At 41.9% G+C, this 43,504-nt stretch carries 42 protein-coding genes and 1 riboswitch; of the genes, 4 read left to right on the top strand and 38 right to left on the bottom strand.

Annotated elements, in window-relative coordinates:
- Nucleotides 1–137: 137 nt before the first annotated feature.
- The 7 genes from ccsB to I2484_RS14590 all read right to left on the bottom strand — a co-directional run bounded on the left by ccsB (nt 138) and on the right by I2484_RS14590 (nt 7,037).
- Nucleotides 138–1,322, bottom strand: coding sequence for a c-type cytochrome biogenesis protein CcsB (gene ccsB / locus I2484_RS14620; protein WP_207151776.1), 1,185 nt, complete (start codon nt 1,320–1,322; stop codon nt 138–140).
- A complete protein-coding gene (gene resB, locus I2484_RS14615) occupies nt 1,322–2,971 on the bottom strand; it encodes a cytochrome c biogenesis protein ResB (protein ID WP_207151775.1) in 1,650 nt (549 codons plus the stop codon). Before resB ends, ccsB begins: the two co-directional genes overlap by 1 nt.
- 16 nt (nt 2,972–2,987) lie before the next feature.
- Nucleotides 2,988–3,518 (bottom strand): thiol-disulfide oxidoreductase ResA, encoded by a 531-nt coding sequence (resA, locus tag I2484_RS14610; RefSeq protein ID WP_207151774.1) that lies wholly within the window; start codon nt 3,516–3,518, stop codon nt 2,988–2,990.
- 105 nt (nt 3,519–3,623) lie between these two features.
- Nucleotides 3,624–4,355, bottom strand: coding sequence for a pseudouridine synthase (locus tag I2484_RS14605; RefSeq protein ID WP_207151773.1), 732 nt, complete (start codon nt 4,353–4,355; stop codon nt 3,624–3,626).
- A 321-nt stretch (nt 4,356–4,676) separates the two neighbouring features.
- On the bottom strand, nt 4,677–5,678 hold the full coding sequence (locus I2484_RS14600; protein ID WP_207151772.1) for a D-alanyl-D-alanine carboxypeptidase family protein: 1,002 nt from the start codon (nt 5,676–5,678) through the stop codon (nt 4,677–4,679).
- Complete coding sequence (scpB, locus tag I2484_RS14595) at nt 5,675–6,286, bottom strand: SMC-Scp complex subunit ScpB (protein WP_255551456.1); 612 nt, start codon at nt 6,284–6,286, stop codon at nt 5,675–5,677. Before scpB ends, I2484_RS14600 begins: the two co-directional genes overlap by 4 nt.
- A gap of 1 nt (nt 6,287) precedes the next feature.
- Nucleotides 6,288–7,037, bottom strand: coding sequence for a segregation/condensation protein A (locus tag I2484_RS14590; protein WP_207151770.1), 750 nt, complete (start codon nt 7,035–7,037; stop codon nt 6,288–6,290).
- Between the two features lie 46 nt (nt 7,038–7,083).
- On the opposite strand from I2484_RS14590, the gene I2484_RS14585 reads away from it, so the two are divergent.
- A complete protein-coding gene (locus tag I2484_RS14585; RefSeq protein ID WP_207151769.1) occupies nt 7,084–7,596 on the top strand; it encodes a DUF309 domain-containing protein in 513 nt (170 codons plus the stop codon).
- A 700-nt stretch (nt 7,597–8,296) separates the two neighbouring features.
- Here the strand turns inward: I2484_RS14585 and I2484_RS14580 are convergent.
- The 12 genes from I2484_RS14580 to I2484_RS14525 all read right to left on the bottom strand — a co-directional run bounded on the left by I2484_RS14580 (nt 8,297) and on the right by I2484_RS14525 (nt 19,032).
- Entirely contained in the window at nt 8,297–8,662 is a 366-nt protein-coding gene (locus tag I2484_RS14580) for a GNAT family N-acetyltransferase (RefSeq protein ID WP_207151781.1), read from the bottom strand.
- Between the two features lie 301 nt (nt 8,663–8,963).
- Nucleotides 8,964–10,292 (bottom strand): diaminopimelate decarboxylase, encoded by a 1,329-nt coding sequence (gene lysA, locus I2484_RS14575; RefSeq protein WP_207151768.1) that lies wholly within the window; start codon nt 10,290–10,292, stop codon nt 8,964–8,966.
- Nucleotides 10,293–10,358: 66 nt separating this feature from the next.
- On the bottom strand, nt 10,359–11,810 hold the full coding sequence (locus I2484_RS14570) for a spore germination protein (RefSeq protein ID WP_207151767.1): 1,452 nt from the start codon (nt 11,808–11,810) through the stop codon (nt 10,359–10,361).
- A 4-nt stretch (nt 11,811–11,814) separates the two neighbouring features.
- On the bottom strand, nt 11,815–12,603 hold the full coding sequence (locus tag I2484_RS14565) for a SigF/SigG family RNA polymerase sporulation sigma factor (protein WP_207151766.1): 789 nt from the start codon (nt 12,601–12,603) through the stop codon (nt 11,815–11,817).
- Between the two features lie 3 nt (nt 12,604–12,606).
- Entirely contained in the window at nt 12,607–13,053 is a 447-nt protein-coding gene (gene spoIIAB / locus I2484_RS14560; RefSeq protein WP_207151765.1) for an anti-sigma F factor, read from the bottom strand.
- On the bottom strand, nt 13,043–13,396 hold the full coding sequence (locus I2484_RS14555; protein WP_207151764.1) for an anti-sigma factor antagonist: 354 nt from the start codon (nt 13,394–13,396) through the stop codon (nt 13,043–13,045). Before I2484_RS14555 ends, spoIIAB begins: the two co-directional genes overlap by 11 nt.
- Nucleotides 13,397–13,702: 306 nt before the next feature.
- A complete protein-coding gene (locus I2484_RS14550) occupies nt 13,703–15,016 on the bottom strand; it encodes a pyrimidine-nucleoside phosphorylase (protein WP_207151763.1) in 1,314 nt (437 codons plus the stop codon).
- Nucleotides 15,016–16,209, bottom strand: coding sequence for a phosphopentomutase (gene deoB, locus I2484_RS14545; protein ID WP_207151762.1), 1,194 nt, complete (start codon nt 16,207–16,209; stop codon nt 15,016–15,018). The genes I2484_RS14550 and deoB overlap by 1 nt, the downstream gene beginning before the upstream one ends.
- A 39-nt stretch (nt 16,210–16,248) precedes the next feature.
- Nucleotides 16,249–17,148: a site-specific tyrosine recombinase XerD gene (gene xerD / locus I2484_RS14540; protein ID WP_207151761.1), complete on the bottom strand. Its 900-nt coding sequence runs from the start codon at nt 17,146–17,148 to the stop codon at nt 16,249–16,251.
- Nucleotides 17,149–17,272: 124 nt separating this feature from the next.
- On the bottom strand, nt 17,273–17,731 hold the full coding sequence (gene fur, locus I2484_RS14535) for a ferric iron uptake transcriptional regulator (protein ID WP_207151760.1): 459 nt from the start codon (nt 17,729–17,731) through the stop codon (nt 17,273–17,275).
- A gap of 94 nt (nt 17,732–17,825) precedes the next feature.
- Nucleotides 17,826–18,341: a hypothetical protein gene (locus tag I2484_RS14530; RefSeq protein ID WP_207151759.1), complete on the bottom strand. Its 516-nt coding sequence runs from the start codon at nt 18,339–18,341 to the stop codon at nt 17,826–17,828.
- 145 nt (nt 18,342–18,486) lie between these two features.
- On the bottom strand, nt 18,487–19,032 hold the full coding sequence (locus tag I2484_RS14525; RefSeq protein WP_207151758.1) for an NUDIX domain-containing protein: 546 nt from the start codon (nt 19,030–19,032) through the stop codon (nt 18,487–18,489).
- 316 nt (nt 19,033–19,348) lie between these two features.
- Here I2484_RS14525 and I2484_RS14520 point away from each other — a divergent pair, with 316 nt between their 5' ends.
- Nucleotides 19,349–20,251: an aldo/keto reductase gene (locus I2484_RS14520; protein WP_207151757.1), complete on the top strand. Its 903-nt coding sequence runs from the start codon at nt 19,349–19,351 to the stop codon at nt 20,249–20,251.
- A 296-nt stretch (nt 20,252–20,547) separates the two neighbouring features.
- Here I2484_RS14520 and I2484_RS14515 read toward each other — a convergent pair whose 3' ends face one another.
- From I2484_RS14515 to I2484_RS14500, 4 genes are all read right to left on the bottom strand, one after another.
- On the bottom strand, nt 20,548–21,759 hold the full coding sequence (locus I2484_RS14515) for a NupC/NupG family nucleoside CNT transporter (RefSeq protein ID WP_207151756.1): 1,212 nt from the start codon (nt 21,757–21,759) through the stop codon (nt 20,548–20,550).
- A gap of 344 nt (nt 21,760–22,103) precedes the next feature.
- Complete coding sequence (locus tag I2484_RS14510) at nt 22,104–22,919, bottom strand: Cof-type HAD-IIB family hydrolase (RefSeq protein WP_207151755.1); 816 nt, start codon at nt 22,917–22,919, stop codon at nt 22,104–22,106.
- Nucleotides 22,920–23,293: 374 nt separating this feature from the next.
- Entirely contained in the window at nt 23,294–24,583 is a 1,290-nt protein-coding gene (locus I2484_RS14505) for a solute carrier family 23 protein (protein WP_207151754.1), read from the bottom strand.
- Nucleotides 24,580–25,167 carry a xanthine phosphoribosyltransferase gene (locus I2484_RS14500; protein ID WP_207151753.1) on the bottom strand — a complete coding sequence of 196 codons (588 nt, stop codon included), beginning with the start codon at nt 25,165–25,167 and terminating at the stop codon, nt 24,580–24,582. The genes I2484_RS14505 and I2484_RS14500 overlap by 4 nt, the downstream gene beginning before the upstream one ends.
- Before the next feature lie 154 nt (nt 25,168–25,321).
- Nucleotides 25,322–25,423, bottom strand: a riboswitch (purine riboswitch).
- A gap of 151 nt (nt 25,424–25,574) precedes the next feature.
- Between I2484_RS14500 and I2484_RS14495 the strand changes: the two genes are divergently transcribed.
- On the top strand, nt 25,575–26,786 hold the full coding sequence (locus tag I2484_RS14495) for a CynX/NimT family MFS transporter (protein ID WP_207151780.1): 1,212 nt from the start codon (nt 25,575–25,577) through the stop codon (nt 26,784–26,786).
- A 68-nt stretch (nt 26,787–26,854) separates the two neighbouring features.
- Here I2484_RS14495 and I2484_RS14490 read toward each other — a convergent pair whose 3' ends face one another.
- The 9 genes from I2484_RS14490 to I2484_RS14450 form a co-directional block, all read right to left on the bottom strand.
- Entirely contained in the window at nt 26,855–27,346 is a 492-nt protein-coding gene (locus I2484_RS14490) for an SRPBCC domain-containing protein (protein WP_207151752.1), read from the bottom strand.
- A 22-nt stretch (nt 27,347–27,368) separates the two neighbouring features.
- Nucleotides 27,369–27,518 carry a VOC family protein gene (locus tag I2484_RS14485; RefSeq protein ID WP_346014196.1) on the bottom strand — a complete coding sequence of 50 codons (150 nt, stop codon included), beginning with the start codon at nt 27,516–27,518 and terminating at the stop codon, nt 27,369–27,371.
- Nucleotides 27,519–27,561: 43 nt separating this feature from the next.
- Nucleotides 27,562–28,329, bottom strand: a complete 768-nt coding sequence (locus I2484_RS14480; RefSeq protein ID WP_207151751.1) for an exodeoxyribonuclease III — start codon at nt 28,327–28,329, stop codon at nt 27,562–27,564.
- A 225-nt stretch (nt 28,330–28,554) separates the two neighbouring features.
- Entirely contained in the window at nt 28,555–29,064 is a 510-nt protein-coding gene (locus tag I2484_RS14475; protein ID WP_207151750.1) for a YhcN/YlaJ family sporulation lipoprotein, read from the bottom strand.
- Between the two features lie 153 nt (nt 29,065–29,217).
- Nucleotides 29,218–30,339, bottom strand: a complete 1,122-nt coding sequence (locus I2484_RS14470) for an FAD-dependent oxidoreductase (protein ID WP_207151778.1) — start codon at nt 30,337–30,339, stop codon at nt 29,218–29,220.
- 155 nt (nt 30,340–30,494) lie between these two features.
- A complete protein-coding gene (locus I2484_RS14465; RefSeq protein ID WP_186671020.1) occupies nt 30,495–31,292 on the bottom strand; it encodes an ABC transporter ATP-binding protein in 798 nt (265 codons plus the stop codon).
- On the bottom strand, nt 31,267–32,319 hold the full coding sequence (locus tag I2484_RS14460; protein WP_207151749.1) for an ABC transporter permease: 1,053 nt from the start codon (nt 32,317–32,319) through the stop codon (nt 31,267–31,269). The genes I2484_RS14465 and I2484_RS14460 overlap by 26 nt, the downstream gene beginning before the upstream one ends.
- Nucleotides 32,320–32,337: 18 nt before the next feature.
- Nucleotides 32,338–33,351, bottom strand: coding sequence for an ABC transporter substrate-binding protein (locus I2484_RS14455; protein ID WP_207151748.1), 1,014 nt, complete (start codon nt 33,349–33,351; stop codon nt 32,338–32,340).
- Nucleotides 33,352–33,668: 317 nt separating this feature from the next.
- Entirely contained in the window at nt 33,669–33,833 is a 165-nt protein-coding gene (locus tag I2484_RS14450) for a Spo0E family sporulation regulatory protein-aspartic acid phosphatase (protein WP_207151747.1), read from the bottom strand.
- A gap of 849 nt (nt 33,834–34,682) precedes the next feature.
- Here I2484_RS14450 and I2484_RS14445 point away from each other — a divergent pair.
- On the top strand, nt 34,683–34,880 hold the full coding sequence (locus I2484_RS14445; protein WP_207151746.1) for a hypothetical protein: 198 nt from the start codon (nt 34,683–34,685) through the stop codon (nt 34,878–34,880).
- Nucleotides 34,881–34,956: 76 nt separating this feature from the next.
- Here the strand turns inward: I2484_RS14445 and I2484_RS14440 are convergent, their stop codons facing one another.
- The 6 genes from I2484_RS14440 to hpaI form a co-directional block, all read right to left on the bottom strand.
- A complete protein-coding gene (locus I2484_RS14440) occupies nt 34,957–36,777 on the bottom strand; it encodes a LysM peptidoglycan-binding domain-containing protein (RefSeq protein WP_207151745.1) in 1,821 nt (606 codons plus the stop codon).
- A gap of 328 nt (nt 36,778–37,105) precedes the next feature.
- Nucleotides 37,106–37,900, bottom strand: coding sequence for a VLRF1 family aeRF1-type release factor (locus I2484_RS14435; RefSeq protein ID WP_207151744.1), 795 nt, complete (start codon nt 37,898–37,900; stop codon nt 37,106–37,108).
- Between the two features lie 152 nt (nt 37,901–38,052).
- Nucleotides 38,053–39,039, bottom strand: coding sequence for an ABC transporter substrate-binding protein (locus tag I2484_RS14430; protein WP_207151743.1), 987 nt, complete (start codon nt 39,037–39,039; stop codon nt 38,053–38,055).
- Between the two features lie 360 nt (nt 39,040–39,399).
- Entirely contained in the window at nt 39,400–40,383 is a 984-nt protein-coding gene (gene hpaD / locus I2484_RS14425; protein ID WP_207151777.1) for a 3,4-dihydroxyphenylacetate 2,3-dioxygenase, read from the bottom strand.
- An 18-nt stretch (nt 40,384–40,401) separates the two neighbouring features.
- Entirely contained in the window at nt 40,402–41,913 is a 1,512-nt protein-coding gene (hpaE, locus tag I2484_RS14420) for a 5-carboxymethyl-2-hydroxymuconate semialdehyde dehydrogenase (protein ID WP_207151742.1), read from the bottom strand.
- A gap of 400 nt (nt 41,914–42,313) precedes the next feature.
- Nucleotides 42,314–43,237, bottom strand: coding sequence for a 2,4-dihydroxyhept-2-ene-1,7-dioic acid aldolase (gene hpaI, locus I2484_RS14415; protein ID WP_207151741.1), 924 nt, complete (start codon nt 43,235–43,237; stop codon nt 42,314–42,316).
- Between the last annotated feature and the right edge of the window lie 267 nt (nt 43,238–43,504).

Raw genomic sequence — 43,504 nt, 5'->3', positions numbered from 1 at the left:
CGCCATGGACACCCTTGCGTTAAGCTAACTGTTACTTCTACCTTCACAGTTCGGGACTTCCACCCTATAGATTACGCCCATGCTGGGCGCACAAAAACTGCCTAGTAGTTATCTAACTACTAGGCAGCCTTAATGAGTTAAGCGTATGAATGCAAACCAGCAATAATCAAGTTCACTGCAATCAGGTTAAACATGATTATGACGAAACCGATAACCGCAAGCCATGCCGATTTTTCGCCATCCCAACCGCGTGATAAACGCAAGTGAAGGAATGCAGCATAGAATAACCATGTGATAAGCGCCCATACTTCTTTTGGATCCCATCCCCAGAACCTAGACCACGCTTCATGCGCCCAGATCATAGCGAAGATGAGTGCACCCAGTGTAAAGATAGGGAAACCGATCATAACTGCCCGGTATCCAATTTCATCCATTAATTGCGAATTTGCTTTTTTAGCGAATGGTTGCAACAATGTTGCAATTGGACGACGGAAAATGAGTCTAAGAATCAAGTAAAGAAGAATTCCGCTTGCCACTGACCAGACGAACGTCGTCAACGTCTTCGCATTGACGATTGGAGGCATCTCAGCCCACGGCGTCATCACATCTGGTGTAAGCGATTCGTAGCCAGCCATTCCGAAAAGTGGTGGATAATTGTACTCGATTTTAGCAGGTTGTTCATTTTTATCAATATAAGTGAACTCTGCTTCATAGCCTGTCAATTTAAACGTAGACGAAGATAATACGAAACCGACTACTAAGATAAGCGTGAAAATAACCGCCTCAAGCCAGAAACGCTGTTTCGACTTTTTCGTCATGTCGATATTCTTCAATAAATAAATCAGTCCCGCTACAGCACTAATCGCGAGAATCGACTCACCTAGTGCAGCTGTAATTACATGAACTGTCAACCAGTAACTTTTCAGTGCTGGAATTAGTGGTGTTATTTCTCTTGGGAACATACTTGCATAGCCGATAATAATAATCGCGATTGGTAGAGCAAACAAGCCCAGTGATGGTGTTCTATATAAGTAAAACAGAAGAATGAACGCCCCGACAAGCATCATTCCAAATGCTGTCGTAAATTCGAACATATTACTTACTGGAGCATGACCTGATGCCATCCAGCGTGTGATGAAGTAGCCGACATGGGTAATGAAACCGATGACCGTAATGGTAATCGCAATTTTTCCCCACCGGTTATTTTTATAAGTTGCTTCAGATTTAGCACCCTTCACCGCACCGCCAAAAAATAGCGTCGCGACGAGGTAAGCGATAAATGAAACAAACAACAAGTTGGAGCTTAACGATGCAAGTCCCATTATACTTTGTCCACTTCCTTATCCTGCAAGATAGATTCCTTGTCCTGTCTGTCTTCATAAGAAGGTAAATTTGCAACGTCTTTCACTTGATCCAACTCTTTTTTCAAGGAGAACCAGTTTTTATTCGTATGGCCAGCTATCAGCAGCTCACCATTAGACCCTTTTTGAATCCAAATCCGTCTATGGTTCCAATAAGCTCCTTGCGAAACACCAATCATAAAGATAATTCCACCTAAAAGTAGAAGATATAATGTTTTATCTTTACGTACCGTAAGCCCGGATATATCGCGGGTTTCAGCACTGATGAATTTCACTTTATAATCGTTGACTTCCGTTTCAAGAGTTTGTTTGATGGCGACGAAACTCATTTCACCCTCCGGTTTGGCCGGCGTCACCATTTTAAAGATGAATGCAGGATTGTTCGGTATTGGAGATTTAGATACCGGCTCTCCATCTTTAACGCCGTCATAATCCGGATAATAATCGCTCAAAATAACGCGTGCGCCATTATCAAGTTCATATTCACGGCCCGGATTAGTAAGATCTACCGTAAACTCGCCAAGTGAGGATTCCGTAGCTTTTTCAGTTAATTGGAATGTCATGGATTTTAATTCATCTAAACGAAAATCCATTTGGAAGACGTTGAATCCATCAAACTTCAACGGTTTATTGACAATGATGGAGTAATCTTTTACGAAGTCCATTTGATCGGATCCCGGGAGACCGCCTTCAGGCGTCTGGAATAAAGCGACATCTGTTTGATAATTTTTCGCAATCATGCCTACACGTTCGAGCGCATCACCGAATACCTCATCGGCTTCCTCTTTTGTGTAGTTTTCCATGATGAATTCTTTACTTTCCAAATAATAACCTTCTGCGCCAGGAATAGAGCGCGTTTCCCCTTCGCGAATCCACATTGTTTCATCAACATAAAACCCGGGGATACCGCGCAGTAGAATACCAAATAGGAAAATGATAAGCCCTAAATGATTGACGTACGGGCCCCATCTTGAAAAACGGTTTTTCTCTGCTAGTATTGCTCCGTCCTCAATCTTAACATTGTAACGAAGTTCCTTCAGTTTCTCCTCCGCTTTTATAAGTGCGGCTTCTGGATCTTCTGACAGTCCTTCGCCATAGATTCGCTGTTTCTTCATGAATGAAGGATGGCGTTTCGTACGTTGCTTTTTCAATGACTTATAAAGCGGGATAACCCGGTCAACACTGGCGATAATGATTGAAGTTCCAAGCATCCCCACCAATGTGATGAACCACCAGCTATTATACATGTCATGAAAACCAAGTTTGTAATAAATTGTGCCCGCTAATCCGTAAAGCCGTTCGTAATAAGCTGCATACTCCGCCTCAGTTGATGCGGCCACGTACAACTTTTGCGGGAAAATCGTACCTATCGCAGCTGTCGCGAGAACCGCAACGATAATACTGATTCCAATTTTCACACTTGAAAAGAAATTCCATATTTTATCGATGATTGACCGTTTATACGTCTGCGATCTTCTTGCAGCACCTTCGTAGCGCATATCAACAAGTTTACTTTCTTTCGCTTCTTCAGTTTGCGGTCGACCACATCGCTCACAAAGCACTGTGCCAAATGGATTATCATGACCGCACTGGCATTTGATTTTGCTCATTTTGGATTACTCCTTATTAGGGTTGAATGCTTTCCATGAGTGAAATAATCTCTTTTTCAGACATTTCCCTTGTTATAATTTTCTCTATTCTTCCATCCTTATTGATGAGGAAGGTCGTTGGAAGTGGCACTATATTATAGGCTTCCTTAACACTCTTGTCCTTATCAATAACGATAGGGAAAGTTAGGCCATACTGATCCCTGAACGTTTCAACCTTCAAATTAGATTCGGCGATATTCACAGCAAGGATTTTGACACCTTTTTCTTCGAATGCTTTATGTTGATTTTCCATATACGGCATTTCTTTTTTACATGGCCCGCACCAAGTTCCCCAGAAATTCAGGAAAACTCCTTCACCTTTGTAATCAGATAACCGATGTTTATTGCCTTCCAAATCGACAAGCTCGAAATCCGGTGCTTTATCCCCTACCGCTAATACCTTTACTTTATCCTTCGATGCAATTGTATAAACAACTGCCGAAACGAGAAGTAATAGGACAATTGTCCTTATAATAAGACGTGTTTTCTTTTGCCCCGCCTTAGCCATACGTATTGCCCCCTTACGATAAATAAGTTCTGCCTTTAATTATAACAAATAGACCTATGTAAAGACGGGTCATAATTGAAGGGATTGTGAACAATTGAATCGAAATCAGCCTATTTTACCTGTTTCTGCGAGGACACGTAGCTGTTTCACTTCATGTTTTGTTAGTTCCCGTGCGTCTCCAGCATTTAAACCGTGAGTCGTTACGTTACCAAATGATTCCCTACGAAGTTTTTGGACAGGACATCCAATCGCATCGAACATGCGGCGTACTTGACGATTTTTGCCTTCATGTATTGTAATCTCAATAAGTGCAGATTCACTTTTTTTATCTACTGACTGCATTTTCACATGTGCAGGGGCAGTTCTGCCGTCTTCTAGGTCAATTCCAGTCTCAAGCTTGCGCAGCGCTTCACGACCAGGAATTCCTTTTACTTTCGCAATATACTTTTTCTTAATACCGAATTTCGGATGTGTCATTAAGTAAGAGAAATCTCCATCATTCGTCATGATAATAACGCCGGATGTATCATAGTCAAGACGCCCAACTGGAAAAATTCGTTGTTCGATTTGCGGGAATAGGTCTAATACTGTCTTCCTGCCTTTCTCGTCATCCACTGTCGAAATGATCCCTCTTGGTTTATATAATAAGAAGTAGACGTAAGTCTCTTTAACAAGCTGAACGCCTTCAACTTCTACACGATCCGAACTAGATACTTTTGTTCCAAGCTCTGTTACGACGACACCGTTCACTTTAACTTTTCCTGCTACAATTAGTGTTTCTGATTTTCTACGTGATGCCACGCCTGCTTGTGCCAACACTTTCTGTAATCTTTCCATTACGTCACCCCATCTTCATTCTGTAAGAAAAGCGTAAGGCGCCCGCTAGACGCGACAGGCATAAGTCAATCCAGCGACGTGGCGCTTTTTGCCACATAGCTGGATTGCTTATGACCCTAGCGGCTGGCGCCTGAAGTCTAGACACTGTTCCAGGTCAAAAAACTTATACTTTCTTACCTTTTAAAAAATTATGTCACACTTTGTAGTAAATGAAAAGAGGACTGACCTATATAGCGTCAGTCTTCCCCAAACCGTCACAATTGCATTTTTCCAATTAATAAATGCTTGAAGTTTATTGTTTTTTTTGCCGTTGACAATGTTTCATTGTTTTATAAGGACTTCCGCCGTAATCAGTGGCTCATCGCCGAGTGACACGGTCCAATGCCCTGTACTTTTTTCATTTTTCCCACGGGGGATAATAAGGACATTCGACAAGTTCGATTTCTCCCCTTTTTTCAACAATAAGCGGATGGGCCTAGCCAGCTCCGCTTCTACACCAGGAAGAATATCATATACCCCTTTTTTAGCGACAGTCACCATTTTGAAAGAGGAAAACACTTTATTGGCTAAACTTCTATGTGTATTCCAATCGTCTCCATCGTTCAGTGTGACAACAATGATATTTTTGCCATCTTTCTCAAAATAGGTTGCAAGTGTCCTACCCGCGGCTTTTGTAAAGCCAGTCTTTCCTGCAATTGCTGTCGGTTCAGAATGAATGAGCCGGTGTTTATTGCGCCAGCTATAGGCCTGATCCTTCCCCTGGTAACTAAAATTCTTTGTGGTAGCAATTTTGCGGAACTGGTCATTTTGCATCGCATAGTGCAACATCAATGCCGTTTCGTATGCAGTAGATAAATGACGTTCATCATGCAGTCCTGACGGATTCGAAAAGACAGTATCATTTAATCCATACACCAGCGCCTTGTCATTCATCAGGTCCACGAAGCCATCCATTGAACCACCCGCATGTTCTGCTAGCGCACGTGCCGCATCGTTGCCCGACCGTAGCATCAGGCCAGTTAGCAGGGCTTCTGCTTCAATCTTCATCCCTTGCGGTAAATAAAGGGACGATCCTTCAGTCGAAGCAGCTTGTGGTGAAATTTCGACATCTCCGGGCGCTGTTACACTTTCAATGAACGTAAACGCCGTCCATATTTTTGTTAGACTGGCAATCGGCAATCTAACGTTTTCGTTATGACCTTCCAACAATCTGCCCGTGTCAGCGTCAATAACGGCCCATGATTGGCCTGACGCAGCGACTTCTTTCAAACTTCCGCCAACAAGTAACGTGAAAAATAGGACAACGATTATCGCCCGTTTCAAGAAATGTTTCCTCCTCCGTCATTTTCCATCGCAAACGCTTCTTGGAACTTTGTCATAAACAAGTCTGTTTCAACCGTTTCTCCTTCTTCTTCCTGGGAAAGGGGTGGCAACCCGTTTAGTGATGCCAACCCGAAACGATCCAGGAACAAGTCTGTTGTGCCAAAGAGAATCGCTCGTCCACTTCCTTCCGATCGGCCTTTTTCCATTATGAGTCCCTTGGCAATAAGCGTGTTAATAGGTCCCTCGGATTTGACACCCCTTAGATCGTCGATTTCAACACGCGTCACAGGTTGCCTGTATGCGATAATCGCCAATACTTCAAGAGATGCCTGGGTCATAGATTTCGGAGATGGATTTTCCAACAACCGTTTTATATCCTCAGCGAAATCAGCTTTCGTCACTAGACGATATGCCCCTCCAAACTGCTTCAGCATAATGCCGCTCTCTTTGCGTTCTTCATAACTCTTGCACAGCCTATCAAGTGCCTTAGCTACTTCTGATTCTTTACACTCCGTTAGGGTGATTAACTGTTTAATCGTTAACCCTTCATCCCCTACGATGAATAAAAAACTTTCAATCATCCCGGGCAAACGGTCTTTAAATTCCATTTCACTCATCCTCCCGTCGGTACGCCACTGTCAAATCGTCGAAATTACCTGCCTGACTGACAATGATGTCTCGCCGTTTCATCAATTCAAGCAATGATAGAAAAGTTACGACTAGATCTGTGGTCTCGCCCTTGTCAAATAAGGCATAGAAATTACATTTCCCGCCGCCTTTTTCTAGTATTGCCATAATTTCATCCATCTTTTCACTGATCGATACTTCCGTCTTAGAAATACTTGCTGTCATAGGTGCCTTCAAACGTTTTCTGTGAAGCATCTTTTGAAATGCACCAATTAAATCGAAAACGTTCAAATTTTCATCCGACTCACTCGCCACAATATCACCAAACTCCGTAAGATCTTCGGGTGGTTTGGTAAAATGACCAGATCGCTCATCTGCAGATTCTTTCAGACTAATTGCTGCCTCTTTATATTTTTTGTATTCAATCAAGCGAGCAACTAACTCGTCACGAGGATCATCTTCCAAGTCGAAGTCAAAGTCGTCATCAAACTCTTCGCCTTCATGGACAGGTAGAAGCAATTTGCTCTTAATTTCAATCAGCGTTGCTGCAAGAACAAGATATTCACTTAACTCATCTAATTGCAATACGCGCATCGCTTGGAGGTGTTCTATGTACTGCGCTGTCAGTTCCGCCATCGGGATATCGTATATATCAATTTCAAGTCGGTTGATTAAATGCAATAATAGATCTAGTGGCCCTTCAAAAGCCTCTAATTTCACTTGATATGTCATTCCGTGACACCTACCTATCTTTCAGACTATGGAAAGGACTGATTACATGCATCCGTATCATCATCCGCTATTCGTAAATTTTATTGTTTATTTCAATAGCAATCAAGACTACTTTGAATGCCACGAGGTACTGGAAGAGTATTGGAAATCCATTCCAGACAGCGATAAAGATCACCCGTTGGCAACCTATATCCTCCTTGCTACAGGTATGTATCATTGGCGCAGAGGTAATAATACAGGAGCATCCCGTACACTAAACAAAGCAATGACAAAGTTTCCGACTTTCCTTGCTAACTATCCTGTATTCACGGAAGAAATTGATGTTGACAAGTTAGTTTACGATGTAACAAAAGCAGTCAACCGGTTGGAACATAATCTGCCATTCGAATCATTCCAAATCACTAGCCTATCAACTAGCATTTCTGACCTGGCTAGTAAAATGGAACAATCTATGACACTTCTTCCATTCGGCAGCGATGCTGTCATTCATAAACATATGCTTCGAGACCGCAGTGATATTCTTCGGGAACGCGAAGAAAAGAAAAAGGGTAAACACTAATTGACTGAGCATTGAAAACATTTTAACCCTAAAAGTCAGTAGTACCAATGGTTTTATAGTATATATGCTTATGACGAAAAAGGCGAATAAGTCCATATTATTAAGGTTTTTTTACCAGATAAGACCACTATCGAGTAATAAAGTAATAAATAGGAGCAATCATCGCCTCGACTAATCCATGTCTTTCTCCAGATGAAAGTGAAGAGATTTCGAATAAATTCTATTCAATAGGCGAAGTAGAGTTAATCAGAGTGCAAAAAAGCGAATCGCTTGATTTGATCTGGGATTACATCCATTTTAAAAGAGCCTAATTCGCATGAATATAAAACCGCTTGAAAAATCAAAAAAGAAGCTGCCCCAAAACTCTCCTATGTTGTATTCGGAGAGTTTTACGACAGCTTTGCAAGAACGACACTTAATAGACGTTATGCTATGTACATCAAACGTGCGGGTGTTATACGAATCCGCATACATGATTTATGACACTTGCATGCAACCTACCTTAATTAACAATGGAATTATTATTTCCGTTGCTACAAAAAGACTTGGCGACAAGGACGTTTACATCACAGTGAATACTTACGGTCACCTTTACCATACCACCGAAAACGAAGTGATTGAGGCAATGGAAAACGACTTTACAACATCAATGTTACCACAATGCCCGTCAGCCCTTATCCATCAACACGAAGGGCAGACGTTAATTGTCAGAACCTTCTTCTTTAGGCTTACATTTCTGTAAGAATAAATCGGTTTCTTCTGTTCCAATACACGCTTTATCAGGGAAGAGTGCTTGCAGCTTCATTACCATTTCCTGACCAATTCCTTCACCACGGAAAGATGGATTGACAGAAAGATGCTGTAATGTATAAGCTTCTTCTCCTATTGCGATCCCTATCAAACCGATGAAATCCTCATCTTTTTTCAAAAGATATAATTGCCAACTATCATCTGTTTCATAGCGGTGAATCCACTCCTGCAATTTCTTGACGGTTTTATCGCCCGGCATAAAAGAGAGTAGACCCATCGCAATTTTTTCATATGTTTTCTTATAACGTAAAAGTATCAATTGAATCCCTTCTTTTCTGAAAATACTTTGAACATTGGATAGTACTAACTACATTTCCCAATGATAAGCAGTTTCCTTTATCGCGCAGTAACAGGCAGTAAGAGCCCCATTCAAGGCTTATATAAAATGACATAAAGAAATTCCACCGAGTTCGCTGTCTCGCTAGGGGGATTGCTCCCTCTGATTGAAGTTTTACTCTATCGTGGATCAATGATTGGCATGATGAACTTCCAGTATACCGCTCCCCACATACTTGCTGCAACTACAATGAAGATGAAAAGAAGGATGTTGCGTTTTCTCAAATCCTCTCCCCCCTTCTAACTAGTTGCAACGGAATGTCTAATCTGACAACGTCTTCATAAGTTTCCCTGCGGACGACAAGCTGATGTTGTCCATTTTCACAGAACACGACTGCCGGTTTCGGAAGACGGTTGTAATTACTGGCCATAGAGTAACCATAAGCACCTGTACAGAATACAGCGATGATGTCCCCTTCAGTCGGATTAGCGAGCTGAGCCTCTTCAATAAGCTTATCCCCTGATTCACAACATTTCCCCGCTATCGTCACTTTATCGACGTGAGGTTCATTCATACGATTTGCCGAAACTGCAGTATATTTCGCACCATACAACGCCGGTCGAATATTATCCGACATTCCGCCGTCTACTGCAATATATTTCCGAATACCAGGCACTTCTTTTGAGCTTCCAGCAGTATACAGAGTAGTACCTGCATCCCCAACAAGCGATCTGCCGGGCTCAATCCAAACTTCTGGCAATGGGTAGTTATGACTGCGCGTCATTGAGAGTACAACGGTCGCCATTTCTTCGACGTATACTGACGGTTCAAGCGGTTTGTCTTCCTCAGTATAACGAATACCAAATCCGCCACCTAAGTTCAGAACTGTGCAGATGAATTCGTGATTATCGCGCCAAGCAACCATCTTATTCATGAGTGCCTCTGCTGCTAAACGAAACGCATCTGTTTCGAATATTTGAGAACCGATATGGCAATGCATACCCAATAAATTGATGTAAGGATGCTTGTACAACTGAAGGAAAGCCTCATCCGTCTGGCCATTTTTCAAATCAAATCCAAACTTCGAATCTTCCTGCCCCGTCGTAATATAGTCATGGGTAGATGCTTCCACTCCCGGTGTTACCCGGATAAGCACGTTCATAGATTCTTTACGGGCTTCAGCAATTTCCTTAACTAGTTCGATTTCAGAAAAATTATCAATGACGATACAACCTATTTTTTCATCGAAAGCGTATTGTAATTCAGTGTAGCTTTTATTGTTGCCGTGGAAATGAATTCGATTGCGCGGGAAGTCCGCAGATACTGCTGTAAACAATTCCCCTCCAGAAACGACATCCAAAGAAAGTCCTTGTTGTTCAGCAATCTCGTAGATAGCAATGGACGAAAATGCTTTACTCGCATAAGCGACCTGTGCACGGATGCCCATCGTTTCAAATGTCTTCTTAAAGGCGCTTGCCCGTTCACGGAACAAGGCAATATCATAGACGTTAAGTGGTGTTCCATAAGTATGCGCAAGATCAACTGTATCCGTGCCACCAATTGTCAGATGTCCACGTTCGTTGACTGATTGTGTTCCATAAAGATGCATGTTGCCTTCCCCTCTCGAATTAGATAACTAAAACTTTATCATATAAGGAAGGGTAGAGGCAATGATCTAAGAAACACGATCCCTATCTGGAGAGTCTGTTATAAACGGTCTAGGGGCATCGGAAGTCATCGGAAACCTAATAATGACACGTGACATCGCCTTTGGAAAGAACGGTACAGCGGGCCATAAATAGGGTACACCCATTGGCTTCAATGCACATAAATAGTAGAAAAGTACTGCGACTGACAAGAAAAAGCCAGGTGCTCCGAGTAGCGCAGTCGACAACAGAATACAAACTCTGAAAATTTTTGTCGTAAGGCTTAATTCGTAAGAGGGAATTGAGAATGTGAAAATGGCACTTACAGCCACATATAAAACAACTTCAGGGGTGAAAAGACCAACGTCTATCGCTACTTGTCCAATGACAATCGCCGCAACAAGTCCCATCGCGGTCGACATCGGTGTCGGCGTATGAATAGCCGCCATACGAAGTATCTCGATCCCGCCATCTGCGATAAGAAGCTGAACAAGTAATGGAATTTCCCCGATATCTTTTGGTCCTATATAACTGAGGAAATCAGGTAAGTAGTGTTGTTTCGTTGCGAGCAAGTACCAAAAAGGTAAAAGAATAAGACTCATGGCAGCCGCAAATAAACGCATAATCCTGACAAACGTCCCAATAAGCGGGGCCTGGCGGTATTCTTCCGCATGTTGCAAATGATGAAATAATGGGGCCGGTGCAAGTATGACAGAGGGAGATGTATCCACGATGATTGCGATATGCCCTTCCAATAAATGTGCCGCACATATATCAGGACGCTCCGTGAAACGAACGAACGGCATTGGATGAAAACCCTGTTTGAACAAAAACTCTTCAAGAGATTTGTCCGTCATTGTCAGTCCATCGTGGTGAATGGCATCCAGCCTTTCACGGATATAAGTAAGATGCTCTTCACTCGCCGCCCCTTGCATGTAGGTGATTGATACATCTGTCTTTCCATTCATCGTCACTTTATGCATTTCAAATCGTAAATCCTCGGTACGAAGTCGTCTCCTGATTAGCGCGGTATTTTGGATAAGATTCTCCGTAAATCCATCCCTTGATCCTCTAACGACTTTTTCATTGTCAGGTTCTGCAGGTTGCCTGCCAGGATAAGATCGAATATCGATGGTAAATACATAGCCCTCAGGTGTGACGAAGGCAGCTTGTCCGCTTAATATCGAGGTAAGCAATTCGTTTCGATCTTTCACATTTGAAACGGCGTGATACGGAAAAAAGGAGAGGAATCGTTCCCCTCCATCCTCCTGGTCTTCGTCCTCCACTTCTCTAGCTCCTTGCATTTCCGTCAATAAAGTCGTGATTGTATCACCGTCTATGAGTCCATTAATATAAAGCAACAGAGCAGGCATATCCCAAAGATGCAATGATCTGGCAGTAGCATCGAACGTCTTATCTTTACCGAAACAGGTATAGAACCACTCTTCCCCTTCATTCACCGATTGGAATAGCTTTTCCATTAGTTTAATCCGTCCTCACATTTAGTATAGTTTCTTCCGAATCAACACCCATCCATAATTTCAATTGGGCTAAGATTTTCTTTTCAAGTCGTGACACCTGGACTTGTGATATACCAATTCTCTCTGCAATATCACTTTGCGTACAATCCAGATAATAGCGCATATAAATGATTGTTTGATCTCGTTTATTTAATTTAGAAATGACATCACGCAGCGGGATATGGTCGAACACTCTTTCAGACCTGTCATCTCGCAACTGATCCATCAACGTTAAGCTATCCCCTTCACTTTCATATAACTGTTCATGAAGTGACGCGGGATCGCGTAAAGCATCAGAGGCCAGAACGACATCGTCAACGGACACTTCGAGGACTGCTGCAACTTCCGAAATTGATGGCGATTTGCCATGCAATTTAATATAATCATCTGTTGCATGACGGATTTTGAAACTAAGTTCGCGGATGGACCGACTTACTTTCACCATCCCGTCATCTCTTAGAAAACGCTGGATTTCTCCGACAATCATAGGTACCGCATAAGTAGAGAATTTCACTTCATACGATAAATCGAATTTATCGATTGATTTCATAAGACCGATACAACCAATTTGAAATAAATCCTCGGGGTCGGCGCCACGGGAAGCAAACCGCTGGACAATGGACCAGACAAGCCGCGTATTTCCCTCCACCATCATCCTTCTCGCTTCTTTATCACCTTCTTGTGAAACTTTAATGAGTTCCCTCATCTTTTCTTGGGTCAACAATGCCGGTTTTATTTCAACGGATGCGTCCATGGGTCACCTCATTCTGCTTGCTTCCGGGACCGGAGAAAACGTTTTCTCGAACTTGACGATTGTTCCATTTCCTAATACAGATTCGACTGACAAACTGTCGGCAAAGCTTTCCATTATCGTAAATCCCATACCCGATCGCTCCATGAAGGGCCGTGTGGTAAACATCGGTTCCATCGCCTGTTCTACGTCAAAAATACCCAAGCCTTCATCGCGGACAGTCATCGTAACTTTGTTCTCTTCAATCACAGCGTGAACAGTGACAAGGCTTTTGCCATCACATTCATAGCCATGAATGATGGCATTCGTTACAGCTTCCGACACAATGGTCTTAAATTCTGAAATTTCTTCAATAGTAGGGTCCAGCGGCGTTATAAAACAGGTCATTGCCATCCGTGCCAGTGCTTCGTTTTCCTCTATTGCGACGAATGATAACGTCATTTCATTGTTCATGTAATACCCCTCCGATTTCCCCGATCGCTAGATCGACCGTGCAATGCCTTATATTTGGTCCAAGACCAGAAAATGTGAATATCTTTTCCATTGTCGTAGACGGATTCAAAATGAGCGTTTCCCCTTCCACAGGTGCTAAATCGCGCATCCTTCCAAGAATGAGCCCGATTCCTGCGCTATCCATGAATCCAAGCCTCGTCAAATCCCAAATAACCGCCCGGACTTGTCCGCTATAAATAGCTGATGAAATGTGGGACCGGATTCGATTTGCCTCATGATTGTCCAATTCCCCTTGCAGTGTCGCAATTAAAATCCCATTGTCAATAATTTCGATGTCAGCCATGCTGAAACCCCTCCTTCATGCGAATTATTCCACATTTGAAGGGCGAAATCCTTTCGCCTGACAGAACTAGTCACAGTCAGCGCAAAGTTCTTATGTTTCGACATTGCTCACTACTGATGAAAGTATGTACGTCTTCCAAACGATTTACACATCCATTGGAAAAAGAAATATTTTTAGGGAGTTATTGTCGGTCGAGGCCATGGATATGATTGGTCCGACTGCGGTTATGATCGATTTCTTAATTTCAAAAAGCTACCCTATCAACCAAGTTTGGTTGATAGGGTAGCTTTGAGTTTCAACTACTTATTAGCCCGTAATCATGTCGCCTATGAGACGCGGGCTTGCCACTGCTTCCTTACCAATCGTTATATGTTTCTGGATCAGTGTCATGGATTGTTCTACACTTTCCGTATTCGAATGGATAATCGCAAGTGGTTCTCCCACTTGCACAGCATCTCCGATTTTTTTAGTAAGCACTATACCTACTGCAAGATCGATCTCATCATCTTTTGTCGCTCTACCCGCACCAAGAAGCATTGCGGCAACGCCAATGTCATCCGCTTCCATCTTCGTTACATAACCCGATGACAGTGCAGGTACTTCAATTTGATATTTCGCTGTCGGTAATAAAGATGTATCGTGAATGATAGCGCCATTTCCGCCTTGCGCTTCAATCAATTTACCAAACAATTCAAGAGCTGAACCGTCAGTAATAACCGCTTTCAGCATGTCCCTAGCTTCCTCGACTGAAGTAGCTTTTCCTCCCGCTACAATCATCTTGCTGCCAAGAACGAGACATAGTTCCGTCAAGTCTTCAGGACCATTCCCTTTTAGCGTTTCAACCGCTTCAATCACTTCAAGTGAGTTCCCAATTGCAAACCCGAGCGGCTGGCTCATATCAGAAATGATCGCCATCGTATTTCTACCGACTTGTTTACCTATCGCCACCATCGAGTGAGCCAGTGCTCTCGCGTCTGCCTCTGTTTTCATGAATGCACCGTCACCGGTTTTCACATCGAGAACAATCGCGTCTGCACCAGCAGCAATTTTCTTGCTCATAATTGAGCTGGCAATGAGCGGGATGCTGTCAACAGTAGCTGTCACGTCGCGTAATGAATAGAGTTTTTTATCAGCAGGCGTCAAGTTGCCACTTTGACCGATGACCGCTAATTTCAAATCATTCACTTGCTTGACGAACTGTTCTTCTGTCAATTCGATATGGAACCCTTCTATGGCCTCCAGCTTGTCGAGCGTCCCGCCTGTATGGCCAAGACCCCTGCCACTCATCTTAGCGACAGGAACGCCGCATGCCGCGACGAGAGGCACCAGGATTAATGTCGTCGTATCTCCAACTCCGCCTGTAGAATGTTTATCGACTTTAATCCCCTCAATTGCAGATAAGTCGATTTGATCGCCAGATTCAACCATCGCCATCGTCAAGTATCCCTGTTCTTCAGCAGTCATTCCTTTGAAATAGATCGCCATCAGAAACGCACTTGCTTGATAATCCGGGATGGAACCAACTGTATAGCCATTTACAAAAAAAGTGATTTCTTCTTTTGTAAGAACTTCGCCGTTTCGCTTTTTCTCAATTACATCTACCATTCTGAACAACTTCATCACACCTTTCCCTCTAATAAATTCAAGAAACTCTTACCAAACTCAGGCATTTTCACATCAAAATTGTCCGCGATCGTAGCACCAATATCTGCAAAAGTCTCGTTCAGTGGCATTTCCCCCCCAGTTTTGAACGAAGGCGAATAGACCACGAGCGGGACATATTCGCGGGTATGATCAGTACCTGGATAAGTTGGGTCATTGCCGTGATCCGCTGTAATGATCAGCAAATCGTCATCACGCAGCGCTGCTAAGATTTCTGGCAACCTTACATCAAACTCCTGTAGCGCTAAGCCATAACCAAGCGGATCTCTCCGATGACCAAATAACGCATCAAAATCAACGAGATTCGTGAAACTGAGACCCTTGAAGTCTTGTTTCATAACATCCAGTAATTTGTCGACGCCGTCCATATTGCTCACGGTTCGAACGGATTCGCTAATGCCTTCACCGTTAAATATATCCGCGATTTTGCCAATCGCCATAACATCATAATCCGCAGACACCAATTCATTCATAACTGTACGATTAAATGGTTTGAGAGCGTAATCATGTCGGTTCGTTGTTCGTGTAAAGTTGCCCGGTTCTCCTACAAATGGACGTGCAATGACACGACCAACTAAAAATTCCGGTTCCAATGTCAACTCACGCGCAATTTCACAAATCCGGTATTGTTCTTCAATTGGGATGATCCCCTCATGCGCAGCGATTTGCAGCACTGGATCCGCAGACGTATAGACAATAATTGATCCAGTCTTCATATGTTCCTCACCAAATTCATCAATGATTGCGGTACCACTAGCCGGTTTATTACCAATCACTTTACGTCCTATTCGTTGTTCAAGTTCCGCAATTAATTCCTGTGGGAAACCATTTGGATATACTTTAAATGGCTTATCAATGTTGAGACCCATTATTTCCCAATGACCCGTCATTGTATCCTTCCCGACAGATGCTTCCTGCATTTTACCGTAAAAAGCAAGTGGTTCATTCACAATGGAGATACCTCTAATTTCACTAATGTTGGAAAGACCAAGTTTGCCCATGTTCGGCATATGTAAGCCTTCCATTGCTTCTCCGATATGTCCTAGCGTATTTGCACCTGCATCACCAAAAATAGCAGCATCCGGTGATTCACCGATTCCCACAGAATCGAGCACAATAAGATGAACCCGTTTAAATTGTTGTTTCCCCATGAGTTAGTCCTCCTTAAAATTAAATAATTTTGTAAAATTCTATGCCCTTGGATGGAATTTCACATAGACCTCTTTCAACCTTGAACGGCTGACATGTGTATAAATTTGTGTTGTGGAAATATCCGCGTGACCAAGCATTTCCTGAACTGCCCGCAGATCCGCTCCATTTTCGATGAGATGCGTAGCGAACGTATGACGCAAGATATGTGGCGTCAGCTCTTTCTGTATACCCGCTTTTAGGCCATGTCCATTCAACAACTTCCAACAGCCTTGCCTTGTTAGCCTAGTTCCCCTCATATTGACAAATAATGCCTCAGCGCCTTTTTGTTTTGCGATGAAAATCGGTCGTGCTTCTTCGATATACCGCTTACACGCCGTAATTGACTTCCCACCAAGCGGAATAATCCGCTCTTTCCCGCCTTTACCAAATACACGGACGAATCCCATCGAGAGATGAATATCATCCATATTAAGTCCAATCAGTTCACTTACACGCATTCCCGTCCCGTACAAAACTTCAAGCAATGCAGTATCTCTGACACCCTGCGGCTTTGAACAATCTGGCGCCTCGATTAGTCTATCTACTTCTTCCATTGATAAAACACGTGGTAATTTCTGTTCAAGTTTCGGAAGCTCTAAATGGACTGTCGGATCCTTAGTCGTTACCTTTTCCCGAAGAAGGAATTGATGAAATGAACGGATTGACGAAATATGTCTAGAGACGGTCCTAGCCGATTTCCCGCCTTCTTTTAATTGATGTAAATGTCCCACTACAGCGGGACGATCTACATCATCCATCGACTTATAACCTACCCGTTCCATATAGTCTAGATATTCGGCAAGGTCTCGCTTATATGAAATAATTGTATTTCCCGACAACTGCCGCTCCACTTTTAGGAAGTGCATATAATCTTCAAGCGCAAAACGGATGTCTTTCATAACCAGCGGGAAACTGAAAAACAGTTTCCATCTGCCTTTAATTTGATCAAATCCCTTTCCCCCCTTCGGTTAGTACAGGTTTAAGTCCAACGACAAAAGGGACAGCATTATGCCATCCCTCATCTCACTTTTCACTTTCATCCACATCGGATTTACATCTTTTGCAAATACCGTGAAACGTTAACCAATGGTCTTTAATAGCGAATTCAAAGCGGCTTTCAACGATCTTTTCGACATCTCCGAGAAGATCCTCCTGAATTTCATCCACTGTTCCACATTCGATACAAATAAGATGATGATGGAAATGAGCAGCACCTTCCTGCCGCAGATCATATCTCGATACACCGTCACCAAAATTGATTTTATCGACTACTTTAAGATCTGTTAGCAATTCCAACGTACGATACACGGTTGCAAGCCCGATTTCCGGTGCTTTCTCTTTGACTAGCAAAAATACATCTTCAGCACTCAGATGGTCTTCCTCATGCTCAAGGAGGACCAAAACCGTCGCTTCGCGCTGAGGTGTCAGCTTGTAGCTGGCCCCATGCAATTGTTTTTTTATCCGATCGATTCGGCTCTCCATACGACGCCCCCCTCAAACTGACTCCATTATAACAAATGGTCTTTCCTTATGACAACAGAAAGGGAGCAGACAGTTAATTAAGGACGAATATATTCTATTTAAAAATGAATTGAAAGACGATAATTTCGATAGCAAGTATGGCAATCGAAATGCCAATTATCGTTGGTAATGCGCGTTTATTGGGCCCTTTCCCCATCGTGGAACGCATAAAGTAAGGTGGACTTAGGATCGCACAATACACTAGAAATAGAAAACAAATAAGGAACTGAAACGGAAACCACCAAATTGAATAGGCCATTATTTTCGTACCGGAAGCTAGTAAATAGGAAGATGACAAGCCGAAAAGAACACATTTCACTGCCCCGAAAAATAATACTGTGAATCTTGTTTTCCTAAACATCGCCAGTATAAACGCAATGATGAAAAATAGGGCTGCCATACCAACAGGTTTAATATAACCTGCATCATGTCCTAAAACGACCCGAGCATCATAAAATGTAACTACCCTCTCTACCGCAGTCGCTGGCATCTCACGAAATAAGAGCGCTCCTCCGATAAAGCCAATCGCAAGAATGACAAATAAGTGAATGAACGATAAAGAACGGACCATAGCTGCACCTCCGCATAGTTTATCCCGCATTAACGGGCAGTAAAACCCCAATCAAGAGTTTGGCATAAGAATAAAGCGTAAATAGGGGTCAACTGGCCGTAAAAGCCCGATTGGTTCAACATATGCTTGTCCGTTCAAAATTAGGTCACTTTGTTAAAAGGTTTTTAGCATAAAGAACAGCGAACGCAGTTTTTGCATCGAAAATTTTTCCTAAGGCAACCATTTCTTCTGCTTCTTCAAGTGTAACTTCTAGTAGCCCAATGAATTCATCTTCATCTCCAGCAGCAGGATTTTCTATTTTATAAAGATCTTGTGCTAAATACATATGAATTACCTCATCTGCAAAGCCAGGAGACGTTGCAAAGGACTGAATGTAGGTAAATTCTTTCGCCCCGTACCCCGTTTCCTCTTCCAGTTCGCGGACCGCCGTCACTGCAGGTTCTTCACCCGGATCAATTTTCCCCGCTGGAATTTCAATAAGTGTACGTTCCAGCGCTTTTCGGTATTGTTCAACGAGCACAATTTTCCCGTCAGCAGTAATCGGAATGATGGAAACTGCCCCCGGATGTTTGATCAATTCACGTGTCGCTTTCTTACCATCTGGAAGTTCCACTTCCTCAACACGCAGTGTAATAATTTTCCCTTCATAAACTGTTTCACCTGAAATTGTCTTTTCTTCATATTTACTCATCGCTTCCGACTCCTTTTTATGGATAATAGTGTGACGTCATTGTACCATGAAGAAAAGCGCAAGCGCCTTGGTAGACCCGAAATGCGCTGGCCGACTAAATTCGCCACGTCCTGTGGCGACGTCGGCACTAGTATGTCCTGTACGTCGAAGGGTCTTAAGATAAAGGCGATCTTTGCCTTTAACTTAAGGACTGAAGCGACAGAGGAAGGCAGCCTAAGTTCGCGACGTCCTGTCGCAATAGCTGCATGACCCACTTCGTGTGGGCCTAGGTGCTAGGCGCTGAAGTCTAGACATGAACAAAACAGGGGGTGCTTTCATGAAGAAAAGAGAGTTGGGTAAAAGTGGTCTATACATTTCCGAAATTGGCCTCGGTTGCATGTCGCTGCCAGGTGACTTAACTGAATCGAAAAACATCGTCGACGCCGCCATTCACGCAGGCATCAATTATTTTGATACAGCCGATTTGTATAATGGCGGTAAAAATGAAGAACTTCTGGGATCAGCGCTAAAAGGAAGACGGAACGACATTATTCTTGCGACGAAAGCCGGCAATAAAATGAATCCAGGTGGTGAAGGATGGACATGGGATTCTTCTAAAGAGCATATTATGGAGGCCGTCAAACAAAGTCTATTGCGCCTCGACATTGATTATATCGATGTCTATCAGCTTCATGGCGGGACAATGGAAGACAATGTGACGGAAACAATTGATGCATTTGAAAGCTTAAAAAAAGACGGGCTTATTCGTCAATATGGTATTTCTTCAATTCGCCCAAATGTTATTAAACGATTCTTGGATACTAGTTCGGCGGTCTCTGTCATGATGCAATATAATCTGCTTGACCGCAGACCAGAAGAATGGTTTCCAATGATCCACGAAGCCGGCGCCTCTGTTGTTACGAGAGGGACGATTGCAAAAGGCTTCTTGACATCTGAAGGCTTGACAAGAGCTGTAAAAGCGAATGGATTTGTAGAGTATGATGCGGGTGAATTGACACGTACTGTCCATGCGCTAGGTGAACAATCAGTTGACCTACACGCGGCGGCAATCGCTTTCGCCCTTCATGATAAAACAGTGGCATCCGCCCTCGTTGGTGCGCGCACAACTGAGCAATTGCTCGATTCGATTATCGCTTACGAGAAAAAAACAACAGATGAAGAAATTGCTCGGCTAGGGAATATCACGAACATACACAATTACAAAGAGCATCGCGCTTGATTCTCGTCTACAGGAACAAACAATGAACTGTATACGTTACTGCCCCTCAGGTTCAAGGCATTTCTTGCTGTAACAATAATCGTTCATCCGGTTATGACCGCCATAGAGCTCGTTATGCTCGCCACGAGCACACTTATGACCGCCATGAGACCTGTTATGCTCGCCATGGCTTTGATTATGACCGGCATAAGCCGTATTATGACCGCCACGTGTTATTAGCAAGAGATACTTTAGACAAAAAGAATATATGAAAAGGAGCTTGGTTAACCCAAGCTCCTTTTCATATAAACAATAAATTAGATAAACATCCCTGCAATAGCAGCACTCAATAACGAGGCTAACAGCCCCGCTGCCACCGCACGAATACCCAGTCTTGCAATGTCAGGACGTCGACTTGGCGCTAGAGAACCTAAACCTCCAAGAAGGATTGCCAATGAACTTAAGTTTGCAAAGCCGCAAAGCGCAAAGCTGACGACGATGACCGTTTTAGGGCTAAGTGAAGCAATTTCAGGCGCGAATGCCGCATATGCGACAAACTCATTCAACACGAGCTTTTGACCGATGAATCCGCCTGCTATGACCGCCTCAGACCAAGGTACACCAATAGCAAACGCAAGCGGTGCAAATACAACGCCTAAAATCCCCTCAACCGTCAACGATTCAAAACCGATAAACTTGCCGAGTCCGCCTAACATTCCATTCATTAAAGCGATTAGCGCAATGAACGCCAGTAGCATTGCCCCCACATTGAGAGCGAGCTTTAATCCATCCGCTGCCCCACGCGCTGCAGCATCAATAACGTTTACCGATTCCTGATCCTTACCCATCTCAAAATCGGCAACTTCCGACTTTTCGGTTTCAGGTATCAATATTTTTGCCATCACTAACCCGGCAGGTGCAGCCATGAAACTTGCTGCAATCAAATACTCAAGTGGAACTCCCAAGAGTGCATAACCCGCGAGAACAGAACCCGCAACAGATGCTAGACCCCCTGTCATAACTGCAAAAAGCTCTGACTTTGTCATGTTTGCCAGAAATGGACGGATGACCAGTGGAGCTTCCGTCTGTCCGACAAATATATTCGCCGCCGCAGACACCGATTCCGCTTTACTCGTGCCAAGCAGTTTCGATAAAGCACCTCCGATTAACTTGATTACCAGCTGCATAATTCCAAGATAATATAACACGGAAATCAAGGCAGAAAAGAAAATGATGATTGTCAAAACTTGGAATGCAAAGACAAAACCGAATCCTTCAACATCCGCTGCCGGACCAAAAAGAAATGCAACCCCTTCTCCCGCATAGTCAATAACATTTTGCACGAGTCCGGAAAACCATATTAACCCCGCTCTCCCCGCTTCCCATTTCAAGACGACAAATGCAAATGTCACTTGGATAGTTAAACCAACAATGATAGTCCGGTAATTAATCAATTTCTTTCCATTAGATAAAAGAAATGCAATTCCCAACACCACAACTACCCCTAAAAGCCCCCACAAAAAATTCAACTAGTACACCTCTTTATATGGAATTTTCCCATTTGTAGTTTTGTTACTAATACGCCAATTCGCACTATATAAAAACTCATTTTCGTCGTCTGACGTCATACAACTAAATGAGTTTAGCAAACGAAATGACATAAGTAAATAAATTGTACGAAAAACACAAAAAACTATGTTTTCAAAATGACTTAGCAGTTAGTATTCCACATTTATCCGTGTTTACTCGTAGTTTTTTTAAATATGCTCTTATTTTTAAAAACAAAAAAGACTATCCCTTTAAGTCAATACAACTGACCAAGGAGATAGCCTTATTCAACTACTTTTAACAACAAAGGAAGTTACCTCTACCATCATTCAATCATTGCTCCCAATGGCTCTAAAACAAATTTCTCAATTGCATGGAGCACGCCTTCTTCATTGTTTGTCAGTGAAGTATAATCCGCAAGGTCTTTCAATTCCTGGACCGCGTTACCCATTGCGATACCTAGACCAGCTGTTTTTATCAGTTCAATGTCATTGTGGTTGTCACCAATACCGATAATTTCAGTACGATCGATACCAAGCTTACCCGCTAGATGCAATAAAGCACATCCCTTGTTAGCTTCCGGATGTGTCACTTCTAGGTAGTTCACTAAAGACTTTGCGATATGTGCGCCCTCTCCAAACAATTCCCGCAATTCGTCCTGTAAACCCGCAAGGTACATAGGCTCTTCGATAAAGAGAGCTTTTGTAAATCCTTTTTCGGCAAGCTTGCCGAGATCCGATTCTATCACATACGGGACTTTCGACTTTTTGGAGTACTCAATAATCTTGTCGTTTTCTGATGCGCAATAAAGAATATCATCTTGATAAACTTGTAAATGTATTTTTTTATCATGAGCAATCTCAACTAACTTTTGTGAAATATTAGGCGGAATAAGTCTCTCATACATCACTTCATTGTCATCCACGCTTTTAATGATTGCCCCCTGATACGTAATCACAGGTACATCTATGCCAAGTTGCTGTGCAAATAATTTTGCCGATGGAAACATACGCCCCGTCGCAATCGTGACAACCGTTCCTAATTCTACTACTTTTTGAATTGCCTTGATTGTTCTTGGCGTAATCAATAATTCATCCGTAAGTAATGTCCCATCAAGGTCAATCGCAATTAGTTTATACACGGAATCTTCCCCTTTACTTAATGCTATCTAGTAATCGTTGCATGTTGTGGCTTGCACTGTCTAGTGATCATACTTTTTATCTCACGAAAATTACTACCCTATGATTTTCGGGTGGGCATATTGCGTATGGCAATCACAATGTACAAAGCGGCGTTGGAAGAACAGTCTATTTGTTAAGTGCCGACTATTTACTTAGATTAACGTACCCAGAATATATCACTTTATCGCCATTATACAACAATGACGCGGAATTGGACATACAATTGTAGACATTTCATCTATTATATAGTAGCCAAATAAATATTTCCTAAAAATAAAGCAATCCCTCAATCCATTTCGGACTGAGGGATTGCTTTATTGATTAAATTCGTTATTCAACCAACTTCTCCAAGTTTTTTCTTCCGTGAAGGCAACATATTAAATAAGATATTCAACACAATCGCAGTGACACTCCCCGCGACAATACCGTTACTCGTTAAAATTTTAAGACCTTTAGGGAATTGTGCAAAAAGTTCAGGTACGACGGTCACACCAAGTCCAATTCCGATTGCGCAAGCAATAATCATAGAATTCTCTTGAGAATCAGTAATGATTTTGCTCAACATTTTAATACCTTGGGAAACAACCATTCCGAACATCGCAATCATCGCGCCACCTAAAACGGCATTAGGAATAATTGTTGTGAATGCTGCGATTTTAGGAACAAAACCAAGCGTAACCAACATAATACCCGCAATTAAAATAATTTTTCGTGATCTGACACCCGACATTTGAATTAAACCGACATTTTGCGAAAACGTTGTATACGGAAATGCATTGAAAATACCGCCTAATAAAACGGCAATCCCTTCCGCACGATAGCCTTTTTCAAGATCTTTTTTCTTTATATCTCGCTCACAAATATCACCTAGCGCAAAGTAAACGCCTGTCGATTCCACGAGGGAAACCATTGCCACAAGAATCATCGTGACTATAGCCGGCCATTCGAAAGTCGGCATACCGAAGTAGAAAGGCTCTACCATATGAAAATAGTCTGCATCCCGAACGGCTGAGAAGTCCACTTTACCCATAAAAGTGGCAGCAACAGTCCCGACAACCAAGCCAAGTAAGATGGAAATAGCACGCATGAAACCAGTTGAAAATTTAAAAACTAGGAGGATAAACAGCAATGTTCCGAACGACAATGCTAAATTCGACAATGAGCCGAAATCACTCACATCTTGTCCTCCACCCATATTGGTAATAGCTACAGGGATCAACGTAATCCCGATAATCGTAACGACAGAACCTGTTACAACAGGAGGGAAAAATCGTACAAGGGTACCGAAAAACCGGCTAATAACAATGACGAAAAGTCCCGATACGATAATTGCACCGTAAATAGCGGAAATTCCAGACTCGGTGCCAATCGCAATCATCGGTCCGACCGCTGTAAACGAACAGCCTAATACGACTGGCAATCCGATCCCGAAGAAACGGTTATTCATAATTTGTAAAATCGTTGCAATCCCACACATTAAAATGTCGATGGATACGAGATAAGTCAATTGTGTAGACGTTAGGCCCAAAGCTTCCCCGACAATTAATGGTACGAGGACTGCCCCGGCATACATCGCCAAAACATGTTGGAACCCTAAAGCAGTTGACTTAAGTGGATTGCTCACTTGGAAGTTTCCTCCTCAATAAACGTCACTTGTCCGTTTTCGAGTGATGCTATATTCGCTAGTGATTCTACGCGGATGCCGCGTTCACGAATGAGCGCCCCGCCAGGTTGGAAACCTTTCTCAATAACAATCCCAACGCCTGCCAACTTCGCTCCAGCTTGCTCAATTATATCAAGCAATCCAAGTACAGCTTGTCCATTTGCAAGGAAGTCATCGATAAGCAAAACTGTATCTTGTGCTGTAATGAAATCTCTTGAGACGGAAATATCATTTGTTTCGTTTTTCGTAAATGAATGAACACTCGCCGTATACAGGTGATCCACTAACGTTAGCGATTTGCGTTTACGTGCAAAAATTACTGGTACACCTAGTATCAAGCCCGCCATCATCGAAGGTGCAATACCCGACGATTCAATCGTTAAGATTTTTGTAATCCCCGCGTCTTTAAATCGGGCTGCAAACTCTGCACCTACAGCCTGCATAAGGGGTGGATCGATTTGATGATTCAAAAACGAATCTACCTTTAACACCTGATTTGATAACACTTTACCGTCTTGTACAATTTTATCTTTTAACAATTTCATTTTATTTTCCCTCCTTCTTGTTTTCACAATCAAGAGCCAAAAAAATAAGCCCTATGACCGTGCATCCAATCAAACCATGAGTGGAGCAATGTCATTCGGGCTTATTTGCCGAATGGAAAAGAAAGAGACATACCCAAATAAATGAGTACGACTTTTTCAATCCGTTGCTTCCCATAGTCGATTTATTTACGGTAAATCGGTAGAAACTTGCGGGCCATATCCCCGCTATTATATGAGCGAATACTATTAGAATGTTATTAGTATAGCATGTGAAAATCAGATTTCAACGTACTCAAAAGTTAAAAAATGATTCACTCAATTCAATGAACGTACTCTGCACACTGAATGTGTTATTGTTGATGAAACAAGTAGACTTTGGGGGCATTATCTTGACCAATCCACATTCCATGAATTCAAATAAAAAATTGAAATTCACACGCAATACTTGGTTTCTTCTTATCGGGATCATTTTCATCGCATCCACACTTCGATCACCCTTAACATCTGTTGGACCATTAATCTCCTCTATTAAAGATAGCTTGGCCATTTCAAATGTATTAGCGGGATTTCTAACGACTATCCCTTTGCTCGCGTTCGCACTTATTTCGCCGTTCGCTCCGAAAATTGCACGTCGCTTCGGAATGGAACTGACATTATTCGTTTCTCTCATTTTATTGACAGCGGGCATCATTATTCGTTCTCTGGGCACAACACCTAATTTGCTCATAGGAACTTTCCTAATAGGACTTGCCATTGCGTTTGGAAATGTCTTATTACCAGGTTTGATAAAACTTAACTTTCCGCTTCACATCGGTCTCATTACCGGAATTTATTCTGTCTCGATGAATTTATCCGCATCCATAGCTGTTGGCGTAAGTGTACCGCTTGCCCATGAAACGCAATTTGGATGGGAAGGCGCGTTAGGCATCTGGGCGCTTCTTACATTTATCGCACTACTCATTTGGTTGCCTCAACTTAAAAACAAGAGACTGCCCGACTCCGTGATAATGACAGCAGATAAAGCTAAATCCCCTGCTTTATGGCGTTCTCCATTGGCGTGGAGTGTTACATTCTTTATGGGGTTTCAATCGTTGATATTTTACACGACTTCGGCTTGGATGCCTGAGGTGTTAAATACGCAAGGAATAAGTCCGGATAGTGCGGGTTGGATGGTTTCCCTCTTACAATTTTCTCAATTACCAATGACATTTGTCGTTCCAATTCTGGCAGGTAAAGTAAAAGATCAACGCTGGATTGTAGCTGGCGTTGCCATATTATATCTCTTGGGCTATGGAGGTATCATGGTAGGGGGAACTGCACTCGTTCCATTATGGATGATTATGATTGGAATTGCAGGCGGTGCGGCATTTGGACTGTCGATGATGTTCTTCTCATTACGTACACGAACACCGCATGAAGCTGCAGATTTATCAGGTATGGCGCAATCTTTCGGCTACGCACTTGCTGCCATTGGACCTGTGTTGTTCGGGTTATTGCATGATTTCACATCCGGCTGGTCAGTTCCGATGCTTATTATTATCGGCGCAACCTTAATCGTCTTCCTATCCGGCATGAAAGCAGGTAAAAATAATTTTGTTACTCCGGAAGAGACTAAGTAATTGGAATTTGTTAATAAAGCATTGAAAAAAGCTTCTGGGTATGACTCCCAGAAGCTTTTTTCATTGCTTTACTCTTTATCAGCTATCATTAGTTCATTAAAAGCTTGTTCATAGTTACTATGCCATTTTTCCCATTCAGTTTCTCTAGAATCAATTGGCTCGCCATCAAGCAAAGACTTAATGACATCCAGACAAACATGCCAGCCTGCAAGATCTTTTATTCTTTGTTCAGTTGTCGTTGTGAATCTCTCTGTGAAAACCATTAGACAACCACCTTGCTCAGGATGCAGTTCAAAACGAACAACATCTCCAAACCAATCGAATTCCAGTACAGTAAATAGCGTGTGTTCAAAAATTTCAAGTTGCTCAAACTTCCCATCCGGCATGACGAACTTCATGAAACCACCTTTGCTCGGGTCTCCGATGCTTAACTCTTGAAACCATTTGTCCAGTTCTTGATTATCCGTCAGCATTGCCCAAACATGTTCTATAGGGTGCTCGATATGACGTTCATAGCGGGCAATGTAACCATTCTCGACTTGTTTGATAGTAGCAATCATCTGAATCTACCTCTTTCGTTCTTTAGTTCGTCGCAAGGTTCAACTGCCAAGAAACGCCGTATCCATCTTGCACCCAACCGATTTTCTCACTAACTGGTGTTGGCGAAAGTAGTATAAGAACTTGTCCGTCCACAGATAACTGTTTAAAAAGTTTCCTTCGAACATCAACTATTTCAAGATTTATTGGTTTGTATTCCCCATCATTACTCTCCCCTCTATCCTATTAATGCGGAATCCATTTCCAATACAATCGGACAATGATCACTGCCAAGTATGTCTGGATGGATCTCGGCATTCTTCACCTTAGGTGCAAGCCTCTTTGATGCTATGAAATAATCGATTCGCCAACCGATATTACGCTCTCTTACTTTACTCATGTAGGACCACCATGTGTAGGCATCTACTTTATCGGGATTAACATAACGGAATGTGTCGATGAAGCCTTCCGCTAACAAAGCCGTCATCTTACCCCGTTCTTCATCTGTAAAGCCTGAGTTTCCGATATTCGATTTCACATTCCGAATATCGATTTCCTGATGCGCGACATTTAGATCGCCGCATAAAATAACCGGCTTTACTTCGTCCAACTTATTCAAGTATGCACGCATATCCTCTTCCCATTCTAAGCGAAAAGGCAATCGTGCCAAATCACGCTGCGCATTGGGCGTATAGACATTCACCAAGTAAAACTGCGGGAACTCAAGCGTAAGAATTCGACCTTCTCCTTCAGTTGCCAATTCCCCTACACCATACTTTACTGATAACGGTTTTTCTTTCGTAAACACAGCTGTTCCTGAGTACCCCTTCTTTAGCGCATAATTCCAATACTGATGATAACCATCTAACTGTAAATCGATTTGTCCTTCTTGCAACTTTATTTCCTGTACGCAGAAGATATCTGCATCCACAGATTCAAAGTATTCCAAGAAACCTTTGCCTACACACGCCCTTAATCCATTGACATTCCAAGAAATTAATTTCATTTATACTTACCCCTTTAATTGATCCCGACAAGCTTACTTCCTATTCACATTATACCACAAAGGAACATATGTTCAACTCTTCACAAAAAATGAAAACTCTTTTGCAATAGTTCTCAGTCAGAATGTATATAAAGTGATAGTTCGAATATAATATATTCCTCGTAAAAAGGCCCATCACTCAATGAATGATGGGCCTTTTTTAAGATAAAAGGAAAAATTGATAGTTTAATGAGCGTCGGGAAATACTCTCTTCATGGCATCAGAAAACTCTGTAAAGAATCCTTCTACTGGTTCATTGGCTCTGATTTTAGTTCCATATTCGTTCATTTGTTTTACAAAATCGGGATTCATCGATACATAAACATTTTTAAAGGTAGCATTAGCCGATCTGACCTCATCCGCAATTTTGTTCTCAGTCACTTCTGAACCTTCTGCTCCTTCTTTCAGCACAACTGCCACATAAGCATTCGTGTCAGTTACGATGACATTTGCGCTTTCCACTTCTTCCATTTTCACGAGTTTATCTGCTACATCATCCGCTACTGCTAGCTTATGATTTCCTTCTTTATCTAGCTTTGCATCTGTTGTTGATTCTTTGTCGACTTCGTCTTTTACAATCGTTTCTGATTCCGTGCCCATTGCATTTTCCTTCACTTCTTCAGTTTTCTTCATTCCACATCCCATCATAGAAAAAATGATGAGCAAGGTGGCCAGAACTCGCAACATTTTAGTCATTTAAAATCCTCCTTCTATATGTCAGTAAGGATAGCATGGTCTGTTTGCCCTTTTTTATGTATACGTTTTAATTTTTAATGCCAATAAAAAATTCTCAAGCTGAAAAAACGGCTTGAGAATGAAGCAATCTATAGTAACACATTCGGGTGACTGTCACTCAGCATCGATTGCACTTGCAACTTTATACAATTTAAGGTCAATTTCAACCGGTTCATCCATTGCTAATTTTGCTAGTTCTTTGCCTAAGAAAGGACCGACAGTTAATCCTGAAGCGCCCAATCCGTTCGCTAGTAGAAGTCCTTTTGCTCCTGGAACTTCTCCTATAACCGGAAGGAAACCAGGGGTAAACGGACGATATCCAACACGCACCTCGGTAAAAGTACTGTCTGCTAATCCTGGTGCGACTGCTAAAGCTTTACCTAATACCTCTTGCAATCCTCCTGCAGTAACGCGCATATCGAACTGCTTATCATCTTCATGTGTTGCCCCAATGACTATTTTCCCATCGTCAAATGCGAGAATGTATTGGTCAGTTGGGGGAATGACAACTGGCCATTCTTTGGTTTGTATATTTTCAAGTTGCAGATGGACGATTTGTGCTTTTTGGGCACTTACTTGCAGTTGAATGCCTAGCGGCTCCACTAATTCTGCCGCCCATGCTCCGGCAGTGATAATGACTTTATCCGCTAAATATTGATTGTCCTCTACTTGAACACCCGTGACAACATTGTCAGTAGCAATAAGTGTGGCAGACCCCTTTACAAATACTGCGCCATTTTTTTTAGCAGCACTGACCAACGCATTTCGTAAAGCACGGCCGTTTACACGAGCCGCTCCGCTAATTTGAATAGATTCATATTCCTGTGAAAGTGGCGGAAATAATTCCGATGTCTCACTTGCATTTAGTTGATGTATTTCGCCAATTTCAGGTGCATCATCTCGCTTATTTACCGCACGTTCTTTCATTTTCTCGAGTTTGACAGCATCCGTATGCAAGCTGACCGCACCCACGCGCCGGTATCCTGTTTCCGTTTCTCCGTCTTCTTCAAGTTGTTGGATGAGTGACGAATAATATGCCGCCCCTCCTTTCGCAAGCGCATACCATGCTTTATTTCTCCGCTGAGACAGCCATGGACAGATGATGCCCGCTGCCGCATCCGTCGCCTGCCCCGCGTCCTGACGATCTATAACCGTCACTTCAACTCCTGATTTTGCTAAATGGTATGCTGTCGAGGCTCCTAAAATCCCAGAGCCGATAATGATAAACTTATCGATAATAAACACCTTTTTCACTTTGAGTTAATTCCAATCATACCAGTTCTTCAACTAAAGTTTGGTGAATTAACTCGGCTTCGCGGAATTTACCCACGATTCCATTTAAAAACACCACAACCTCATCTTCAGGTTGTGGTGTCTTATCCTTCTTCACTTTATACGGATAATAACGCGGCATCACTGTTTAGCTTTTCACCGCGAATGCGTTGGAATTCGGCCATTAACTTTTCAATCGTCAACTGCTTCTTCTCTTCAGCTTCAACCTCCAAGATGATTTGGCCTTTATCCATCATAATAAGACGGTTCCCTAAATCCATTGCTTGCTGCATATTATGCGTGACCATCAACGTCGTCAGTTGATCCTTTTCTACAAGTTCTTTCGTCAGATTCGTGATCAATGCCGCCCTTGATGGGTCAAGCGCAGCTGTATGTTCATCAAGCAGCAAAATGGATGGTTGTGTAAAAGTAGCCATTAACAACGAGAGTGCTTGGCGCTCTCCACCTGACAGCATTCCTACCTTAGCATTCAAGCGATCCTCGAGGTTCAAATGTAATGTTTCAAGCGATTCACGGAATAGGTCACGGCGTTTCTTGTGAACACCTTTGCGCAATCCGCGTGTTTTATTACGCGAATAGGCCATTGCTAGGTTTTCCTCAATTGTCATGGAAGGAGCTGTTCCAGCCATTGGATCTTGGAACACTCTGCCAATCATTACGGAACGTTTGTATTCAGGGAGTTTCACAACATTTTTACCAGCGATTTCAATGACACCGAAATCTGGCGTAAGTGCACCTGAAATCATATTCATCATTGTTGATTTCCCTGCACCATTACTGCCGATGACGGTTACAAAATCACCTTTCTTTAAATGCAAGTTGATTTGATCAAGCGCGATTTTCTCATCGGGGGTTGCTTCGTTAAATACCTTATTTATCTGTTGGAGTTTCAGCAATTGCATTCCCTCCCTTGTTTAGTCCATGATCATAAGTTGTTAATCGTTCAGCATGACGTTTGGATTTCCTCTTATTTTCGCGTCTTTTATCAACGTATTGCGGTAAAATAAGTGCGGCTATAACGATAACAGCAGTGATCAACTTCATATCTCCTGTATCGAGAAATTCTACCCGAAGTGCAAGACCCAATACGATTCTATAAATAATAGCACCCGCAATTACTGCAAGTGTTGTTCGCATAATTGTTTTTGTACCAAATATTGCTTCTCCGATAATAACAGAAGCTAATCCGATAATAATCATCCCGATTCCCATTCCAATATCCGAAAACTTCGAGTACTGGGCAATCAATGCACCAGAAAAAGCGACAAGCCCATTAGATAGGCCTAAACCCAGGATTACAAGCGTATCTGTATTCGCTGAAAAGCTGCGAATCATTTTCTTATTGTCACCGGTTGCGCGTATTGCAAGCCCGATTTCTGTTTGTAAAAACCAATCTACAACTACTTTAATGATCAATGTAGCTATAATCATTAAAAACAACGTTCCCCATGTAGAAGGCAAATATTTTACACCAAGCGAGCTGAAGAACTGATTGATTGTTTCATCGATACCGAGCGTACTCCAAAACGCATAAAATTTACTAAACAACGTTTCTGCATTTAGCAATGGAATATTTGGACGTCCCACTGAACTTTCTGACGTCAGACCCATTATCCTTAAATTAATTGAGTACAGGGCAATCATCATCAAGATACCAGCAAGTAATGGATTAATCTTTCCTTTTGTATGTAATAGACCCGTTATACAACCTGCCATAAATCCAATGACGATGGCTGCTCCAGTTGCTAATAACGGATGATAACCAAAGACAATCATTGTCGCTGCAACCGCTGCCCCCGTTACGAAACTTCCGTCAACCGTTAGATCGGGAAAATCTAGCACTCGGAATGTGATATACACACCGAGTGCCATGATTGCATAGATGATTCCTTGCTCTACAGAGCCAAATATAGCACTAAACATACAGAATCATCTCCTAATTTATTCGCTTAATTCAGCTTTCCATTCGTCTTTGATAGTAAGATCGATTGAATCAGCTGTATCTTTATTTATGATAAGTTTTAGATTTTGTGGAATTTGTACAGGCAAAGTAGCCGGTTCACTTTCACCTTTTAGAACTTTAACCGCCATTTGACCTGCTTCATAGCCGATGTCATAATACTCGAATCCATACGCCGCTAATCCTCCGCGTTTTACAGAGTCGAATTCGCCAACCATCATAGGGAGCTTATTTTCATTCGCAACTGATATAACGGATTCAAGTGCAGATACAACTGTATTATCTGTAATAATATAGAATGCATCTACTCTGCCGATTAGTGATTCTGCAGCCTGTTTAACATCAGCAGATGTCGCCACTGGCGCTTCCACTACTTTCATATCCATATCCTTTAGTAGCTCTTTAACTGCATCTACTTGAGCACGTGAGTTCTGTTCGCCTGCGTTAAATACCATTCCAACATTTTTCGTTCCAATTTCTTGAAGGAATTTCATCGTATTCGGGATTGCATCTGGGTGATTGTCAATCGTACCTGTGACATTTCCACCAGGACTTTCATGTGAAGCCACTAGTTCAGCGCTTACAGCATCCGTAACAGATGTGAAAATAATTGGAATTTCTTGAGTCACGCTAGCTGCAGCTTGTGCACTAGGCGTCGAATTCGCGAAAATCAAATCAACGCCTGTACTTACAAGGTTATTCGCAATTGTTGTATTTGCACTGTTGTCGTTCTGCGCATTTTGTATATCATATTCCACATCAAGCCCTGCATCTTCTATCGCCTTTTTAAAACCATCAAAAGCAGCGTTCAAAGAGGGATGCTCTACAATTTGGGTCACACCAATTTTATATTTCGGTGTTTCTTCACTAGTACCTGGTTCTTTTTCCTCATTTAATGGCTTAGAAGCATTACCCGCTTTTTCTCCTCCACATGCCGCAAGTATAAAAATGACGCTAAATAGTGCTACTGCATACCTTATCCAATTAGTTTTCATTTCCATTCCCCCTTTTTCATTATCGTCTTATTTATAGGTATATATTAACGGCGATAATTATTCGTAACAATACACTGTTTACATATGTTAGTCAATGGAATTTTAAGTATTCTAAACATTGAAGCGCTTACATTTTCGGACTACTCCATTTTGTCTGCAAACTCTTAACGATTCATCTTCATGTATAAAAACGCAATGAATCACCTAGTTATTTTCAACCATACAAAAAAACGACCAATCACCCCCGTTGGAGTTTGACCGTTTTTTTCACACAATTAAGGCAAACCTGTATCAGGTTTGTATTACTATTTTCTTTTTTACGATACTTTTTCTTGATATCTATTGATTAACTCATCCAATTCTTGACTGCATGCGACAACAAGAGGATGCGTAAATCCGAAAGTTTTCGCCTTTCTATACATGACTTTTCTCTTAATTCCAATTTGTAACAACAACGCCTTTTCATTCAGTAGCCTTTTCACAAATCTTCCTCCATATAATATATTCTGCTTCAGATTATGCGGTCTTTATCTAGTAGGTTCGGAAGCAGCTTAGTACATCGTACAACAATATTTTTGAAAAAAATGTCGTATTAAGGCAAAATTAAATTTAGTCATAAATTTGTCACAAGTTGCAGGAATATAAGTCGTAAAAGTTGATTCTTAAGGCTCCGTACATAGGCCCGTTAATAGATTGATTATTTTTAATCGTTTCAACAAAAAGGTTTATTAGAAATCCAGTTGGGTATAGATAGAGTACAAGGTGAAACAACCTGAAGAAGAAATTCGTAGACGAGTAACCTGCCTATAACTTCTAAGGATGAAATGCACAGCCTTGGCGGGAAATTTGCTTAACTGGCGACTAGCTACACTCGACGAGATCCACCTGATTTCGCGTTAGGTTGTGTATCACTTAGCTATTCATCTAGCGTTTTCGATGAGTGTCTAAGGCTTTAACCAAGTAGTTACGATAAATCAACATGTTTTAACTGGGCTATACAGATTAATCACGAAGTGTTAGACCAAGCAGTAAGCGTTTCGTTTTTTGTTTAAGTGCAAATTAACTACTGACTGCTTTGCCGAAAGTGGCGTCGCGCGTCAGATTCATCAAACTGCAAGACGAGTATTAACGAATCGTCAGTAAAAACAGTTTGTATCAGTGAAATAACAAATTTTCCGAGTGCATCCCTTTCGCAGGGGAACGAAAAAGCATGGTCCTTCATGGATCATGCTTTTTTCGTCTTAACATATTTCCTCACTGCTCATACGAATTGAATTCGTTTTTCAAGCCATATTAATGTGGAATACACATATTGAAATGGAGGGTTTATTATGAGAAAAGGTAATCCAAAAGGAACTTCCAACAATTCAGCATCATTGCCACCTACAGCGAATCAACAAAAATCAAAATCGAATACCATGAAAGAAGAAATTTCGCTTGAACTAGCCGAACTCGGAAACCTCAATCCGAAACATGAACCAATGACACAAAACAACAGGGAAAAGAGCGAATCGGAAAAGACTTACTAATAATAGAAGAAATTAAATAAGGTAGCTACTGAAAACCACTAGGAATTACTAATCCTAGTGGTTTTTTTCAAACACCCTACGGTAAAAATAAAAGCGTTGAGGAAATCCCATCAATATGTTCCTTATCAGCCCATAATATAAAGTAATTATAAGATATTCCATCAATCATTATCGGATTTGGATATTGTGCTATAAAAGCTGCCTGCCCATTCATGTCAGCAGGTTGATCGGCAGAAGGTAAAATGGTACAAGATTGTTCATACGGATTCTGTGATTGTATTATTCGAGGCGCTGAACCATAGGGCATTAATTTTTGAAAAGCTTCGTCATGGCATACCTTGTCAATGGAATCTGATCCAAAAAGAGCTGAAATTTGAAAATAACCATCATTACCTTCGTATCTTTCATCGCTTACCCTATGCCACCTTGCGGGATATTGAAAGTTAACGTCAAATGTATCATTCGTAAATTCTGCTTTTGACAAATCCATAATCGGTGTTGGCGACCATTGCACCGACGTGATAGGCACGCCTTCTATGAGTCGAATCGGGACCGGATGAGTTAGATCAAAAACCCACAGTTCATTCGCAAATTCTTGCCCTTTACACCCAGAAAGGTATGCAACTTTTCTTCCGTCAGGTGACCAAGTAACTGGCGTAGAAAAGCAATTCGAAATCGCCCATATCCGATCATCATTCCCAAGACGTTCCACAGTTCTTATTTGCGAAAAAAAACCTCTGTCATCAGATACGGTTGCACTATAAGCGATTCGTAAAGAATCAGGTGACCATTCCGGGAAATAGTTTTTGCCATCCTGTCCCCCTTTCACCTCATTTACAGCACCTGTAGCAAGATCCACAGTGTAAATGATTGAGACACTTGCGCCAGGTGTTGTATAGAGAACAAACCTACCGTCCGGCGATAGACGCGCATCATGGAGAGGACCATTTGTATTTTTAGTGATTTGCTGTTTAGCTGTTCCGTTTATCCCACTACGGAACAGCTGGCTTATACCGGAAGCATCACGGGCTTGAAACAATAATTCCGTGCCACTCGGAAACCAGCTGACTTCGGATGCGCCGGGTTGCCTGAGAGCCTTCGCTTCATGCAGCGTGGCGTTATACAACATGATCGTTCCTCGGGCCGCATAAGCCAAACTTGAACTATTTGGAGACCAGTCGAGACTGAAATCTCCCCCTTCTTTCAACTGATCTATACCAGCGATTAAACCCGTTGTGGTATAAATAACATAGATAATTCTATCCTTCCCCACAAATGCGATTCGACTGCTATCAGGCGACCAAACTGGTTTCGATTGTGCATCACCTAAACCATTTGTAAGTTTCCTATTTTCCCCAGTACGTGGATTATACACCCAAATATCGTACTGTCCTCCGCGATTTGATGTATAAGCAAGAAATCCTTGATCACCGGTAGGAGCGTAAGGAATACCTAATTTCATTCCTGGATTAATGGCTGTGGTTGGCAGTTCGTTGGAAGTTTGTAAATACTTAGGGTTGCTTTGACCACCTGTTGTCACGTTGAAACGCTTGGCAATCTGAACCAATGTATCCCTAGGTTGAACGACATAATAAGAAACGCCAGGCGGTATTTCAAGTAATTGACCAACATGTATGGCATAAGGTGGCCTAAGCCTATTTTTTTCAACAATCAAAGAAACTGGAACACCGTACATTTGGGAAATCCGATACACGGAATACCCCGACTTCACACGGTATTTATTGATGCCAGGTGGAATTGACAGCTGTTGCCCGACAAAGATTCTATACGGAGACGTTAAATTATTTGCAGAAATAATGGATTTCACTGGAAGTTCCCACCGCTTAGCTATGTTATTTAATGTGTCACCAGACCGAACTACGTAAAAAAGTTGCATCGCTAACACATCCCTTCATTTTGACAACATAATAATTTCCTAAGTAAGATTTGACCTGAATCCTATCTATCACTCTACCCATCCTATGTTATTCGTCTAGTAGGCGGTGTGTTCTAACTAATGACATTCATTTCAATAGTAAGCAGAACAAAGGCACTCTTTGCTTTTATCTTCAATTCTGAAGAGACTCGAGGGACTGGCGCCTTGAGCCTAGACGTAAATTCTTTAGGTTATAATTTATCCACAGTACGAAATTTTATAATTTTCCAGATAAAAAAATGAACCGCTCTTTTAAAAAAGAGCGGTTCATTTTTCCAATTTCGCTTATTTACTTTTCAAAGACTTGGTGAATCACATCATTTGGCTTGCTGTTATTTAGGTTTTTGTAAATGCAGCTTGCTGGTTTTTCTCGCAACGTTTCAGCGAAGGCGTTTGCTAAATCAGCTTCACCCGACACATGGATTTCTTGCCAGCCGCGTTCTTTCTTCAGTGTTCCGATGATTTCACCCATTCCTTTGTAGAACCTCTGCAGATTTTCTCTCAGGCGTGGTTCAATTGCGTCGCCTTTTGAGCTTCCCATTCCTACATTATGAGCAGCAGAAGCTTTACTCCGTTCCCCCCACCCTTCCAGATTCGGATCGAAATCATAGGAGAAATCGGCAAGGACAGCTCCCATTGCTGTGTCTAAGATACGCACTTCCCCAAAGCTCGGCAATATAATCCCTGCTTCCGGATAGGCTTTGTACATATACTCCATCTCTTCAGTCACTGGGTGGTTTTCCCAGTGGAAGCTGGTTTTCACAGGGACCTGAACATAGTGAACCGACCATAATTCGGGGTCAATTGACGCAAAAATTACGACACCTTTGCTTAGATCATTCTTATTATCCTCGACTTCTTTTGCGATTTTTTTCTTTAGCTCATTAAAGGCTTTCAATTCATTTTCATCGTCAGAAGCAGTCAAATATTCATCAATCCGCTTCAAACCACTCTTCAAATGAATTCTCCACGCCCCATTTAGTTGCTCTGGATCACCTGGATTAGTGTTTAAATAGACACTCAATACACAACGCTCATCGCAGTGAAAGTCTTTTAGGGTTTGAAGTTCTTTACTTAATGACATAATTTCATTAACCTCCTTGAGTTTCGATTCGTTACTAGCATACCCACGCATGGCTAGTCTAAAACGAATCATGAGTGATACTGTCTACATGAGAAGCCTAGATTAATTAACAGCACCAATACTCGCGGAAAGCGTGATGAATCATACCCTATTCATTCACTACGTTCAGCTTGCCACTCTTCTTTAATTTCAAGACCTATTTTAGATGCAGTATCTTCATTAATAACAAATTTCAAGTTTTTCGGAACTTGAACAGGTAATTCGGAGGGCTTGCTTTCTCCTTTTAAGATTTTCACAGCCATTTGACCTGTTTCATAGCCGAGTTCATGATAATTAAAACCATAAGCTGCTAATCCACCTCGTTTCACGGAGTCTAGCTCACCAACCATCATTGGTAATTTATTGTCATATGCAACTGACGTTACAGTTTCAAGCGCGGAAACAACCGTGTTATCTTTAATGATGTACAATGCATCGACTTTACCGACCAATGAGTCCACAGCTTGTTTCACATCCGCTGAAGTAGCAACAGACGCTTCAACAATAGTTATATCCATATCTAGTGCTAATACTTTTGCTTTGTCCATTTGAGCTCGTGCATTTTGTTCTCCCGAATTAAAAATCATGCCTATATTTTTCGCACCTAATTGTTCTTTTAGGAACTTTAATGTTTGCGGAATTACATCAGGATGCAAATCAATCGTGCCCGTCACATTACCTCCCGGACTTTCCAATGAATCTACTAATTCTGCGCCAACAGCATCCGTAACTGATGTGAAAACGATTGGAATTTCTTGAGTCGCACTTGCTACAGCTTGTGCACTGGGTGTAGAATTCGCAAAAATCAAATCTACACCAGAGTTAACAAGGTTTGTTGCAATCGTTGTGTTAGCACTATTGTCGTTTTGTGCATTCTGCACTAGATATTCCACGTCAAGCCCTGCATCTTCTATCGCCTTTTTAAAGCCATCATAAGCGGCATTCAATGAGGGATGTTCTACGATTTGCGTGACACCTATTTTATATTTTTTTGTGTCCTCATTAGTACTCGTTTCTATTTTCTCTCCGTCTCCACATGCCGCAAGAAGTAATGCAGCACCAAAAACGACAACCGCCATTTTCTTCAAACAAATCTTCATTCTTTTTCCCCCTTTAATTAATTAAATCTTATTATTTTGTGTGAATTTTATTCTTAAAGATAATTTTTCATAATGCTACACTGACCGTGATTGATAGTCAACGAGATTCCAAACATTCCGAATGTTTAAGCGCTTACATTAGACTTATTCGTATTGGATAGTTCCCGGCATGTCCAAATTGGGTCCAAGTAAAGGCAAAATTCAATTTGGAGGTCATACAATCGTTTTGTACTCTGTAGTTCTTACCAATGCAAAAAACACCCACAAAAATGCAAAATGGACCATTTTCGTAGGTGTTTTATAATGTTTACTAAATCCGTTGTCAGTAACTGGAACCAGGGTAATTGTATAGTTCAGCTATCAAGCCATATTCTTCGGTTGTCTTTGTGCCAATAACGGTTCTCGACACTCTATTTCTTCACCCGTTTCAATATCAATGAATGTACTCGTTTCATTAAACCAGCAATCTGGTGCTTTATGTCCCCAGAACGTTTGGCGAAGCGGGTCATTTAAGTCCCAGCGCTTCGGCTTTAAGTCTGGGTCACTTGTTAAATAATCACCCGTATAAAGTTCAATACGGTGACCGTCTGGATCTCTCAAATAGAGGAAGAATGCATTGGATAATCCATGGCGGCCGGGTCCGCGTTCAATCGAATCTGCATAGCCCATACTGGCTAAAACATCACAGCAATCGAGCACGCTAAGTCGATCTGTTAATGAGTAAGCAAAATGATGCAATTTTGGACCAGGACCACTCATGAATGCTTGATCATGAACAGTCGGCTTTCGATAAAGCCATGCTGCCCACAAGTCTCCCTCTTCCGTTTCCGTATACTCCGAACACGAGAATCCTAAGTGATTGACATAAAAATCAAAGGCTTTTTGAACATCAGGTACTGCACAGTTTACGTGATCTATCCTTTGAATTTTTGCTCCTCGATAAAGATCATAGCGCTGCAGCATCCGATCAACAGTGGTCATTTCTGCAAAAAACTCTAATGGGATGCCTGAGATATCATGCACTCGAAGAGTTCTTCCGATTGCATGTTGTACCCCTTTTGCCATCCATTTTGTTTTCAGACCTTGTGAGATGAAAAGCTTTTCAATTTCATCAAGATCCTGTTCTTTTTCCACCTTATAACTAAGTACTTCAACAACGGCTTTGTCTGCTTTTTTCAATAGTAAACTGTGATGCGAATGTTCTTCTAAACCTCTTAAGTAAATATGATTGTCATCACTTTCGGTTTCAATCATGCCTAATCCATCCACATAGAACTTTCGGGACACCTGTAAATCTACTACATGAAGAACGGTTCTCGCGATTCGAATGATTGAAAAATCCATCGTGTTCACCATACCCCCCTATATTTTCCCGAACTGCTGAATATGATGATCAGCAATTGAAACGTGAATAACTTTCTGTTCAGTATAAAAGTCGAAGCCATAATGTCCACCTTCACGACCGATTCCAGAGGATTTCGAGCCTCCAAAAGGCGTTCTCAAGTCACGAACGTTTTGAGCATTCACCCAAAGCATTCCTGCTTCAACTTTATGCGCAACGCGGTGACCTCGTTTAATATCGTTCGTCCACACATATCCCGCAAGTCCGTAATCGACGCCGTTTGCCAGCTTAATAACCTCATCTTCATCTTCAAATGTCATCACGGTTAGTACTGGACCGAAAATTTCTTCTTGTGCAACTCGCATGTTATTTTCAGCATTTAGTATAAGCGTCGGTGCCACAAAGTTCCCTTTCGCTAATGCAATTGGAATGTCTCCAGTAACCACTTCGGTCCCTTCTTCTATTGCAATTTCTAAATAGTTTTTGACCTTACTATAATGCCCTTTATCGATCAGCGGACCCACCTCCGTATCTGATTCGAGTGGGTCACCTACTTTAATATTCGCAACACGTATCTTTAAAGCATCAATAAATTTATCTTTGATCCCTTCTTGGACAAACAAGCGTGAGTTCGCCGTACATCGTTCACCGTTAAATGAGTATATTCCCCAGACACAAGCATCCAATGCACGTTCGAAATCAGCATCTTCAAAGACGATAATCGGTGATTTCCCACCAAGTTCCATCGAGCAACTTTTTAGTGTATCGGCACTATTTTTAATGATTGTTGAACCCGTCGTTGTTTCCCCTGTGAATGAAATAAGCTGGACATCAGGATGTTTAACTAGCGCGTCCCCTGCTGTTTCGCCATAGCCATGAACAACGTTGAAAACACCCTTGGGAAGATCAGCTTTATGAATCACTTCAGCTAATAGATTTGCCGAAAGTGGAGATAGTTCTGCTGGTTTTAAAACAACTGTATTACCTGTCGCAAGTGCTGGCGCAACTTTCCATGTCTCCAACATAAAGGGAGCATTCCATGGTGTGATCAATCCTGCAACTCCTACAGGCGCATGAATTGTGTAGTTGATAAATTCATCATCTACTTGATAGGCATCTCCAACGAGACGACTTTCTACCATGCGGGCATAAAACCGAAAGTTTTCTGAAGCACGACTTACCATATTTCTTGTTTGGCTAATTGGAAGTCCCGTATCAAGTGATTCCAAGTAAGCGATTTCCTCTATTTCTTCGTCAATCAAATCTGCAATTCGATAAATATAGGCCATTCTTTTTTTAAGCTTCATCGTTTTCCATGGTCCATGATCAAAGGCTTCCCGCGCAGCAGCTACTGCTTTATTTATATCAGCAGACTGCCCTTCAGCCACTTCATTAATTTGTTCATTGGTAAACGGATTCATATTTTTAATCGTGGTCCCACCTATAGCGGGAGTGAATTCTCCATTTATATAGAGTGAAATATTCTGTTGTGTTTCATGTTTATAAGAAGCTAACTTGTTGGTTGATACCATACTTATCACCTATTTTCTTCTTAGTGTTTTGAATCCGGTGTCAGTAATCGGCACCGGGGTACGTATTAGAACACCGCTTAGTCGCTTGGTGATGGCCTTACGCTTGTCGCTCCTTCGCTAGATTTGTTCGCTATACGGGCGAGGAATAACACCTAGTTAACCCCGAATAAGTAGTGCCGAATATATATATGTCAATGTATTGAATTTTGGATCCGGTGCTAGTTGATGCCGCAATTCAAAGGGTTCTAATGGGTTCGTATTAGAACACAGCGCAGGCGCCTTACAGGGGTAGCCGAAGCCATAAGACTGGTGGCGAAGCTACCTGGCTTAGGGCGGGAGGCATCCCCTAAGCGCCGTAGCGGTATTCAATGGAAGCATTCATTCAATCTACATTGCGGATTTATTTTACAGAGCCTTCCTTAGGCAAAATAGCAAGTTCAATAAGTGATTCACGAACTTCTTGTTGGATTGCAGCTGAAGGTAATCCTAATGGTAAGCGAAGCTTCGGCGTAATTTTCCCCATCATGCCCAGTGCTACTTTAACGGGTGATGGATTTGTATCTTTGAAGAGTACGTCATTTAACGGCATTAATTCGAAGTGAAGATCTTGTGCTCGCGCAACATCTCCAGCAACCCACGCATTATAAAGTTCGGCTACTTTTGTTGGTTCGACATTTGCTGTAGCACTAATGAATCCAGCGCCGCCAATTGCAAGCATTGGATAGCAAAGCAGTTCGATTCCTGAGAATAATAGGAAGTCTCTTCCACAATTAAGAAGCACACGATTTACATGTTCAAAGTCTTTGTTTGCTTCTTTTACACCGATAATATTCGGGCAATCCTCAACTAAGCGCTTCATCGTGCTAACTTCCATATTGACGGCGGATCGACCTGGTATATTGTAAATAATGATTGGCGTTGTAACTGAATCGGCAACCGTTTTAAAGTGTTGATAAAGTGCTTCCTGGTTCGGCCTATTGTAGTAAGGCACGATAACCATTGAAGCATCCGCACCTAGTTCTTCTGCATATTTCGTTAACTCCATTGTTTCATCATGATTGGTAGACCCTGTACCAGGTGCAAAAAATACACGTCCAGCAATTGTTACTTTTGCTAGTTCCATAACTCGTTTTCTTTCAGCAATTGTTAAAGAACTCGGTTCACCACTTGTTCCTGTAACAGAAATCCCATGACTTCCGCTGTCAATTTGCCAATTTATCAACTCAATGAATGCTTTTTCATCGATTGCACCACTTTCAGTAAAGGGTGTAACAACAGGACAAATTGAACCTCTTAACTTTTTTTTGGCTGCTTCATATGCCAATAAAACCCACTCCTCATAAGTTATTAACTAGAAATATTGTAGTATAGGGCTCCATTGAATCCGCTGTAGCGGGAGGCTACCCCTTGAAAGGCGCCTTCGCTTAGTTTATATATATATTCGGCACTACTTATTTAGAATTAACTAGGTAGTAAACCTCACCTGTATAACGAACAAATCTAGCGAAGGAGCGACACTAATGAAAGGCAGCCCAATATCGCCGCGTCCTGCGGCAAAGGCTGCACACCCGCATCCTGCAGGCGCCGGATC

The sequence above is a fragment of the Sporosarcina sp. E16_8 genome (assembly GCF_017347095.1).
Taxonomy (GTDB): Bacteria; Bacillota; Bacilli; order Bacillales_A; family Planococcaceae; genus Sporosarcina.
This window is presented reverse-complemented; position numbering and strand designations above follow the sequence as displayed.

What these genes read in the sequence shown, in the direction of transcription:
- I2484_RS14525 (WP_207151758.1), bottom strand. Translation starts at nt 19,032, where the DNA reads ATGAGTAAATATGAAGAAAAGACAATTTCAGGTGAAACAGTTTATGAA.
- I2484_RS14530 (WP_207151759.1), bottom strand. Translation starts at nt 18,341, where the DNA reads ATGGTCCGTTCTTTATCGTTCATTCACTTATTTGTCATTCTTGCGATT.
- I2484_RS14480 (WP_207151751.1), bottom strand. Translation starts at nt 28,329, where the DNA reads ATGAAATTAATTTCTTGGAATGTCAATGGATTAAGGGCGTGTGTAGGC.
- I2484_RS14490 (WP_207151752.1), bottom strand. Translation starts at nt 27,346, where the DNA reads ATGATTGCTACTATCAAACAAGTCGAGAATGGTTACATTGCCCGCTAT.
- scpB (WP_255551456.1), bottom strand. Translation starts at nt 6,286, where the DNA reads ATGGAATTTAAAGACCGTTTGCCCGGGATGATTGAAAGTTTTTTATTC.
- I2484_RS14440 (WP_207151745.1), bottom strand. Translation starts at nt 36,777, where the DNA reads ATGCAACTTTTTTACGTAGTTCGGTCTGGTGACACATTAAATAACATA.
- I2484_RS14570 (WP_207151767.1), bottom strand. Translation starts at nt 11,810, where the DNA reads ATGGAAAAGCTATTCCAATCGGTGAATGAAGGGGAAGAGTGGTTCTAT.
- xerD (WP_207151761.1), bottom strand. Translation starts at nt 17,148, where the DNA reads ATGAAAGACATCCGTTTTGCGCTTGAAGATTATATGCACTTCCTAAAA.
- I2484_RS14435 (WP_207151744.1), bottom strand. Translation starts at nt 37,900, where the DNA reads ATGTCATTAAGTAAAGAACTTCAAACCCTAAAAGACTTTCACTGCGAT.
- I2484_RS14590 (WP_207151770.1), bottom strand. Translation starts at nt 7,037, where the DNA reads ATGACATATCAAGTGAAATTAGAGGCTTTTGAAGGGCCACTAGATCTA.
- resB (WP_207151775.1), bottom strand. Translation starts at nt 2,971, where the DNA reads ATGAGCAAAATCAAATGCCAGTGCGGTCATGATAATCCATTTGGCACA.
- ccsB (WP_207151776.1), bottom strand. Translation starts at nt 1,322, where the DNA reads ATGGGACTTGCATCGTTAAGCTCCAACTTGTTGTTTGTTTCATTTATC.
- I2484_RS14555 (WP_207151764.1), bottom strand. Translation starts at nt 13,396, where the DNA reads ATGGCTGACATCGAAATTATTGACAATGGGATTTTAATTGCGACACTG.
- spoIIAB (WP_207151765.1), bottom strand. Translation starts at nt 13,053, where the DNA reads ATGAACAATGAAATGACGTTATCATTCGTCGCAATAGAGGAAAACGAA.
- deoB (WP_207151762.1), bottom strand. Translation starts at nt 16,209, where the DNA reads ATGGGGAAACAACAATTTAAACGGGTTCATCTTATTGTGCTCGATTCT.
- I2484_RS14565 (WP_207151766.1), bottom strand. Translation starts at nt 12,603, where the DNA reads ATGGACGCATCCGTTGAAATAAAACCGGCATTGTTGACCCAAGAAAAG.
- I2484_RS14430 (WP_207151743.1), bottom strand. Translation starts at nt 39,039, where the DNA reads ATGAAGATTTGTTTGAAGAAAATGGCGGTTGTCGTTTTTGGTGCTGCA.
- I2484_RS14445 (WP_207151746.1), top strand. Translation starts at nt 34,683, where the DNA reads ATGAGAAAAGGTAATCCAAAAGGAACTTCCAACAATTCAGCATCATTG.
- lysA (WP_207151768.1), bottom strand. Translation starts at nt 10,292, where the DNA reads ATGCATCTTTATGGAACACAATCAGTCAACGAACGTGGACATCTGACA.
- hpaE (WP_207151742.1), bottom strand. Translation starts at nt 41,913, where the DNA reads ATGGTATCAACCAACAAGTTAGCTTCTTATAAACATGAAACACAACAG.
- I2484_RS14550 (WP_207151763.1), bottom strand. Translation starts at nt 15,016, where the DNA reads ATGAAGTTGTTCAGAATGGTAGATGTAATTGAGAAAAAGCGAAACGGC.
- hpaD (WP_207151777.1), bottom strand. Translation starts at nt 40,383, where the DNA reads ATGGATTTTTCAATCATTCGAATCGCGAGAACCGTTCTTCATGTAGTA.
- I2484_RS14460 (WP_207151749.1), bottom strand. Translation starts at nt 32,319, where the DNA reads ATGTTTAGTGCTATATTTGGCTCTGTAGAGCAAGGAATCATCTATGCA.
- I2484_RS14585 (WP_207151769.1), top strand. Translation starts at nt 7,084, where the DNA reads ATGCATCCGTATCATCATCCGCTATTCGTAAATTTTATTGTTTATTTC.
- I2484_RS14495 (WP_207151780.1), top strand. Translation starts at nt 25,575, where the DNA reads ATGAATTCAAATAAAAAATTGAAATTCACACGCAATACTTGGTTTCTT.
- I2484_RS14605 (WP_207151773.1), bottom strand. Translation starts at nt 4,355, where the DNA reads ATGGAAAGATTACAGAAAGTGTTGGCACAAGCAGGCGTGGCATCACGT.
- I2484_RS14520 (WP_207151757.1), top strand. Translation starts at nt 19,349, where the DNA reads ATGAAGAAAAGAGAGTTGGGTAAAAGTGGTCTATACATTTCCGAAATT.
- fur (WP_207151760.1), bottom strand. Translation starts at nt 17,731, where the DNA reads ATGGAGAGCCGAATCGATCGGATAAAAAAACAATTGCATGGGGCCAGC.
- I2484_RS14500 (WP_207151753.1), bottom strand. Translation starts at nt 25,167, where the DNA reads ATGAAATTGTTAAAAGATAAAATTGTACAAGACGGTAAAGTGTTATCA.
- I2484_RS14455 (WP_207151748.1), bottom strand. Translation starts at nt 33,351, where the DNA reads ATGAAAACTAATTGGATAAGGTATGCAGTAGCACTATTTAGCGTCATT.
- resA (WP_207151774.1), bottom strand. Translation starts at nt 3,518, where the DNA reads ATGGCTAAGGCGGGGCAAAAGAAAACACGTCTTATTATAAGGACAATT.
- I2484_RS14475 (WP_207151750.1), bottom strand. Translation starts at nt 29,064, where the DNA reads ATGACTAAAATGTTGCGAGTTCTGGCCACCTTGCTCATCATTTTTTCT.